The 56988-nt window shown below is 64.1% G+C and carries 54 protein-coding genes (1 of these 54 only partly in view); 24 read left to right on the top strand and 30 right to left on the bottom strand.

Going from position 1 to position 56988, the window contains the following annotated elements:
• The 4 genes in view from AC1DRP_RS14610 to AC1DRP_RS14595 are tightly spaced (at most 53 nt apart) and all read right to left on the bottom strand, a layout consistent with a single transcriptional unit that may run on beyond the window.
• On the bottom strand, positions 1-380 hold the 5' portion of the coding sequence (locus AC1DRP_RS14610; RefSeq protein ID WP_476768819.1) for an SDR family NAD(P)-dependent oxidoreductase. Its footprint begins 370 nt before the window's first position; the window shows 380 of its 750 coding nt (coding positions 1-380); the start codon lies at positions 378-380; its stop codon lies beyond the left edge, outside the window.
• 4 nt (positions 381-384) lie between these two features.
• Positions 385-1677: an ABC transporter substrate-binding protein gene (locus AC1DRP_RS14605; RefSeq protein WP_476768818.1), complete on the bottom strand. Its 1293-nt coding sequence runs from the start codon at positions 1675-1677 to the stop codon at positions 385-387.
• 53 nt (positions 1678-1730) lie between these two features.
• Positions 1731-3026, bottom strand: coding sequence for an ABC transporter substrate-binding protein (locus tag AC1DRP_RS14600; RefSeq protein ID WP_441504211.1), 1296 nt, complete (start codon positions 3024-3026; stop codon positions 1731-1733).
• Positions 2998-3789 carry a FadR/GntR family transcriptional regulator gene (locus AC1DRP_RS14595; protein WP_441504210.1) on the bottom strand — a complete coding sequence of 264 codons (792 nt, stop codon included), beginning with the start codon at positions 3787-3789 and terminating at the stop codon, positions 2998-3000. Before AC1DRP_RS14595 ends, AC1DRP_RS14600 begins: the two co-directional genes overlap by 29 nt.
• A gap of 105 nt (positions 3790-3894) precedes the next feature.
• On the opposite strand from AC1DRP_RS14595, the gene AC1DRP_RS14590 reads away from it, so the two are divergent.
• Genes AC1DRP_RS14590 through AC1DRP_RS14570 form a run of 5 tightly spaced genes read left to right on the top strand, consistent with a single transcriptional unit; the run spans position 3895 to position 7966 of the window.
• Positions 3895-5019 (top strand): mandelate racemase/muconate lactonizing enzyme family protein, encoded by a 1125-nt coding sequence (locus AC1DRP_RS14590; RefSeq protein ID WP_441504209.1) that lies wholly within the window; start codon positions 3895-3897, stop codon positions 5017-5019.
• Between the two features lie 5 nt (positions 5020-5024).
• The gene (locus AC1DRP_RS14585) at positions 5025-5900 is read left to right on the top strand and encodes a carbohydrate ABC transporter permease (RefSeq protein WP_441504208.1); all 876 of its coding nucleotides are present in this window, start codon (positions 5025-5027) and stop codon (positions 5898-5900) included.
• A complete protein-coding gene (locus AC1DRP_RS14580) occupies positions 5893-6726 on the top strand; it encodes a carbohydrate ABC transporter permease (RefSeq protein WP_476768817.1) in 834 nt (277 codons plus the stop codon). Before AC1DRP_RS14585 ends, AC1DRP_RS14580 begins: the two co-directional genes overlap by 8 nt.
• 35 nt (positions 6727-6761) lie before the next feature.
• Complete coding sequence (locus AC1DRP_RS14575; protein ID WP_476768824.1) at positions 6762-7631, top strand: DUF6772 family protein; 870 nt, start codon at positions 6762-6764, stop codon at positions 7629-7631.
• Positions 7631-7966, top strand: coding sequence for a hypothetical protein (locus tag AC1DRP_RS14570; protein ID WP_476768816.1), 336 nt, complete (start codon positions 7631-7633; stop codon positions 7964-7966). Before AC1DRP_RS14575 ends, AC1DRP_RS14570 begins: the two co-directional genes overlap by 1 nt.
• Positions 7967-8008: 42 nt before the next feature.
• Here the strand turns inward: AC1DRP_RS14570 and AC1DRP_RS14565 are convergent, their stop codons facing one another.
• Complete coding sequence (locus tag AC1DRP_RS14565; protein WP_476768815.1) at positions 8009-9208, bottom strand: aminotransferase class V-fold PLP-dependent enzyme; 1200 nt, start codon at positions 9206-9208, stop codon at positions 8009-8011.
• A 65-nt stretch (positions 9209-9273) separates the two neighbouring features.
• On the opposite strand from AC1DRP_RS14565, the gene AC1DRP_RS14560 reads away from it, so the two are divergent.
• On the top strand, positions 9274-10083 hold the full coding sequence (locus AC1DRP_RS14560) for an IclR family transcriptional regulator (RefSeq protein ID WP_441504205.1): 810 nt from the start codon (positions 9274-9276) through the stop codon (positions 10081-10083).
• A gap of 2 nt (positions 10084-10085) precedes the next feature.
• Here the strand turns inward: AC1DRP_RS14560 and AC1DRP_RS14555 are convergent, their stop codons facing one another.
• The 6 genes from AC1DRP_RS14555 to ybaK form a co-directional block, all read right to left on the bottom strand.
• Positions 10086-10586, bottom strand: a complete 501-nt coding sequence (locus AC1DRP_RS14555; protein WP_441504204.1) for a RidA family protein — start codon at positions 10584-10586, stop codon at positions 10086-10088.
• A 43-nt stretch (positions 10587-10629) separates the two neighbouring features.
• Entirely contained in the window at positions 10630-11424 is a 795-nt protein-coding gene (locus AC1DRP_RS14550) for an amino acid ABC transporter ATP-binding protein (protein ID WP_476768814.1), read from the bottom strand.
• Positions 11425-11438: 14 nt separating this feature from the next.
• Positions 11439-12074 (bottom strand): amino acid ABC transporter permease, encoded by a 636-nt coding sequence (locus tag AC1DRP_RS14545; RefSeq protein WP_441492140.1) that lies wholly within the window; start codon positions 12072-12074, stop codon positions 11439-11441.
• A gap of 6 nt (positions 12075-12080) precedes the next feature.
• Positions 12081-12749: an amino acid ABC transporter permease gene (locus AC1DRP_RS14540; protein WP_441492141.1), complete on the bottom strand. Its 669-nt coding sequence runs from the start codon at positions 12747-12749 to the stop codon at positions 12081-12083.
• 103 nt (positions 12750-12852) lie between these two features.
• Positions 12853-13725, bottom strand: coding sequence for a transporter substrate-binding domain-containing protein (locus AC1DRP_RS14535; RefSeq protein WP_441492142.1), 873 nt, complete (start codon positions 13723-13725; stop codon positions 12853-12855).
• Positions 13726-14086: 361 nt separating this feature from the next.
• Positions 14087-14560: a Cys-tRNA(Pro) deacylase gene (ybaK, locus tag AC1DRP_RS14530; RefSeq protein ID WP_441504203.1), complete on the bottom strand. Its 474-nt coding sequence runs from the start codon at positions 14558-14560 to the stop codon at positions 14087-14089.
• Positions 14561-14844: 284 nt separating this feature from the next.
• On the opposite strand from ybaK, the gene AC1DRP_RS14525 reads away from it, so the two are divergent.
• The 3 genes from AC1DRP_RS14525 to AC1DRP_RS14515 all read left to right on the top strand — a co-directional run bounded on the left by AC1DRP_RS14525 (position 14845) and on the right by AC1DRP_RS14515 (position 16111).
• On the top strand, positions 14845-15063 hold the full coding sequence (locus AC1DRP_RS14525) for a hypothetical protein (RefSeq protein ID WP_441492144.1): 219 nt from the start codon (positions 14845-14847) through the stop codon (positions 15061-15063).
• Between the two features lie 222 nt (positions 15064-15285).
• Complete coding sequence (locus tag AC1DRP_RS14520) at positions 15286-15495, top strand: hypothetical protein (RefSeq protein ID WP_113516134.1); 210 nt, start codon at positions 15286-15288, stop codon at positions 15493-15495.
• A gap of 139 nt (positions 15496-15634) precedes the next feature.
• On the top strand, positions 15635-16111 hold the full coding sequence (locus AC1DRP_RS14515) for a Ros/MucR family transcriptional regulator (RefSeq protein WP_441492145.1): 477 nt from the start codon (positions 15635-15637) through the stop codon (positions 16109-16111).
• 141 nt (positions 16112-16252) lie between these two features.
• On the opposite strand, the gene AC1DRP_RS14510 is transcribed toward AC1DRP_RS14515, so the two are convergent.
• The 3 genes from AC1DRP_RS14510 to AC1DRP_RS14500 are packed head-to-tail and all read right to left on the bottom strand — an operon-like array spanning position 16253 to position 19474.
• Entirely contained in the window at positions 16253-17332 is a 1080-nt protein-coding gene (locus AC1DRP_RS14510; RefSeq protein WP_441504202.1) for an HlyD family secretion protein, read from the bottom strand.
• A gap of 16 nt (positions 17333-17348) precedes the next feature.
• Entirely contained in the window at positions 17349-19019 is a 1671-nt protein-coding gene (locus AC1DRP_RS14505) for an MFS transporter (protein WP_476768813.1), read from the bottom strand.
• An 11-nt stretch (positions 19020-19030) separates the two neighbouring features.
• Positions 19031-19474 carry a MarR family winged helix-turn-helix transcriptional regulator gene (locus tag AC1DRP_RS14500; protein WP_476768823.1) on the bottom strand — a complete coding sequence of 148 codons (444 nt, stop codon included), beginning with the start codon at positions 19472-19474 and terminating at the stop codon, positions 19031-19033.
• A 208-nt stretch (positions 19475-19682) separates the two neighbouring features.
• Between AC1DRP_RS14500 and AC1DRP_RS14495 the strand changes: the two genes are divergently transcribed.
• Positions 19683-20774: a tartrate dehydrogenase gene (locus AC1DRP_RS14495; protein WP_476768812.1), complete on the top strand. Its 1092-nt coding sequence runs from the start codon at positions 19683-19685 to the stop codon at positions 20772-20774.
• Positions 20775-20819: 45 nt separating this feature from the next.
• Here the strand turns inward: AC1DRP_RS14495 and AC1DRP_RS14490 are convergent, their stop codons facing one another.
• On the bottom strand, positions 20820-21827 hold the full coding sequence (locus AC1DRP_RS14490; protein ID WP_441504198.1) for a PdxA family dehydrogenase: 1008 nt from the start codon (positions 21825-21827) through the stop codon (positions 20820-20822).
• A gap of 86 nt (positions 21828-21913) precedes the next feature.
• Between AC1DRP_RS14490 and AC1DRP_RS14485 the strand changes: the two genes are divergently transcribed.
• Positions 21914-22879, top strand: coding sequence for an alpha/beta fold hydrolase (locus tag AC1DRP_RS14485; RefSeq protein WP_476768811.1), 966 nt, complete (start codon positions 21914-21916; stop codon positions 22877-22879).
• The gene (locus AC1DRP_RS14480) at positions 22879-24444 is read left to right on the top strand and encodes a rhodanese-like domain-containing protein (RefSeq protein WP_476768810.1); all 1566 of its coding nucleotides are present in this window, start codon (positions 22879-22881) and stop codon (positions 24442-24444) included. Before AC1DRP_RS14485 ends, AC1DRP_RS14480 begins: the two co-directional genes overlap by 1 nt.
• A gap of 61 nt (positions 24445-24505) precedes the next feature.
• Here the strand turns inward: AC1DRP_RS14480 and AC1DRP_RS14475 are convergent, their stop codons facing one another.
• The gene (locus tag AC1DRP_RS14475; protein WP_476768822.1) at positions 24506-25363 is read right to left on the bottom strand and encodes an isocitrate/isopropylmalate dehydrogenase family protein; all 858 of its coding nucleotides are present in this window, start codon (positions 25361-25363) and stop codon (positions 24506-24508) included.
• 75 nt (positions 25364-25438) lie between these two features.
• Positions 25439-26857, bottom strand: a complete 1419-nt coding sequence (locus AC1DRP_RS14470) for an MmgE/PrpD family protein (RefSeq protein WP_476768809.1) — start codon at positions 26855-26857, stop codon at positions 25439-25441.
• 121 nt (positions 26858-26978) lie between these two features.
• Between AC1DRP_RS14470 and AC1DRP_RS14465 the strand changes: the two genes are divergently transcribed.
• Positions 26979-27665 carry an FCD domain-containing protein gene (locus tag AC1DRP_RS14465; RefSeq protein WP_476768808.1) on the top strand — a complete coding sequence of 229 codons (687 nt, stop codon included), beginning with the start codon at positions 26979-26981 and terminating at the stop codon, positions 27663-27665.
• Here AC1DRP_RS14465 and AC1DRP_RS14460 read toward each other — a convergent pair whose 3' ends face one another.
• The 3 genes from AC1DRP_RS14460 to AC1DRP_RS14450 all read right to left on the bottom strand — a co-directional run bounded on the left by AC1DRP_RS14460 (position 27666) and on the right by AC1DRP_RS14450 (position 31718).
• Positions 27666-29396, bottom strand: coding sequence for an ABC transporter permease (locus AC1DRP_RS14460; RefSeq protein ID WP_476768807.1), 1731 nt, complete (start codon positions 29394-29396; stop codon positions 27666-27668).
• 111 nt (positions 29397-29507) lie between these two features.
• Positions 29508-30569, bottom strand: coding sequence for an ABC transporter substrate-binding protein (locus AC1DRP_RS14455; protein WP_441492157.1), 1062 nt, complete (start codon positions 30567-30569; stop codon positions 29508-29510).
• 54 nt (positions 30570-30623) lie between these two features.
• Entirely contained in the window at positions 30624-31718 is a 1095-nt protein-coding gene (locus tag AC1DRP_RS14450) for an ABC transporter ATP-binding protein (protein WP_441492158.1), read from the bottom strand.
• 351 nt (positions 31719-32069) lie between these two features.
• Between AC1DRP_RS14450 and AC1DRP_RS14445 the strand changes: the two genes are divergently transcribed.
• The 9 genes from AC1DRP_RS14445 to AC1DRP_RS14405 all read left to right on the top strand — a co-directional run bounded on the left by AC1DRP_RS14445 (position 32070) and on the right by AC1DRP_RS14405 (position 41145).
• Positions 32070-32771: an FCD domain-containing protein gene (locus AC1DRP_RS14445; RefSeq protein WP_441505608.1), complete on the top strand. Its 702-nt coding sequence runs from the start codon at positions 32070-32072 to the stop codon at positions 32769-32771.
• Between the two features lie 32 nt (positions 32772-32803).
• Positions 32804-34246: an MmgE/PrpD family protein gene (locus AC1DRP_RS14440; RefSeq protein ID WP_441505609.1), complete on the top strand. Its 1443-nt coding sequence runs from the start codon at positions 32804-32806 to the stop codon at positions 34244-34246.
• 95 nt (positions 34247-34341) lie between these two features.
• Positions 34342-35304 (top strand): tripartite tricarboxylate transporter substrate binding protein, encoded by a 963-nt coding sequence (locus AC1DRP_RS14435; protein WP_476768806.1) that lies wholly within the window; start codon positions 34342-34344, stop codon positions 35302-35304.
• Positions 35305-35353: 49 nt separating this feature from the next.
• A complete protein-coding gene (locus tag AC1DRP_RS14430) occupies positions 35354-35851 on the top strand; it encodes a tripartite tricarboxylate transporter TctB family protein (RefSeq protein ID WP_476768805.1) in 498 nt (165 codons plus the stop codon).
• A gap of 10 nt (positions 35852-35861) precedes the next feature.
• The gene (locus AC1DRP_RS14425) at positions 35862-37358 is read left to right on the top strand and encodes a tripartite tricarboxylate transporter permease (protein WP_441492162.1); all 1497 of its coding nucleotides are present in this window, start codon (positions 35862-35864) and stop codon (positions 37356-37358) included.
• Positions 37355-38728 (top strand): MmgE/PrpD family protein, encoded by a 1374-nt coding sequence (locus tag AC1DRP_RS14420; protein WP_476768804.1) that lies wholly within the window; start codon positions 37355-37357, stop codon positions 38726-38728. The genes AC1DRP_RS14425 and AC1DRP_RS14420 overlap by 4 nt, the downstream gene beginning before the upstream one ends.
• A 3-nt stretch (positions 38729-38731) precedes the next feature.
• Positions 38732-39481, top strand: coding sequence for an SDR family NAD(P)-dependent oxidoreductase (locus AC1DRP_RS14415; protein ID WP_441505612.1), 750 nt, complete (start codon positions 38732-38734; stop codon positions 39479-39481).
• Positions 39478-40251, top strand: a complete 774-nt coding sequence (locus tag AC1DRP_RS14410) for a sulfite exporter TauE/SafE family protein (RefSeq protein ID WP_441505613.1) — start codon at positions 39478-39480, stop codon at positions 40249-40251. Before AC1DRP_RS14415 ends, AC1DRP_RS14410 begins: the two co-directional genes overlap by 4 nt.
• A 117-nt stretch (positions 40252-40368) precedes the next feature.
• Entirely contained in the window at positions 40369-41145 is a 777-nt protein-coding gene (locus AC1DRP_RS14405; RefSeq protein ID WP_441505614.1) for an enoyl-CoA hydratase/isomerase family protein, read from the top strand.
• Between the two features lie 37 nt (positions 41146-41182).
• Here AC1DRP_RS14405 and AC1DRP_RS14400 read toward each other — a convergent pair whose 3' ends face one another.
• The 5 genes from AC1DRP_RS14400 to cyoA are packed head-to-tail and all read right to left on the bottom strand — an operon-like array spanning position 41183 to position 46143.
• Positions 41183-41932 (bottom strand): SURF1 family protein, encoded by a 750-nt coding sequence (locus AC1DRP_RS14400; RefSeq protein ID WP_441505615.1) that lies wholly within the window; start codon positions 41930-41932, stop codon positions 41183-41185.
• A gap of 10 nt (positions 41933-41942) precedes the next feature.
• The gene (gene cyoD / locus AC1DRP_RS14395; protein ID WP_476768803.1) at positions 41943-42320 is read right to left on the bottom strand and encodes a cytochrome o ubiquinol oxidase subunit IV; all 378 of its coding nucleotides are present in this window, start codon (positions 42318-42320) and stop codon (positions 41943-41945) included.
• On the bottom strand, positions 42317-42952 hold the full coding sequence (gene cyoC, locus AC1DRP_RS14390; RefSeq protein WP_441505616.1) for a cytochrome o ubiquinol oxidase subunit III: 636 nt from the start codon (positions 42950-42952) through the stop codon (positions 42317-42319). Before cyoC ends, cyoD begins: the two co-directional genes overlap by 4 nt.
• A gap of 9 nt (positions 42953-42961) precedes the next feature.
• Complete coding sequence (gene cyoB / locus AC1DRP_RS14385; protein WP_476768802.1) at positions 42962-44962, bottom strand: cytochrome o ubiquinol oxidase subunit I; 2001 nt, start codon at positions 44960-44962, stop codon at positions 42962-42964.
• A 41-nt stretch (positions 44963-45003) separates the two neighbouring features.
• Complete coding sequence (cyoA, locus tag AC1DRP_RS14380; protein ID WP_441505618.1) at positions 45004-46143, bottom strand: ubiquinol oxidase subunit II; 1140 nt, start codon at positions 46141-46143, stop codon at positions 45004-45006.
• A 126-nt stretch (positions 46144-46269) separates the two neighbouring features.
• Between cyoA and AC1DRP_RS14375 the strand changes: the two genes are divergently transcribed.
• Positions 46270-47595, top strand: a complete 1326-nt coding sequence (locus tag AC1DRP_RS14375) for an MFS transporter (RefSeq protein ID WP_441505619.1) — start codon at positions 46270-46272, stop codon at positions 47593-47595.
• Positions 47596-47696: 101 nt separating this feature from the next.
• On the opposite strand, the gene AC1DRP_RS14370 is transcribed toward AC1DRP_RS14375, so the two are convergent.
• Positions 47697-47903 (bottom strand): hypothetical protein, encoded by a 207-nt coding sequence (locus AC1DRP_RS14370; protein WP_441492172.1) that lies wholly within the window; start codon positions 47901-47903, stop codon positions 47697-47699.
• A gap of 1261 nt (positions 47904-49164) precedes the next feature.
• Complete coding sequence (locus AC1DRP_RS14365; protein WP_476768801.1) at positions 49165-49596, bottom strand: hypothetical protein; 432 nt, start codon at positions 49594-49596, stop codon at positions 49165-49167.
• A 991-nt stretch (positions 49597-50587) separates the two neighbouring features.
• On the opposite strand from AC1DRP_RS14365, the gene AC1DRP_RS14360 reads away from it, so the two are divergent.
• Positions 50588-53377 carry a UvrD-helicase domain-containing protein gene (locus AC1DRP_RS14360; RefSeq protein ID WP_476768800.1) on the top strand — a complete coding sequence of 930 codons (2790 nt, stop codon included), beginning with the start codon at positions 50588-50590 and terminating at the stop codon, positions 53375-53377.
• A 489-nt stretch (positions 53378-53866) separates the two neighbouring features.
• On the opposite strand, the gene AC1DRP_RS14355 is transcribed toward AC1DRP_RS14360, so the two are convergent.
• From AC1DRP_RS14355 to AC1DRP_RS14345, 3 genes are all read right to left on the bottom strand, one after another.
• Positions 53867-54793, bottom strand: coding sequence for a hypothetical protein (locus tag AC1DRP_RS14355; RefSeq protein ID WP_476768799.1), 927 nt, complete (start codon positions 54791-54793; stop codon positions 53867-53869).
• Between the two features lie 137 nt (positions 54794-54930).
• Positions 54931-55344 (bottom strand): hypothetical protein, encoded by a 414-nt coding sequence (locus AC1DRP_RS14350; protein WP_476768798.1) that lies wholly within the window; start codon positions 55342-55344, stop codon positions 54931-54933.
• 73 nt (positions 55345-55417) lie between these two features.
• On the bottom strand, positions 55418-56875 hold the full coding sequence (locus tag AC1DRP_RS14345) for an RES family NAD+ phosphorylase (protein WP_476768797.1): 1458 nt from the start codon (positions 56873-56875) through the stop codon (positions 55418-55420).
• Between the last annotated feature and the right edge of the window lie 113 nt (positions 56876-56988).

The following is a 56988-nucleotide window of genomic DNA, read 5'->3' as shown; positions in this document are numbered from 1 at the left end:
GGCAGGAAGGCCTGGATCAGGCRGACCGTGGCGTGGAGATTGACTTCGCTCTGCACCACCAGGGCACGATCACTGACGATGTCCCACCGCTCCCTGATCTCGGCCGAAGCACACAGCACCAGGATGTCGGGAACGAGGCCCCGAGCGTTCAGGTCATCACGCATTCGGCCGGGCATCGCCGGGTCTGCAAGATCCGCGATCAGGCCGCTCGCCTTCAGCCCGGCCGCATGCAGCCGCGAGAGCGCCTCCGCGTTTGCGGCCGCATCGCGATCATGCAGCACGGCATGCGCACCGGCCCGGGCCAGTTCCGACGCCACGGCCAGGCCAATCCCCCGCGCCGCGCCGGTGACCAGAGCGACGCGCCCATGAAGCCCTGCCATCCGCCTAGCCGAGCAGCGGGCGAACGCGCTTCACCGCGTCGTCCATTGCCTGTTGCGGTGGCTTGATGCCGAGCACTGCGGCCTGCGTCTCCTCGATGAAGATGTCATGGGCGCGCGCCTGCTCGTCGAAGGCCGGCAGATGAATGYGGGAGGCTTTGAGCGCTGCCGCCTCGTCGGCCGCATAGGGCATCGCGGCAATCAGCGCCGGATCGGCATAGGTCGAGATCCGGACAGGACCGTTGCCATTCAGGGCCATCGCCTTGGTGCCGGCCTTCGACGAGAGAGCCCGGATGAGATCCCAGGACAGCGGCTTCTGCCTGCTGTTCTTCGGGATCACCAGCGACCAGAACTCGACTGTCGGCGCAAACGCGACCTTGCCGACAAGGTCGGAGGCCATCGGCGGCAGTAGCGACTTGAAGCGCCCGCCATACTTGCCCTTGGCCGGATCGTTATAGGTCACCAGCCGGGCGAAGGGGTTGATCGTCATCGCCGCCCTGCCCTGCTGCATCCAGGTGGTGATCTCCTCGTTGTTGACGGTCGCGAAATTGCGCGGCAGCACGCCCGCCTTGTAGAGATCGGCAAGCACCGTCAGGGCCTTCACCATTGGCGCCTCTGCCGCCACGAGCTTGCCGTCGCTGGTCATGTAGTCGCCACCAAGACAGCGGGCGAGGGTCAGGAAATTGGAGGCGAAGACCGCTGTGAAGGCAAGGCCGTTGACCTGCGTGCCGTCCTCGCGCTTGAAGGTCAGCTTGCGCGCCACCTCGATCAGTTCCTCGAAGGTGGCCGGCAGTTTGGTGATGCCGCGTTCTTCCAGCAGCGCCTCGTTATAGATCAGCGCATTGGTGGCGTGGCGAACCGGTATACCGTGCAGGGCGCCGTCGACTTTCAACGGCTCGACCAGTCCCGGCGCGAAATCGGCGAAATCCTCGACTGGCGCATCCTTCAGCAAGGCATCCAGCGGCTCGAACAGCTTGAGATTGCGCGGCACGGCGCGGCCATTGAGCAGGTAGGCGAGATCGATCGAGGTCTCGGTCAGCGTCACCTCGCGCAAGAGGCGCTCATGGATGGCGTTGACGTCGCCGAAGGTGACCCAGTTGACCGCCGCGCCTGCCTGCTTGCGCCAGGCTTCGGTCGCATCGCCGCCCGGGCCCGTCGTGGCCGAGGTCTGATGGACACGGTGCCCGAGTGCGGTCACCGTCCGGGCCTGAGCCATGGCGCCTGTCGGCAAGGCCAGCGACGCTGCCGCTCCGCTGGCGAGCAGTCCGAAGCGGCGGCGCGAAAGAGTGCGATTGTCCATAGTGTTCCTCCCGATGGTGCTCCGCGCTGTGCCGCGCGATTGTCAGAGATGGTTCAGGCCGGCAGCAGGGGCTGCACGCGCTTGACGAGCGAGGACATGGCCTCCTCCGGGGTCTTCATGCCGAGCACGGCGGCTTCGGCCTCTTCCTTGAACAGGTCGCCGGCACGGGCCGCCTCGTCGAAGGCTGGCAGCGGCACACGGGCGACCTTGAGCACCTTCAGCTCTTCCGCCGCATAGGGAACGGTGTTGGCGAAGCCGGCATCGGCATAGGTCGAGGCGCGCACCGGGCCATTGCCGTTGAGGGCAGCCTTCAGGGTCGCATCCTTCGCGGTCATCGCCTTGATGAAGTTCCAGGCGAGATCCTTGCGCTTCGCGTTCTTCGGGATGACCATGCCCCAGAACTCGACCTTGGCTGGCGCAGCGTCATATTTTCCGGCCAGCGTCTTCGAGGCGGGGACGGCGACCGTTCTGATCTTGCCGGGAAATTTCGACTTCTGCGGGTCGTTGTAGATGCGATTGCGGCCCATGCTCTGCAGGCTCATCGCGGCACGCCCGGTCTGCATCCAGACATTGACGTCCTCGGGCGAGAGCGTCGCGAAATTGCGCGGGAAGGCACCGGCCTCGAACAGGGCGCGCAGGAGCTTGATGGCGTTCAGCATCGGCGGCTGGTCGGCGACGCATTTGAAGTCAGACGTGATGAAGTCGCCGTCCCAGGCGCGAGCGATATCGATCACGTTCGGGTAGGTGACGCCGGGCATGCACAGGCCCACCACCGCGGTGCCGTCGCTGCGGCGATAGGTGCAGGCCCTGGCGATCTCGACCAGTTCCTCGATCGAGGCCGGCGGCTTCGAAAAGCCCCTCTCGGCCAGCAATTCCTCGTTGTAATGCAGCCCCGACGAGGCATGGCGGAACGGAACCGCGAGCTGCTTGCCGCCGACCTTCATGCCTTCCATCAGCCCGGGGAAGATGTCAGCCGGGTCCTCCAGGGGATCGCGGCTCAGGTAACCGTCGAGCGGCTCGAACAGGTTGGCGGCGCGTGGGATCACCTGCGTGTTCAGCACGAAGCCGACATCGACGGTGCTTTCGGAGAGGCTTGCCTCGCGAAACAGCCGCTCCTGCAACGGTCCGGTATCAAAGGTCGTCCACTGGATCGTGGCACCATTCTTCTGCGCCCAATCCTTCGTGATGTCGCCGCCTTGTGCACCGGTCGCGACGGTCTGCATCACCCGGTGCGCAAAGACGTTGAAAGGGCCGCCCTGCTGCGCGAAGGCCGGAGCGGCGCCGGCAAAGCTCAGGCCGATGAAGCCGCCCAGGAGCTGCCTACGGTCCAACCCTGTTCCTGCCGTCATGATTATCCTCCCCGAGTGTCGCGAGTTCCGCGATGGCGGCTTCAGCCGCTTCGAAATGCTTGTTCATGGCCATTTCCGCCGCCTCGGCGTCGCCGGCGCGGATCGCTTCGACAACGCGGACATGGCGCTCATAGGTCTTGCGCCAATCGGCCTGCGTGCGGGCGCTGCGCGAATTGAAGATCTCCATCACTTCACGGATCACCGGACGAAGGCCCTGGATCTGGAGATCAAGCAGCCGGTTGCCGGCGGAGGCGGCAATCGCCTCGTGAAAATCGAGATCTGCCTCGATCCAGCGCGGCACGTCGCCGAGCGACGCCTCCATGCGCACGAGGATGCCAGTCAGGCGCTCGATATCGGCGGGCGAGCGACGCTCGGCGCTATAACGCGCGATCGGCGGCTCTAGGATGCGGCGCAGTTCGACAGCCTCGGTGAGCCCGGTCTTGCTGCCTCTCACGGCGAAGCGAAAGAAGCGATCGAGCGGAGCGGCATCGAGCGCCTGGACGCGCGTGACCTTGCCCTGCTGGATGTTGACGACGCCCATGGCTGCGAGCTGGCGGATCGCCTCGCGCGCGATCGGTTTGCTGACTCCGAAGGATGCGGCAAGGCGCGCCTCGGATGGAAGCGCGTCGCCGGGCTTCAGCCTGCCATCATGGATTGCCTGGGTGATGCGCGCGATCAACGCATCGCCCAGCCGCGTCGGCACGACATCGGAGGCGGCGAACGGGTCGCTGTCGATCTCGGGCAGTGTCGCGGCTTCGGTCATTCGCATCCTCCACTTTCATGATTGACAGATACAGAGCAGGTTTGCAACTGATCAACCTATCAGTTAGGTTGATCAGCCTTCCCGCAAACCAGGGACCGATACCAGATGACCGGCCGCAGCATCGCCAGGATCGAGTCCCATCCCCTGCGGGCGACACTCGAGAAGACGCAACGCACCTCGCAAGGTGACTATCCCGCGATCGAGCTCGTTGTCGTCGAGGTCACGACCAGCGACGGCATCACCGGCTACGGCGAGGCGCTCGCGCGCCGCGGAGCCGCCGGCTATGCGCGCCTGATCGACGATGCGCTGAGCCCGCGGCTGATCGGCAAGGATCCCGCAGACCGGCGGGCCCTGTGGAAGTCGATGCGCCATGCCCTCTCCGGGCGGCCCGGTGGGCAACTGGTCGAAGCCATATCCGCGATCGACATCGCTCTCTGGGATATTGCCGGCAAAGCCGCCGGCGAACCGATCCACAAGCTGCTCGGCGGCATGGGGCGGCTCCGCGTGCCGGCCTATGCCTCATCAATCAACTGGCTCGACGATGCGACGGTGGAAGCAGAGGTCGCAGCGGCGGTGACGGCCGGGTTCCGCGAGATCAAGGTCAAGCTCGGCCATCCCCTGAAGGACGCGATCGCGCGCGCCAAATTCATCCGCAAGCTCGCCGGGGACGATATCGCCCTCTATGTCGACGCCAACTGGGCCTATGACGTCGACGACGCCATGATCGTCGGGCGGGCGCTGGCCGATCTCGGCTACGGCTTCTTCGAGGAGCCGATCGCGCCGCATGACCGCGCAGGCTATGCGCGCCTCGCCCAACACCTGCCGATCCGGCTCGCGGCGGGCGAGAGCGACTATGTCGCCAGCGAGGCCCTCATGATGCTGCAGGACCGCTCGCTCGGCCTGATCCAGCCGGACGTCACACGCTCGGGCGGCATCACCGAGACCTGGCGCATCGCTGAACTCGCCGCGAGTTTCAACACGGCCTATGCCCCCCATGTCGGCTGGTCCGGCGCAATCTGCGTTGCCGCCAGCCTGCAGCTTGCCGCCGCGGCCGAAAGCCTGCGGACCTTCGAGTGCATGGTCTACGCCAATCCGCTGCGCGACAGCTTCACCACACCGGTCGTTGGCGAAGGGCATCAGCTCGTCGACGGTATGCTCGACGTGCCGCAAGGTCCCGGCCTCGGCATCGAAATCGACCGCGAGATGCTCGCGCGCCACCGTATCGCCTGAGCATCATGGCCAGTCGCACGCCCCTCTCTGCCCTCGCCCTCGTCAGCCCGGTCCAGCTGATGGTTGGCGGTATCATCTTCCTGCCGGCGATCTATGTGTTCTGGCTCAGCCTGAACCAATCCTCCTTCGGTCAGGCAGCCAGCTTCGTCGGCCTCGCCAACTACGCCAAGGTGCTCGGCGACCCGTATTTCTGGCGGGCGTTGATCAACACGGTCATCGTCGTCGCCGTCGTCGTGCATGTCGAGCTGCTGCTCGGCCTGCTCATGGCGCTGTTCTTCGCCTCGGGGGTGCCCTTCCGGGCGCTCCTGCTCGCCATCGTGCTTGCGCCCTACGCGGTCAGCGAGGTCTCGGCGGTGGTGATGTGGCGCTATCTGTTCGAGCCCGATGTCGGGATGATGAGCCAGGCGCTCGCCTGGTTCGGCTTGCCACCGATCGAATGGGCGGTGAAGCCGTCGCATGGCCTTTTCATGGTCTCGTTGCTCTCGATCTGGCTGCACCTGCCATTCAGCTTCATCATCATCTACGCCGCAAGACTCTCCGTCCCGGACGAGCTCTACGAGGCCGGCGCCATCGATGGTGCAACGGGTTGGACCGCATTCCGCCGCATCACCTTGCCGCTCCTGATGCCGGCGCTGCTGATCGCCGCCCTGTTCCGCTACATCTTCGCCTTCCGGCTGTTCTCCGAGGTCTGGCTGATGACCGGCGGAGGTCCCGCACGCACCACCGAGGTGATGGCCGTCTATCTCTATCTCGAGGCGTTCCGGTACAACTCCTTCGGTGCTGCGGCCGCGACCGGCTGGTTGCTGGTGCTCGCCTCGCTCCTGCTTGCGCTGTTCTACCTGCGCTCTCTCTACCGGGAGATGTTCAGAAAACATGCCTAAGCGCTCATTCCCCCTTGCGGTCCTGAAGGGCTTTGGCGTCCTCGCGATCGCCGCCTGGTCGATCCTGCCGATCGCGCTGATCGTGATGTCGTCCTTCAAGTCGGACCGGGACATCTTCTCGTTAACCTCGCGGTTCAGCTTCACGCCGACGCTCGCCAATTACGAGCTGCTCTGGAGCCGCTGGGGCGACTTCTTCCACGGGCTCTGGAACAGTTTCCTGGTTACGTCCGGAGCGACCGTGCTTGCCGTCACGGTTTCACTGCTCGCCGGCTTCGCCTATTCCCGTCACGCCAGCCGGGGCCTGCAGGCCAGCGCCTTCTTCCTGATCTTCATCCGCCTGATCCCGCCGATCGTGATCACGCTGCCGCTCTTTCCGGTGGTCAACTGGCTCGGGCTCAACGACACGCATCTCATCCTGATCGTGCTCTACGCCACCTTCTTCGTCTCGCTCGGCACCATCGTGATGCGCACGTTCATCGACCAGATCCCGCGTGAACTCGACGAGGCGGCGATGATCGACGGGGCCTCGCAGTTCCAGATCATCCGGCGCGTCATCTTCCCGTTGGCCGCGCAAGGCATGCTGGCGGTCTCGGTCTTCGTCATCGTCTACGCCTGGAACGAGTTCCTCTTCGCCTTCATCTTCACCACGACCAAGGCCAAGACCGCGCCGCTGGTCGTCGCCGAGATGATCGGCGCGGTCGAGGGCGTGGAATGGGGCGTGCTCTTCGCCGCCTCGGCCGTCCAGCTGCTGCCAGTGCTCGCCTTCGTCATCCTCATGCAGAAGCACCTCGTCGCCGGCCTGACCGCCGGCGCGGTGAAGGGGTAAGCCCAATGACCGCGACCAGCTCCCAACTCGATGACATGCGCCGTGCGATCCGCGAGGCGGATCCGCAACTCAGCCGCTTCGATCCCTTGCCTCGCATCATCTGCCTCGACGATTTCGACCGCGGCATGTGCGGCTGGACCCAGCTCGTCGGCAATTACGAGGACACGCTGGACGCCATGCTGCCGGGCTATGCCCAGCATTCGCACGCCATGCTCTCGACGCTGCCAAACTGGGATTTCGGTTCGCATGGCGGCGTCGACGGCTCCTATGCGCTGAAGATCGCGACACGGCCGAAGAAGGGCGCGCAGAACGTCGCAATCAAGCGCCTGACCTTCCGCAAACCCGGGCCGATCCGTCTCGAGGCCTATTTCAGCTTCAAGCCGGAAGCGACGGAACTGCAGCTCTCCGAAACCGACATCCGCTCGTTCGGCTTCCTTTACGATCTCCAGGTCGGCGACCAGCATGGCGCCGGCGGCGAGCGCGTGATGCCGCATCTGCGCTTTCTCAATGCGCTCGACGGCGCGCATGTCCAGAAATGGCAGTTCAAACGCCGCACCACGCCGATCAAGCCGATCGGCTCCGCCGGCAAGACGATCTCGCATTACCATCTCTCGCCGGACGACTGGGAGGACCTGCCGGGCGGCGAGCAGCGGCTCTGCTACAACGAGATTCCGACCAAGGTGAACTGGCACTATCTGCGCTTCGACTTCGATCTGGCGACGATGCGCGCCACCGGCTTCCAGGTGAACGACCGCAGCTTCGACATGAGCAGCTATGAGTCGATCCGCATCCCGGCGATGAAGAACCTCTGGTGCATGCTCAATCTCGGCTTCTTCGCCGAGACCGACACCGACAAGCGCGCCTTCGCCTATCTCGATTCCGTTTGCCTGTCGGGAGATTTCTGATGCTGCCCGAGAACCTCACCGCCATCGTCGCCCGCAACGAAACCTGGACGGGCGAGGCCGCAACCGAGCCCTACGAGGCTGGCTGGGCCAAGGAAGCCATCATCTTCGTGCGGGCCCTCAAGCCACCGGAGGGTGCGCTGCCGCAGGCCCGCATCGAGATTTCGGCCGACGGGCTGCATTGGGCCCCGGAAGGTTCGCTCTTCGATCTGCCCGCGCGCGAGAACGCCGTGACCTTCCAGCGGCTCGCGCATTTCGGCAACTTCCTGCGTGTTGCGGTCTCGCTGCCGGCCGGAGCGGAAATCACCGTGCTGGTGAGCCTGCACCTAAAAGCGTGACGCACCGACAGTCACCGGAGCCTGCGATCCGCGGGATAGGCATCAATCCGGCCAACGCCTGAGATAGGCTGCCCGACGGCTTCGGCGTTCCTCCAGCGGCGTGGCGATGATGTCATTGCTGCGCAGGGCAGCGCTGAGTTCTTCGGCCAGGCGATTGGCAACGGTGTCTTCCTGTCCTGGGTGGAGATTGCAGGGGTCGAGATAGAAGAAGCCGTGCTCGACCTCGTGATCGCGCACGATGATGGGGGGCTCGCCGCGCGCGAGCGCGTCGGCGAGGTCCCAGGCCGTGATATGGGCGGCCTGCGGTTCGACCGAGAGCTTGAGCCGGTCGAGCGGGTTGTCGGTCGGATCAGGCTCGATCTCGACACGGATCCCCGGCCTCTCGGCCAGGCGTTCACGCCACAGCGTAAGGGCGGCCTGTTCGCGCTCCCGGATGCCGGCATGGTCGCGCGTCTCCCATGCTTCCAGGGCAGCGATGGTGCCGACGATACTCTCCTTGCCGACCTTCATGCCGCGGCCGATGCCGCCGTTCTGAAGAAATGCCGCGCGCACGAGGTCCTTGCGACCGGCGACGATTCCGGCTGTCGGGCCACCGAGAAACTTGTGAGCCGAATACAGCGCAATGTCCGCGCCTGCGGCCAGGAAGCGCTGGAGGTCGTATTCCGAAGCGGCATCGACGATGACCGATACCCCCCTTGCCCGGCAAATGGCGGCGAACTCCTCGAGCGGGAGCTGCCCATAGCTGACCGTATGATGGGACACGACATAGACCGCAGCGGCAGTCCGTTCCGAGATCGCTCCGGCCAGTTGATAGGGCCGTACGCTCGTGGCCTGCCCGACCGGCACTACCCTGGCGCCAGCGAGCGCAATGCCTTGTTCGACGGGAGCGCCGTAGCTCACCATATGCCCGGTCATGATCAGGACTTCGTCCTTCAGGCCCGTCGTGTCCGGCAGTCGTTCGACGGCATAGAGGTCACTGCCCGTCATCGCCCCGGCCACGGCAAGCGTGATGCCGGCCGAGCAGGAAGCCGTGACGAATCCAGCCTCGGCTCCGCACAATCTGGCGATGACGCCGCTGGCGACCTTCTGAAGTTCGTCGACTTCGACGAATTGCGGCATGACCCCAGCCATCGCCTCGATGGCCTGCGGCACGATGATCGAGGCGCCGAGCCCCGTCATCGTTCCCGACACATTGATGATCGCACGGAGACCGAGCGCCTTTCGGGTATCGGGCTTGTTCATGGCGTTCCTCCGGAAGCATGGTTACGGTAAGGGGTCCGCGGAATCGCGTGACGGAGAGCTGGCAGATGAAGGACAGTGAGATGGGCGTGGCGTCCGCGCCCTCCGCCACTGGGCCGCGGCGCACGCGGGTCAGCGGAATCGAGCGATCGGTCCAGATCCTTGACTATCTCCAGGAGACGGCGCGGCCGGCGACCGGATACGATATCGCCCGCGCGGTCGGAGCGCCGCTGTCCACGGTCTATTCGATCGTCGAGGAACTGGTCGCCAGGGACCTGCTTTCGCGCAATGGCAGCGTGGTCTGGCTCGGCCCCAAACTCTATCACTACGGCCTCGCCTACGCGCGCGATCTTGAGATCATCACGGTCGCCACCCACGAGATGCATGTGCTCTCTCGCGAGGTCGGTGAGACAGTCCAGATCTGCGGCCGTGACGGCGACATGATGGTGGTGGAGGCGATGGCCGAGGGGCCCGGCCACTTCAAGGTCACATCGCGGATCGGAACCCGGGTGCCCCTGAACTGGACCGCCTCGGGCCGGCTTCTGGTCGCCCATCTCGATTTTCAGGACCGGGTGGCGCTGTTCCGGCGCTGCGCCAAGGCCTCGCCAACGGGGCGGGCAACGGTCGACCCGGTCGCGCTCGCCGAGCAATCCGACGAAGCACTGTCCGCCGGCATCGCCGTGCAGGCTGGCGAATCCGACTATGCCGTGGCCTGCGTCGCGGCACCGGTGCGCAACAATTCCGGAGATTGCGTGATCACCATCTCGATCGTGCTGCCGGAATTCAAGGTCCAGGAGGAGCCCTCCCGCTTCGCCGATGCAGTCCGGAGCGCGGCACAGCGCATCGAAGCAAGCCTTGGCTGGCAATTCAGGCAGTAGCATCATGAGACCGCGACGACCGCTTCGATCTCCACGGTGATGCGGCGCGGCAGCGAGCCGAACCCGACGGCTGAACGCGCGTGCCGGCCAGCATCGCCAAAGACCGCGACGAAGAGGTCCGAGCAGCCATTGATGACGGCGGGATGGTCGGTGAAGTCCGGCGTGGCGTTGACCATGCCGAGCACCTTGACGATGCGCCTGACCTTTCGAAGGTCCCCCAGTGCCGTGTGCAGCACCGCGATGAGGTTCAGCCCCGTCAGGCGTGCATGAGCATACGCCTCCTCGACCGAGACGTCGGCGCCGACCTTGCCCGTGTGGATGCGACCGTCCTCATGCGTCGGCCCCTGACCCGACAGGTAGAGCAGCGTACCTTCCCGGACATGGGTCGTGAAATTGCCGATCGGTGTCGGCACTTGCGGCAATTCAAGACCAAGTTGTGCCAGCTTCTCATAGGGCGACATCGCAAGATCGGAGGGAGGAGCAAGATCGGATGGAGGCGGCATCGCTGAACTCGGTCGGAATGGGTGTCAGGGCGCCAGCAGCCGCTCAATGAGCATGCCGAAAGGCGGCGAAGCGCGAGAGGAAAGCCCGCAATCGTTCGTTCGACTGTTCATCGAAGACGGCCTTCGGCGGCGCGTCGATCGCGATCAGTCCCTGGTCGGTGAACACCACGCGGTCGGCGACTTCCCTGGCGAAGGCCATTTCATGGGTGACGAGGATCATCGTCCGGCCCTCCGCGGCCAGTTCCTGGACGACCTCCAGCACCTCGCCGACAAGCTCGGGATCGAGCGCGGAGGTTATCTCGTCGAGCAGCAGGACCTTCGGCTCGATCGCAACCGCTCGCGCGATACCGACCCGCTGCTGCTGCCCACCGGACAATTGCGAGGGCAGCGCGTCGAGCTTCTCGGAGAGGCCGACGCGCACGAGCCATTTCTCGGCAATCTGCCTTGCCTCGCCCTTGCTCTTGCCGCGCGACTTCATCAGCCCGAGCATGACGTTCTGGGCCGCCGTCAGATGCGGAAACAGGTTGAACTGCTGGAAGACCATTGCCGCATCGACCCGGATGCTGGCGAGTTCCCGGTCACTGCGCCGACGGCGGCCGGCGCCGTCATCCCGATAGCCGACTTYCACTCCATCGATCCGGACCGAGCCGCCATCATATTCCTCGAGGAAGTTGATGCAGCGCAGCAAGGTCGTCTTGCCACTTCCGGATGGGCCGATGACGGCGATCACCTGTCCCTTGCCGACATCCAGATCGATGCCCTTCAGCACCTGGTGCGCGCCGAAGGACTTGGTCAGGCCCTTGATGCGGATCACCGGCTCGTCGGGCGTCTCGATCATGATCGTCCTTCCGCTCAGATGAAACGCTTTTCGAGACGCCGGCTCAGCGTCGAAAGCGGATAGTTGATGGCGAAATACATCAGCGCCCCCATCACATAGAGCGGCAACGCTACATGGGTGCGTCCAATCACCTGCTGCAGCGCGAGCATCAGGTCGACGATCCCCAGCAGGGAGACGAGCGAGGAGCCCTTCACCGTATCGACGACGCTGTTGACGAAGGGAGGCAGGAAGCGTCGGATCGCCTGCGGTGCAAGCACATGGACGAAGCGGTCGAGGAGGCCGAGCCCGATGGACTTCGCCGCTTCCGTCTGCCCTCTGGGGATGGACTGGAAGGCGCCGCGGGTGATTTCAATGACCTGGGCGGACTTGAAGGCGGTCAATGCCACAATCGCGGCGGTCAGGCTCGGCAGGTTCACCTTGATGGCCGGCAGCCCGTAATAGACGAAATAGAGCAACACCAGGATCGGTACGCCCCGCACGAAATCGGCATAGATCCGGATCGGAAACCGCGCCCAGAGCGGGCCGAAAGCGAGCACGCAACCGAGCGGGACACCGATCAACAGCGAGAGCGCGATCACGCCGGCCGAGACCAGGAGCGTGATGCGCAGGCCATCGAGCAGAAACGGAAGCGTCTGCAGGAACAACGTCATGGCCGCTCACCGCGTGATGGCATAGCGCCGCTCGGCCAGCCGCAACAGCAGCAGGATGGCGTAGCTGGTGACCAGATAGATCGGCGTCGCGAGCAGATAGACCTCGACCGTCCGGAAGGTCTGCGTCTCGATCCAGCGCATGCCGTAAGCCAGTTCAGGGACGGCGATCGCGGAGGCGATCGAGGTGTCCTTGAACAGCGAGACATAGGTGTTCGAGAGCGATGGCAGGGCGATGCGCAGCGCCGTCGGCAGCCGGACATGGACGAGCACGCCCGCTGGCGTAAGACCGATCGCCTTGCCAGCCTCGATCAGCCCTTTCGGCACGGCTTCGAAGCCGGCGCGCAGGACCTCGACCAGATAGGCGCCGGAATAGATCGCCAGCGTCACCACGAACGAGGTCGTGGCGTCATATTGCAGATCGATCGCGCTCGGCACGCCGTAGAAGACGAGATAGACGAGCAGCAGCAGCGGGACGTTGCGGATGAACTCGACATAGCCCCGGATGAACGGCCTGGCCCAGCGTGGCCCGTCCATTTCGACGAGCGCCAGAACCAGCCCGATCACCATGCCGATCGCGATCGTCGCGATCGCGAGTTCGATGCTGAGCAGGAGACCGTCGAACAGCTTCGCGGCGTAGCGCCAGACGATCGCGAAGTTGAAGTGGTAGTTCGTCATGCCGGGAGACGTCTCGTCACGGGCCGTGCAGGCGACTTCGCCGCCCTGCCGCGCGCCAGCGGCGAGCGCAGGGGTCGGCGAAGCGCGACCGCGAAAGCCGCCGTCAGAATTTCGGCAGCCCCGTCTCGCGGACTGGCGGCGTCAGACCAAAATAATCGCTGATCGCGACATCGAAAATCTCGTTCTGGTGGCCGTACATGGCGATCCCGAAGGTGGTGTCGACGAAGCGCACCCAGTCCGGATCGCCCTGGCGCATGGCCGCGCCGTACAGCATGGAGTTCCAGGACTTGCCGGCATCGGCATATTTATCGGGGTGGCGCTTCGCGAGCCACCAGACGGTCGAGAGATCGACGGCGGCGGCATCGGCACGCTTTGAATCGAGCGCAAGGACGACATTGGCCTGGCTGTCGAGCTGCATGACCGTCGCCTGCGGCAGGACCTTCTTCACCGACGCTTCGGCATCGACGTTCTGCAGGATGGAGACCCGTGCACCCGATCCTGCCTTGAGCAGGGCGTCGAAGCTCTTCTTGTCGCTGTCGGGGCGCGTCAGCAGGGCGATGCCCTCGACATAATAGGGTCGGGAGAACGCGACGAGCTGCGCCCGCGCCGGTGACATCGTCATGAACTGGATGACGATGTCGACCTTCCCGGTATTGATGTTGGGAATGCGTTGAGCCGCATCCTGCCTGACGAACTCGACCTTCTTGTCGTCGTCGAAGAGCCCCTTGGCGAGGATCCGCCCCATGGCGATGTCCATGCCGACGAGCTGTCCCTTCTCATCCTCGAAATGCCAGGGCGCATTGGTCGAGCCCGTGCCGACGATGAGCTTGCCCCGGTCGAGAACGGTGCGCAGCAGGCTGTTGGGAGCGGCTTGTGCCGCCGCCTGCCTGGCTGAACTGGACGCTGCCGCAAGTGCAAGGCCACCGACAAGGCCGGCCTTGAGCAGGTTTCGTTTGCTGTCGACGACGTCTGTCATAGCGGCACGCTCCCCTTATGCGAGGCGGTCGCCTCGTATGGATTTATTCTATAATTACAGAATAAGAAGCATAACTATGTTAGCCTAGTTTTGATCGACAGAGCCTGTCAAGCGACGTCCAGAGGCGCCGAGGGAAGCGGCGCAACGAGACGGGGAGCAGATTGCTGGGGCATCTCCAATGGTGTTCGGCCGCTGGATTGGACCCCGAGGCCAGACCTGCGAGTGGCGGCGTTCAACGCCGGGTTCGACACAACGAAGCCGCCGCAATCACCGCGCTGTGTCGTCGGGCCTCTTCTCCCGGACCAGCGCTTGATCGCTCGAGCCCGGAACGTCGCAGAAGCCGAGCCAGAGACGATCACCGCTAGGAAACGATCGCGACGGTCGCCGCATTGCTTGCGCGGACAAGGTCGTCCGGCGCCAGCTTGACCTGCAGGCCACGTAACCCTCCATTGACGAAGACATATGGCTCGGAGACGGCCGTGATCTCGACAAGGGTCCTCAGCTTGCGCTTCTGACCGAATGGGCTGACGCCGCCGACCTTATACCCCGTCAGGCGCTCGGCATCGCTCGGCGCCAGCATACGCGCGCTCTTGCCTCCAACGGCCGCGGCCACCCTCTTCATGCTTGCCTCGCAGTCTGATGGGAGAACCAGACAAACGGGTATGTTGTCGACCTGCGCAATCAATGTCTTCAAGACCCGACCGGGTGGTTCACCCAGGGACTGGGCCGCCTGAAGACCGACGCGATCGCTATTGGGGTCGTATTCATAGGTTCGGAGTTCGAAGGAAACGCCGCCCGCTTTCAACACGGCCGTGGCAGGTGTGGATTGTCCCATAGCCCTCAAACCCTGGTGCTTTGGCCGCGATTGCGGCCCGCGCCGAAACGCCCCCTCCCTATAGAAATCCCGCGCCCCGAGAGACATCCCCATCTGCTGGGCCCATGAGGCACCAAGGGCTTCACTGGAGGCGGCCGTTTCGATGCGCGCGTCTGCTCCGCAGACCAGGACGAAGCCGCCCCCTTGGAAGCATCCGCGGCGAGCTTCGCGACAGCGTCACACCCTCTTGAAACCCCAACCGTCCAAACTAGTTTTCTGGGATCAGCCACGGAAGGAGAGATCCGATGACCGCGGTGACTGAACTCAAACCGGAAACGCACAGCGTCTGCATCACCTGCCATGAGGATTACCGGTATGCGCTTCTGCGCATCGGCCAGATCGAGGATGCGCAGCCCAATTCGGCGAAAGCCCTCGAATTGCAAGCTCTGAGGGCCGCGATCGTCGACTATGAGACGCGCAAGGCATTGCACGCGAAGGGACCAGAGGTGACGGCCGCGAGGTGACAGGCTCCGCAATCAGCTGAACATCGCCCACGCCGTCGAACACGTCCAACGACTGATCGGCTGCATCAAGGGTTCTGGCGGGGAGAGCGTGTTAACCGGCCTCGTCGTCAAATTGGCCGCTCGCGAGGACCACGGTGCCGGGGGCACGTGGCGAGGCGGCTGTGAATACGTTGTAAGTTGATATCGAATGACGAACACAGATCAAAGAACGGGGGTGAGAGAATGCCGCAGAAGCCGACGCGCGAGTTTGCAGTGATCAAAGTGAAGCACGTTACAGTCAGCGCAGACACGACACTGGGCGCCGTAATCGCCTTGGAAGTCGATGGGAAGAACGAAATCTCCCTCTTCATGGTGCCAGAAGTTCTCGCCTCGCTGGAGGCCATGCTGGCCAAGGCCAGTCTCGAACAGGCGCGTCACCACCCAGTTCAGTAGGCCGCCGCACGCCCTCTCACCAGAATAAACCGGGACTGCAAGCATCGGAATTGAGCGAACCACCGCAACGAGTATTGCAAATAGAACGTTCGGCAGGTTAAATGAGACCTAGGCGCAATATTCTGATTTGGGAAAAGCCATGGCCAACGAAGATGAAAATTATATTGATCTGACGGCGATGGTTATTTCGGCCTACGTCGCACATAACAATGTCCCTCGCAGCGATCTCGTTGGCTTGATTGCGAGCACGTATTCAGCGTTCGCGCAGCTCGACGCCAAATCCGAAGCTGCGCCGCCACCGGTCGCGCTCGTACCGGCCGTTCCGATCAAGAAGTCGGTCACGCCGGACGCCATCATCTGCCTGGAAGACGGCAAATCGTTCAAATCCCTCAGGCGTCATCTGGGTACGGCCTACAATCTCACTCCTGAGCAATATCGCACCAAGTGGGGCTTGCCCTCAGACTATCCGATGGTCGCACCGAACTATTCCGAGGCCCGGGCCGCCCTTGCAAAGGCATCGGGCCTGGGTCGCAAGGCCAAGGTGGTCCCGGCCGCACCCGTCGTCGCGAAGCCACCGCGCGCCAAGCGCGGCCCGCGCTCAGGCTCCAGCGCCTGACCCGGCCGCGAAGCTGACGGCCGTTGGCGCCTGCCGTTTCGGCGCTTTCGGGACTGGATATTTCTGGATCACCGCAGCCATTTTGGAGCGCGGGCGATCCAGAAGTCCGCAATTGTCCCCCTGGTCGCTTGCACGCCGATGTTATTGCTTGTCGGCGCTGGATAGGTTGACGGCTGCCTCAACCGGCGTGGCGGTGTCGATGCTGACGATGACCGACATGCCGGGCGCCAGATCCTCGGTCAAAGGCTGGCCGTGATCGATCGCGATCCGCACCGGCAGCCGCTGCGCAATCTTGGTAAAATTGCCGGTCGCATTGTCGGCCTTCAGGATGCTGAACTCGGAGCCCGTGGCTGGCGAGAACTCCTGGACATGCCCGGTCAACGAGGCGTGATGCAGCGCATCGACCGTAAAGGTCACCGGCTGGCCGATCTTCATCCCGGAGAGCTGGTTTTCCTTGAAGTTCGCGATCACCCATTTCCTGGCCGGAACCAGCGACGCCAGTTGCGTGCCAACAGCAACATATTGCCCGAGCCGCACGCCGATCTCGCCCATCTTGCCGTCCTGCGGCGCCAGGATGCGGGTGTTCTGCAGATCGATCGCGGCCAATTGCACTGCTGCCTCGGCATTGCGCACGGCTGCCTCCAGCCCGGCGCGCCCGACGATGATGGACTGCCGATCCTGCCGGGCGACATCGAGGGCCGCTTCGGCCTGGCGTAGGCTGGCGCGGGCCTGGTCGAGCACCAGACTGGCCTGATCGGCCGCGCTCTGCGTCGAAATCCCCTTCTCGCGCAGGGCGAGGATGCGCCCGGCATTGGCTTCCGCGGTTTCGACCGCCGCCTGCGCACTGGCGATCTGGGCTTCTCCGGAGCGCAGGCGCGCTTCGGCAGCGCGCTGCGATTGATCGGCATTGGCGAGATTGGCCCGCTGGCCGGCAAGAGTGGCCTGCGCCTGCCGCACACGCTGCTCGTAGATCCGGTCGTCGATCTGCACGATGAGATCACCAGCCTTCACCGTTTCGAAGTCCTGAACCGCGACTTTCTTCACATAGCCCGCCAATTGCGGGCTGATGATCGTGACCTGGCCTTTGACATAGGCATTCTCCGTGCTCTCGACCGAGCTGGCGAAGGGCGGCAGCCGCCAGGCGTAAAGCACGAGCAGCACACCGCCTGCGGCGACCAGCAGCGCAATCAGGGTTCCAGGTGAGCGAATGGCTTTCGACATGATGGCTGGTTTCGGTTCAGAGGGCTTCGGCCGGGCGTAAGAAGAACTTGGCGCTGCGCAGTCTTGCGTAGAGCAGATGGATGATCAGTCCGCCGAGCGCGGCTCCTGCCAGGGCCGCGATGAGCAGGAATGCGTCGTTATAGGCGAGGATATTGGCTTCGCGGCTGGCCTGCTGGGCGAACAGGGCGACGCCCTCGGCATTCAGCAGCCGCCCGTCGGTGAGCAGCTTTCCATAGACTGCCGAAAGCTGCCTCACCCGCTCCGCCACCGCCGGGTCGGACAGCGAGAAATGTTCGACGAGAAGGCTGGAATGGAACTTCTCGCGGAGCGTGACGAAGCTGCCGAAGAAAGCCGAACCGATCAGGCCGCCCAGACTCTGCGTGAAGAGGAAAACCACGATGAAGCTGGTAATAAAGGCCGGCCCCTGCCGGAGCGCAGCCATGAGACCGGTCAGCATCGCCGGAGGCAGGAACAGCGCGCCGCCAAACGCGATCAGGGCCTGGCTCAGATACATGTTGTCCGGCCGCGTCAGATTGGTCGCCTGACTATCCATGGCGGCACCGGCGCAAATGCAGAGCAGCGCGACGCCATGCAGCAGCGGCACGCGCTCGGGCTTGAGAGTGGCGCCGCAAAGGAGCCCGCCGCACAGCGAAGCCAGCAGGATCACCACATATAGCCCCCTGCTCTGCTCATTGAGCAGGCCAAGATTCTGGAACAGGGCGAGTGCACCCGAAGTCTGCTCGGACAGCACGATGCGGAAGACCAGCAGCACCGTCGTGATATGGAGCATTTCCCGGCTCATCAGCCAGCGCACATTCAGCAGCGGCGTCTCCCGATTGATCTCAATTGCCACCGCAAGCCCGAGCGACAGGATGGCCAGGGCAAGGCACCAGCCGATCCAGGGTGCTTCCAGCCACCAGACCAGGCGGCCCATCACCAGGATGACCGCGAGCAGGCCAAAGCCGATCGCGATCAAGGGGTAGCTGATGAAATCCAGCCGCTGCAGGACCTTCGCATGGGGAATCGGCGTCAGCGGCAGATAGAAGATCACGGCAAGCGAAATCAGCGCGAGGCCGATCGTCATCGTGTAGAGGCCCTGCCATTGGCCGATATCGAGCAGCATCGGCGAGATCAGCCGCGCCAGCGTAGGGGTGATCGCGGAGCAGGTCAGCGTCAGGCTCAAGCCCCATGACATCTTCCTGGCCGGAGGAAAGGCCTCGAGCATGTAGAGGAAGCCGAGTGTCGATATCGGCGATGCCGCCATGCCAGCGAGGAAGCGGACCCCGATCGCCGAATGCAGATCATGCGCGATGAGATGCAGAAGCGACGCGGCGACGAAGATGCAGATGCCGAGCTCAGCGAAACGGCGCAGCCCGAACTGGGTCCGGACCTTGGTCAGGATCAGGGTCAGGCTGACATTCGGCGCCATATAGGCGGCGATCAGCCAATTGATCTCGAGCTGAGTCGCCCCAAACGCCCCCTGGATCTGATTGGTATTGGCAGCCACGAAGTTCATGCCGAGGCCCTGTGTGCCAATCAGAAGGGCGGCGGCCGCGACATAGGCCGCGGCAACGGCAAAGGGCTTTGCCGGCAGCAGAGCCGGGCTCTCAGGGCGGGAAGGCTCTTGGACGTTCGCAGATGAAGGATCTGCTTCGGGCCGCGCTTCCGTTTCGTTGGTCGTAGCCATGGCCATGAGCCTCAGGACTGAGGCTCCATATTGCGGATCATCTGCCGAAGCACGCGGATCGCGATCTCGAGTTCGGCAGGGTCGATCTCGCGCAATACCTCGCGGCCGATCTCGCCGGAGATCTCCTCGATCTCCTCGACCTGATGTTGGGCGGCTGGGGTCAGGCTGATCTGTTTCGCCCGCCGATCGCCGTCGATGGCGCTTCGCTCGATCAGGCCGTTCTTCTCCATCCCGTCGAGCAGGCGCACGACGGTCGGGCCCTCGACCTCCAGCAGACTGGCGAGTTCCGTCTGATTGATCGCCGGGCAACGCGAGAGATGAAGCAATGCGCGTGCACGCGACAAGGTCAGGCCGCGTTGGCGCACAAGGCGATCGAACAGGGTTCGCAATTTGCGGCCGGCCGTCGACAGCTCCGTCAGGAAGCTGCGCTCGAATCCAGGTTGGGCACCGTCCATAGAACGCATATATGTAGTATGCTATCTATTAGTCAAGCACCCAACCAAAGGCATTCGGACAAACCCAGGCGCAGGCCGACAATCCGTCGGGGATGCCCGAGGCTAGGAGCGCAGCGGTTTTCCTTGCCCAGCCGGTAGACTATTTCCGACACGGCTCTATAATTGTCGACAATAGGCAATAATTCGAACGCAAGGACGGAGCCGTCTGATGAAAACCTACAGGATTGCCGCCATTCCCGGCGACGGGATCGGCGCCGAGGTGATCGAGGCGGGTCTCGAAGTCCTGTCGCTCTGCGCCGCCCGGTCCGGCAGTTTCGCGTTCGACTTCACCCATTTCGATTGGGGTTCGGACTACTTCAAGCGCCATGGCCGGATGATGCCCGAAGACGGGCTCGACCGCATCCGCGATTGCGACGCGATCTATTTCGGTGCCGTCGGCGCGCCCGATGTGCCCGATCATGTCACCCTATGGGGCCTGAGGCTCGCCATCTGTCAGCCCTTCGACCAATACGCGAATGTGCGCCCGACGCGCATCCTGCCGGGCATCGAGCCGCCCCTGCGCGGGGTGGCTCCGGATGATCTCGACTGGGTGATCGTGCGCGAGAATTCGGAGGGCGAATATGCCGGCCAGGGCGGGCGCTCGCATCGCGGGCAACCCGAGGAGATCGCGACCGAGGTCTCGATCTTCACCCGCGGCGGGGTCACGCRCATCATGCGCTTCGCCTTCGAAATGGCGCGCTCTCGTCCCCGCAAACTCTTGACCGTCGTCACCAAGTCGAACGCACAGCGCCACGGCATGGTGATGTGGGATGAGATCGCCGCCGAAGTGGCGCGCGAGTTTCCCGACGTGACCTGGGACAAGATGCTGGTCGACGCCATGACCATCCGCATGACACTGAAGCCGCGGAGCCTCGACACGATCGTCGCGACGAATCTTCATGCCGACATCCTGTCCGACCTCGCCGCAGCCCTCGCCGGCTCGATCGGCATTGCCCCCACCGCCAATCTCGACCCCGAGCGCCGCTTTCCCTCGATGTTCGAGCCGATCCACGGCTCCGCCTTCGACATCACCGGCAAGGGCATTGCCAATCCGATCGCCAGCTTCTGGTCCGCCGTGATGATGCTCGACCATCTCGGCGAGGCGGACGCAGCCGCGCGGCTGATGCGCGCAATCGAGCGCGTCACGGCTGACCGGGCAAACCACACGCCGGATCTCGGCGGCGCGGCGACCACGCGCTCGGTGACCGATGCAGTGCTGGAGGCGCTCCGCGGCGACAATCTCGCTCACGCCGCCAGCTGACCGGCGCCCTGCGGATAGCGGCATCGTCGCGACCCGCCCGGCGGTTCAGGCGGCGACGCGGACTGTCGCCAGTCGGCTCGCAAGTTCGACGGCGCTCTGGAGCGCGCCGGGCGAGGCCACTCCCTGGCCGACAATGTCGAATGCTGTGCCATGCGCTGGCGTCGTGAAGACGACATCGAGCCCCGCCGTCACCGTGACGCCGCGATTGAAGCCCCTGAGCTTCGTCGCGATCTGGCCCTGGTCGTGATACATGGCCACAACGCTGTCGAATTCGCCGGCGAAGGCACGAATATAGACCGTATCGGCCGGATAGGGCCCGGTGCAGCTGATGCCTCCAGCCGCGATCCGCTCCACGGTCGGCCGGATTAGCTCGATCTCGTCGCGGCCGAACAGGCCGTTCTCGCCGGCGTGAGGATTGAGTGCGGCCACCGCGATGCGCGGGCTGACGATCCCGGCGCGCTTCATCATCCGGTCGACGAGTTCGACCGCATCGGTGATCGCGCGCGCATCGATCAGGTCGAGGGCTTCGCGCAGCGAGACATGCGACGTCACCCGCGACATCCACTGGCCGTCGAGCACGTTCATTTCCGAGAAATAGCCGTGATGCCTGAGCAGATGCGCGAACAACTTGTGCTCGTCKGGAAAGCGCCAGCCACCTGCGAACATCGCGGCCTTGTTCAGCGGCGCGAAGGTGATCGCATCGAGCTCCCCGGCCTGCGCCATGCTGATCGCACGGGCCAGCGTCTCGCCTGTGATCCGGCCGGATTCCGCCGATATCTGCCCGCGCCCGAGTTGAGCCGGATCGGCATTGCCGAGATCGACGAGCGGGATCTCGGGAGCATCCCAGTCGATCTCGTCGCGTTCAGTCACGCCGGTCCAACGGAGCTGAACACCGGCATCGCGCGCGCCCTGCTCCAGCACGCGACGATCACCAATCGCAACGAGCCGGACATGCTCGCGATAGCGGCCTGCGGCGAGAACCTTGGCCGCGATCTCGGGACCGATGCCGGTCGCGTCTCCGAAGAGGAAGCCGAGGCGAGGCTTATCCTGCATGGCGGCCATGACGTCCCTCAGATTCAAGATGCTTATTGTCGACAATATGATATTCATCGCATGGGATCCGATGAGGAGCAATGCCGATGATGCTGGAACGATCAGAACCCGGGGCGAACCTGCCGCCACTCCTGCCGCATAGCACCGTGCTGATGGCAGGATTCGAGCGGCGTAAACTGCGCACCCGCGGTGCCGAAATCGAGGTGGCCATAGCCGGAAGCGGGCCGCCCTTGCTGCTGATCCACGGCAACCCGCTCAATCTGTCGAGCTGGCACAAGATTGCGCCATCGCTGGCTCAGAGCTTCACGGTGGTCGCGACCGACCTGCGCGGGTATGGCGACAGCTCCAAGCCCGACGGCGGAGAGGATCATGCCGGCTACAGTTTCCGCGCGATGGGCGAGGACAATTTCGACGTGATGGACGCGCTCGGATTCGACCGTTTCGCAGTCGCCGGGCACGACCGGGGCGCGCGCGTCGCCTTCCGCATGGCTCTCGACCAGCCGGACCGCGTCACCGCGCTGGCCGCTCTCGACATCGTGCCGACCCATCATGTCCTGACCAATGTCAGCCTCGGCTGGGGGCTTGAATCCTACCACTGGTTCTTCATGGCGCAGAAAGCGCCGTTTCCCGAGCGGCTGATCTGCGCCGATCTCGACTATTACATCCGCTACAAGCTCAACAAGAAGGGTGTCGGGCTCGAGATCTTCACGCCCGAGGCGCTGGCTGACTACGCACGCTGCACGACCCCGGAGCAGATTCACGCCGTCTGCGAAGATTATCGCGCCACCGTGACCCTCGACCTTGCCATGGACACGGCGGATTACGGCAAGCGCAAGATCGCCTGCCCCGTCCTCGTCCTGTGGGGCTCGAACAGCCATTGCGGCCGGCATTTCAAGCCGCTCGAAGCCTGGCAGGAATGGGCGGACGGCGTGCGCGGCTGGGCCATTCCGACCGGGCACTATCCGGCCGAGCACCGACCCGACCTCGTCTACGCCGCCTTCCATGACTTCTTCTCGGGACGTGAGCCCGTGCCCTATGCCGAAGCCGCCTGATGCCGGCGCTCGATCCGCAGGAAGCGAAGCGGAGGCTGCACGCACCCGGGGAGATCGCCTGTCTCGATTTGCGCGAACAGGGTCAGTACGGCGAAGGCCACCCCTTCCTCGCCGTGCCCTGCCCCTATAGCCGGCTGGAGGCGCTGGTCGGGGTACTCGTGCCCCGCCGCGACGTGCCGGTCGTGCTGGTCGACGAGGGCGATGGGGTGTCCGAGCGCGCCGCAACGCGGCTCACCGCGATGGGTTACAGCCGTATCGACTGGATCGCGGGCGGCGCCCCGGCCTGGGCGGCGGCCGGATACACCCTGTTCAAGGGCGTGAACCTGCCGAGCAAGACGCTGGGCGAGCTGGTCGAGGAGCATTGGCACGTGCCTGCGATCGGTCCCGACACTCTCGACGCCTGGCAGGAGCAGGGCCGCCCGCTGCACCTCCTCGACGGTCGCTCAGCCGGCGAATACACGAAGATGACGATCCCGGGCTCGCGCTCCTTTCCGAACGGAGAGGCGGCGCATCGCTGGGACGCACTCGCCCCGGGGGAAGCCCCCGTCATCATCAACTGCGCCGGGCGGACGCGCAGCATCATCGGCACCGCGGGCTTGGCGCTGATGCAGCCGGGCGCAGTGGTGCTTGCCCTGGAAAACGGGACGCAGGGCTGGGCGCTCTCGGGCCGTGCGCTCGCGTATGACTCTGCCGCCGGTCCTTTGCCGCAGATCGACCGCGCGGCAAGCCGCCTGCGGGCCGATGCCTTCATGCGCACGCATGCTATTTCGCGGATCGACCGCCTCAAAGCCGAAGACCTCGCCGGAGAGCCCGGCCGCACGACCTATCTTCTCGACATGCGCGATCCGGCCGAGCACGCGGCCACGCCGCATGCCGCGGCGGCCTCAGCGCCAGGAGGCCAGCTCATTCAGGCCACGGACCACTGGATCGGCGTCCGCCGAGCGCGCATCATCCTGGCCGACGATACCGGGTTGCGCGCGGCGCTCGCTGCGTTCTGGCTGCGCCAACTCGGCTACGAAACCTATGTGCTTCCCGATATCGAGTCCTGGCCGGCCGACTGGCGCCTGCCGGTATCCGAACCGCCTCCCGACCTTGTCGCACCACCTGCAATCAGCGCCGATGAGGCGATCGAGCGCGCGCAAGCCGGAGACCTGCTGCTCGACCTGCGCGGCTCGCTTGCCTATCGCGCCGGCCATCTGCCGGGCGCCGCCTGGTCGATCCGGCCGCGCCTGCCGGCCGTGGCGGGCCGGCATGTGCTGCTTGCGGGAGACGAGACAGCAACCGCGCTCGCCAGCCGCGACCTCGCGGAATGCGGCGCGACATCGGTTCGCCGGGTCACAGGCGACGCAAGCGATTGGCGCGCGGAGGGGCTTGCCCTCGACAGCTCGCCCGACGCCCCCGCGGACGCCGACGCCATCGACTTTCTGTTCTTCGTGCACGACCGGCACGACGGCAATCTCGATGCCGCGCGGCGCTATCTTGCCTGGGAGCTCGGGCTGGTCGCCCAGCTCGACGCAGACGAACGCGGCGAATATCGGCTCGACACGCTCGACCTCAGAGCCTGATGCAACATTTCGGCATCGGGCTCAGGATCGTCGGAGCGGAACGCGTATCCGGCCCGCTGATCTAACCGATCGCCCTGGTGATCGCCTCGGTCATGCCACGGGTCCCGGTGGTGCCGCGGATGTCGCGCGTGCGCGTCTCGGGCCCCGAGAGCGCGGAGCGGATCGCCGCTTCCATCGTGCGTGCGGCCTCCACCGCCTGCGGCAGGGATCGGACCCGGCCGAGATGCTCGATCAGCATCCGCGTCGACTCGATCATTGCATAGGGATTGGCTACGCCCTTGCCGGCAATGTCGGGCGCCGAACCATGCGTCGCCTGCGCCATGGCGAGGCCGCCCTCGCCGATGCACAGGCCGGGCGCCATGCCGAGCCCGCCGACCAGCCCCGCGGCTTCATCGGTCAGGATGTCGCCGAACATGTTCGTCGTCACCACAGTGTCGAAGCTCTGCGGATCGCGCACCAGGCGCATTGCGAAGGTATCGACGATCACCTCGTCGATCGTGACATCGGGATAATCCTTCGCCGCCTCGTAGCAGCTCTCCACGAACATGCCGCAGCCGAGCTTGAACACCGTGTTCTTGTGCACGAGCGTCAGGCGCTTGCGCCGCGACCGGGCGATGTCGAGCGCGGCACGGGCGACCTTGCGGCTGCCCCTGCGCGAGATGACGCGCACCGAGATTGTCAGGTCGTCATTGGGCCGGAACTCGCCCGAGCCCATCACGACATTGCGGTCCGGCTGGAAGCCCTCGTTGTTCTCGCGCACGATGACGAGGTCGACATCGTCATAGATGCAGCCGATGTCGGGGTAGGATCGCGTCGGGCGGACATTGGCGAACAGGTCGAAATGCTTGCGCAGGATCGGATGCGGATTGATCGCGCCCGGCCCCTTTGGATAGGCCTGATGACCGATCGGCCCGAGGATGAAGCCGTCGAAGGTGGCGAGTCTCGTGGCCGATATCGTCCCCGTTGAGGACGCCGATGGTGAGCTTCGCCATGGTCAGAGCCTCAAGGGCGCCATCAGGCGCTCGATCGAGGGCAGAGTGTCCAGGTCGCGCACCATGGCGATCACGTCCTCGATCCGTTCCCGGCCGAGACTGGCGAAGCCCGCGGTCTCGCGGAACTTGTCCGAGACCTCCTCGTAGCTCATCGGGTTGGCCGGACTTCCCTTGCCGAAATCGGCCCGGCCCGAGATGGTCCGGCCATCTTTCAGCGTAATGGCGATGAGGGTCGTCATCTTGTCGTAACCGGCGGCCTCAGCCTCATCGTCCACCACGAAATCGACCCGCTCGATCATTGCCTTGACGTCGGCGCGGTTCACCACCGCGTCGGTGAATTCCGCAAGGCCGGCCTTACCCTCGATCAGGAGGATCGCCATGCAGAACTCCATCGAGAACTTGGCCTGGAGCTCGTTGGTCGGCCGATGGTGGATCAGCGCGTTGGGCATGTTGTGGTTGGTGCCGACGCGGACCCGCTCCACCGCGTCCGCGGTGATCCGGTTCTCGCGGATGAGACGCAGCATCTCGGTCATACCCGGATGGGTCAGCGAGCCTGAAGGATGCGGCTTGATCGAGATGCCGGGCGCCGCAAAGGTCCAGGGCGCCCCGAGCTGGTTCAGGATGGCGCCCTCGTCATAGCCGCCGCCGGCAGCCCGGAAGAAGCCGCGCGGCGCCTCCAGGATCTTGTCCGTGGCGCTCCAGCCATATTCGGCGAACTGAGCCGCCGCGACGCCGCTCTCCGACGAGCGCCCGGCATGGAAGGGCTTGGTCATCGTGCCGAAATTCTCGCGCAGTCCGGCCGACTGACTGCCGGCGATCGACAGCGCGCGCAGGGTCTGGTCGAGGTCGAGCCCCATCAGCCTGGCGCTGGCCGCCGCAGCCGCGAAGGTGCCGCAGGTGGCCGTGGCGTGGAAACCGGTCTGGTAATGTCGCGGGTTGATCGCCTCGGCGATCTTGCACTCCACCTCGACGCCAAGATGGTAGGCGAGCATCACATCGCGCCCGCTGGCACCCTTCGCCTCGCCCATGGCAAGCGCCGCCGGCAGCGCAGGTGCGGTCGGATGGGTGAGGAGCCCGTAGACCCGGTCCTTGGCCACGGCAAGCTGGGTATCGTCATAGTCGTCGGCGTGAATGCCGACGCCGTTGGCGAAGGCCGCGAAGCGCGGCGCGACCTTCAGCCGCGAGCCGATGACCGTGGCCGGTCCGCTCGCCAGGTTCAGATCGGCGAGATGGCGGCGCACATAGTTGCCGCTATGGGCGACCGAGCCCGACAACGCCAGCCCGAGCCCGTCGAGGATCGATTTCTTGCCGAGTGCGACGACATCGCCGGGCAGATCCGCCGGCGACGCATCGCAGATGAAGGACGCCACATAGCGCGTCAGACCGTTATCCGCGGGCGAAAGGTTATCGGGCGTCTTCATGGCGTCCTCCAGGCTAGCCATCAGCCTCTAATTGTCTTTTGCCGATTGTCAACAGTTTAAGATCCAATGGCGTTGCCCGGCTCCGACTGATAGATTGGGCCAATCACACGGAACCCAGTGCATGAGCCTCGATATCGATTCCGCCCTGCAGCTTCGCCGCAACCAGTCCCTGACCTCGATCATCCGCCACGAGTTGGAGCAGATGATCGAACGGGGCGAACTGAGTGCCGGCGAGCGCCTCAACGAGAACGCGCTCGCCGCCAGGCTGGGTGTCAGCCGGGGGCCGATCCGCGAGGCATGCCGGGGACTCGAGCAGAGCGGGCTGGTGAACGTCGTGGTCAACCGTGGCGTGTTCATCCGCGCGCTCGACGGGCGCGAGGCGGCCGAGCTCTACGAAATACKGGCGGCGCTCTACGGTTTGGCAGGCAGGTTGCTGGCGCCCATCGTCACGGACGAGCAGGTGGCCATCCTCTCCGGCTATGTCGCGGAGATGGACGCCGCGATGGCAGCCGGCGACCTCAACAGCTTCTATCCCGGCAATCTGCGCTTCCACGAAGCCATCGTCGAATTCGGCGGCAATGGCCGCCTCGCAGCCGAATGCGCCGCCATCCACCGCGAGATGCACCTCCTGCGCCGCCGCACCCTCGATATGCCCGGCCGGATGACGACCTCGAATGACGAGCACCGCGCGATCCTCGAACGGATCGCGGCACGCGACCCCGCCGGTGCCGAGGCTGCACTGGAGGAGCATGTCCTGATCAGTCGCACCGCCTTGTTCGGCCCGCTCGGCCATTACCCGGACGCCTGATCAGCCGCGGACCGGCGCGACCTTCGCGCCGCCCAGGAGCGGCAGGCGGTTGGCGAGGAACACGACCGCGAACGAGACGATCAGCAGCATGATCCCGAGCACCGAGATCGCGCCGAGATCGCCGGATTCGTTGAGGTCGTAGATGATGACCGATACGAGCTTGGTGTCGGCGGTGGTCAGCAGGATCGTCGCCGAAAGCTCGCGGATCGTGCCGATGAACACGAAGCACCATGCCGCCACGACGTTTGAGCGCAACAACGGCGCGGTGATGGTGCGCAGGGTCGTCATCCGCGTCGCGCCGAGGATGCGCCCCGCCTCCTCGAGCTCGACATGCACGCTCTTGAAGGCGGACGAGAGTTGCTGGTAGCCCGCAGGCATCTCGATGGTCAGGAAAGCGATCAGCAGGATCCAGAGCGTGCCGTAGAGCGGCAATATCGGGCTGGAATAGCTGAGGAAGAGGCCGACGCCGAGGACGATGCCGGGGATCGCGACCGGCGCGGTAGCGAGATAGCCGAGCAGCGGAGCCCCGCGCGAACTGCCGCGCGTGACGAGATAGGCCACGACGAGCGCGATCGCCGTGCCGATGGTCGCGGTGAGGAAGCCGAGCAGGAACGTGTTGCGCAGCGCAAGTTGTGTCGCCGAGAACTCGAAGAACACGAACCAGATATGGTGGAGCGTGAAGCTCTCGAAGGTCAGCGGCTCCGCCACCGTGCGGGTGAGCGCGGTCTTCACCAGCGCGGCATAGGGCATCAGCACCGTCAGCGACAGGATAAGGAAGGTGAAGCCGAGCGCCAGCCATTTCCAGCGCCCGAGCACCGTGATGCGCGCGCTGCCGCTCTTGCCGCCGACCGTGGTGTATCCGCGCCGGCCAAGGATGCGCCGCTGCGTCCAGAGCAGCAGGATGGTGACGAGGAGCAGCGGCAACGCCGCCGCCGCAGCGAGCCCGGGCTTGGGCGGGTACTGGAACAGGCTCCAGATCTTGGTGGTGATGACGTGGAAATTCGCCGGTAGGGCGAGGATGGCAGGCGAGCCGAACATGGTCAGCGCCTGCAGCACCGCGATCAGCGAGCCTGCGAGCATGGCCGGCAGGACGAGGGGCACCGTCACCTTGCGCAAGGTCGTCCACAGGCCACCGCCGAGGATGGCGGATGCCTCCTCAAGTTCGGTCGGAACGCGTTCGAGCGCGTTCGTCACCAAGGTGAAGACATAGGGAAACGTGTAGCACGCGATCGCGAAGACGAGGCCGGACAGGGTGTAGATGTCGACGAGGTACTCGTAGGGATCGAGGTCGAACAGCCAGCGATAGACGGCATTGATGATGCCGCTATTGGGCGCGGCCAGGATCTCCCAGGCGATGGCGCCGAGGAAGGGCGGGGTCACGAAGGAGGCCATGACGAGCCCGCGCACGAGCGTGCGACCCGGCATGTCGGTGCGGGCCACGATCCAGGCGAGTGGCGTCGCGATGGCGCAGGACAGCACACCGACGCTGAGCGCCGTGGTGATCGCCACGATGAACGGCCGGCGCAGCGTCGCATCGCTGACCAGAGCCCTGAAATTCGCCAGGCTGAGGCTGCCGGACTGATCGGTCACGGCGTAGTAGCCGAGCCATGCGAGCGGCAGCACGACCAGCACCGAAAGGATAACCGTGAGCAGCACGAAGATCGGCCGCGACCAGTCGATGGTGACGTGGCGTATGGGAACTCCGGACACGATCCCGGTTATCGCTGTCATGAGGATCTCCGTGCGCCGCCAGCGCGCGACGCGCCGGCGCCGGGTGCAGCTCTCGTCAAAGGGCGATGCACGGCGCGGAAGATCCGCGCCGTGGGGTCCGCGCGGAACGGATCAGGTGCCGAAATACTCTTCGTATTTCTTCTTGATCATCTCGATATTCGGCTCGAGCTTCAGCGGGTCGGAATAGAGCAGCTTGATCTTGGAAAGCGGCGTACGCGTCTCCTTCTCCTTGACGCGCGGGTGGAACGAGCGAAGCCCGCCGGAATCGCTGTTGAGCTGTTGTGTCTCCTGGTCGAAGAGGAAGGAGTAGAACAGCTTCGCGGCATTGGGGTGCGGCGCGTTCTTCAGTATCCCGCCATGACCGATGGCGATCGGCGTGCCCTCGGTCGCATAGACGATCTCGACGGGAACGCCGGACTCCTTGAGCATGAACATGTTGTATTCGTTGCCGTCGGCTTCGATCGAACGTTCGCCCTGGGCGAGTTTCTTCGGCGGCTCTGTCGATGACTGGACCTGCATGATGCGCTGCTTGCCGAGCTTCTCGAAGAACTCCCAGCCGAGCGCCTGACTGAGGACGTCCGTGCCGGTCATCACCGTGCCGGAATAGCCGGGATGGGCCTTGACGATGCGGCCGCGCCATTTCGGATCGAGCAGGTCGGCATGGCTCTTGGGCGCATCCTCCGCCTTCACCTGCTTGCTGTTGTAACCGATGACCGAGAGATGCGCGCGATAGGCCGCATAATAGCCGTCGGCATCCTTGGCCTCCTTCGGCCAGTCCTTCGCGACCTCGGCCGGCACGGCCTGGGCCAGCCAGCCATTGCGCTTGAACAGGACGAAATGCACCGCGTCGGAGGTTTCGACGACGTCGGCATTATGGATGGAGCTGCCATATTCCTGGCTGAGGCGCTGGAACACCCGCTCGGAACCGGAACGCTCGACCTTCACCTTGATGCCGGGATATTTCGCCTCAAACGCATTGCCGACCTTTTCCGAGACCGCCACGTCGGTCGCGGTGTAGAAGGTGACCGTGCCTTCTTTCTTCGCCGCCTCGATAAGCTCCGGCGTTACCTGATAGGGGGCCGGAGCCTGCGCCAAAGCGGGCATGCTTCCGAGAGCGGTCGAGAGCAGAAGGCCGGCCACCACGGATCGTCTGTCGAACATTGGGCGTGTCATTCTCGTTCCTCCTCATTGTTATGATGTTGGCGAGATTGCTTTCGCGCCCCCGGTTCAGCGGGCGAGAGCGCGGCAGTGCTCCTGTGGAAAGTGCAGCCAGACGGGTTGGCCGCGGTCGATGGCGAGGTGCGGTTCGGCAACCGTGCGGATCTGCGCGCCGCCGGGAAGTTCGATCAGGTAGTCGCGATGCGAGCCGAGATAGACCTGGCGCAGGACCGTGCCCTGCGCCCGGTTCGGCCCGTCGCCCTGCGGCTTGGCGTCCAGCACGATGTCATGATGGCGCACCGAGACGACGCCATCGCCGCCGGCCGAGAAATCGCCGGTGCCGCAGCGAAGCTTCAGCGGGCCGCACTCGACCGTATCGGCATCGAGCCACCGGCCCTTCAGGATGTTGGTGCCGCCGAGGAAGCGCGCCACGAATTCCGATTGCGGCCGCTCATAGATCTCTTCCGGGCTGCCCGCCTGCTCGATCCGGCCCTGGTTCATCACCACGATGAGATCGGCCGTGGTCATCGCCTCGGCCTGGTCGTGCGTCACATAGACGGTGGTGTAGCGATAGGCGTCGTGGAGCCGGCGGATCTCGAAGCGCATCTCCTCGCGCAGGTTGGCGTCGAGATTGGAGAGCGGCTCGTCGAGCAGCAGGATCTCGGGCTCGACGACGAGCGCGCGTGCCAGCGAAACGCGTTGCTGCTGCCCTCCGGACAGCTCTCCCGGATAGCGCTCGGCCAGCGGCTTCAACCGCGTGACGTCGAGGATCTTGTCGACGAGCCGCGCGATCTCGGCCGCCTGCATCTTCCGGAGGGACAGCCCATAGCCGATATTCTCGCGAACGGTCATGTGCGGCCAGAGCGCGTAGCTCTGGAAGATCATCGACATGCCCCGCCGCTCCGGCGGTTCGCTCCAGCCGGCCGACGAGATCGTGCGCCCGCCGACATGGATCTCGCCACCCTTGGGCGTGATGAAGCCGGCGATGAGGCGCAAGGTGGTCGTCTTGCCGCAACCCGACGGCCCGAGCAGGCAGACGAGATTGCCCTTCTCGACATTCAGATCGACGCGATCGACGACCGTCATCGCGCCGTACCGCATCGTCAGATCGGCAAGTTCCAGAAACGCCAATGCATCCTCCCAGACGCGATATCGCCTGGACATCCGGGGTCCGGGCTTCGTTTTTCTGGATCGGCGGCGAGCGGGTACGCCTGCTCCGCTATCCCAATTTTGATACGAGCTAAGGGCCAATCCTCAGGATTGTCAACAATAAGCATTCTACGATCAACCCTGAGCTGCACTTGAACGGTTGTGCAGTGGGCCGACCGGATCTCCGCGCCTAGGCGGCAGGCGGCAGATCCAAGCCTTAAGCCCAAGTCCCGATATCGGTCTCGGGAGGCGTGGATCTGCGCCGATCTGTTCCCTCCCCGGGACGCGCGACCACCTCATGAGAGCATGGTAACTCGAGAATTGCAAACTGTTGACAGTTTTCTGTAGACGCTGATATCAGAACCTATGACCATTCCAGACGATGCCCTGACCATTCTGAGGACCCGCTCGCTTTCGGGCGTGCTCGAACGCGAAATCGAGAGGGCGATCCTTGCCGGCGAGATTCCGCCGGGGAAGCGGGTCAACGAAAACCATCTGGCGATCCGCTTCGGCACCAGCCGCGGCCCGGTGCGTGAGGCGCTGCGGGCCCTTGAAGGGCTCGGCCTGGTCGAGCTGATCCCCAATCGCGGCGTCTTCATCCGCCAGCCGGCGGTCGAGGAGGCCATCGAGATCTACGACGTGCGCACGGTGCTGTTCGGTCTTGCCGGCAAGCTCCTGGCCGAGCGGGTCAGCGAGGCGGAGGTGGCGCGGTTGAGGGATTATCTCGAGCAGATGGAAGCAGCCGCGCGCCACCGCGACTTCGACCGCTACTACCCGCTCAACCTCGCCTTCCACGAATTCATCATCGATGCCTGCGGCAATGGCACGCTCGCCGCACAATATCGCGGGCTGGTCAAGAAGCTGCACCTGTTTCGTGCCCGCAGCCTGGTGCAGGGCGGCGGCCTGGAGGTTTCCAACTCGGAGCATCGCGAGATGGTCGAGGCGATCGCCGCCCGCGATCCCGAGCGTGCCCAGCGCGCCCATTCCGACCATGTCGCCCGCGCCAAGGCGCGCCTGCTCGCCGCCTACCGGAAGACCGAGGCGCAGCCCACGCGTCTGACCAGCTGACGATCTTCGTTCAAGAGAAAGCCGGATACGCCATGACCGAGCTCAACCACGTTACTGCCTCCGCTGTCGCGTTCATCGAGAGGGCGAGCTACGACGGCCTGCCAGCTGAGGCGCTGCGGATCGGCCGGCGCTGCATCATCGATACGCTTGGCCTCTACCTGGCCGGTGGACTTGAGGACTCGGTGCGCATGCTGGCGGCCGATGCGGCGGAAACCGGCGGCAAGGCCGAGGCGCTGCTGATCGGCCATGGCCATACCCGCGTTCCCGCGGCGCTGGCGGCGCGCGTGCTCGGCACTGCCGGCCATGCTCACGACTGGGACGACACCCAGGTTTCGAACGACCCGCGCCATGTCTACGGCCTGCTGACCCACCCCTCGGTGCCGCCGCTGACCGCCGCGCTTGTGCTGGCGCAACGCCTTGGCGGCGTTGACGGCAAGCGCCTCATGCTCGCCTTCCAGACGGGGTTCGAGGTCGAATGCAAGATCTCGGAATGGATGACGCCGCGCCATTATCGTCGTGGCCATCACAGCAGCGGCACGGTCGGCACCTTCGGCGCCGCCGCCGCCGCCGCGAAGCTGCTCGGTCTCAAGGGCGCTGAGGTGGCGCATGCCCTCGGCATCGCAGCGAGTTTCGCTGCCGGCATCCGCTGCAATTTCGGCACGATGACCAAGCCGCTTCATGTCGGTCGCGCTTCGGAAAACGGCGTCACCGCGGCCCTTCTCGCGGCACGCGGCTTCACCGCCGACCCGGCGGCCCTCGACGGCACCTGGGGCTTCTTCCAGGTGATGGGCGAGGGACTTTCGGAAGAGAAGCTGCCGCAGGGCTTCGGCGAGACGCTGACGATCGCTGAGCCCGGCATCAGCATCAAGCCCTACCCGTCCGGCATCCTGACCCACCAATCGATGGACGCGATGCTGGCGTTGGTGCTCGCGCATGACCTCAAACCCGAGCAGGTCGAGCGCATCCGCTTCTTTGCCGGCAGGAACATCCTCGAGCCGATCCGCTATCCGCTGGCGCAGAACCACCTCCAGGCCAAGTTCTCGATGCCCGCGCTGCTCTCGATGATCGCGCTCTGTCGCCGCGCCAGCCATCACGAGTTCAACGACGCGTTCGTGGCCTCGCCGGCGATGCAGGACATGCAGAAGCGCACCGAAATCCTCAACGACCCCGAAATCGATGCGCGCGGCTATGACAAGATCCGCTCGCGCATCGAGGTCGAGACCAAGGACGGCCGGACCCTCGTGCAATGGGCCGACGAGCGCTATCGCGGCGGCCCGGACAACCCGATCAGCGACGCCGATCTCGAAGCCAAGTTCCGGATGTGTGCCGAGGGCGCGATCACCGACGCCGCCCAGGACAGGCTGCTCGATCTGGCCTGGGGCGTCGACGCCCTGCCGCGGATCGAGATGCTCGTCGAGCAGCTCGTCTTCGACACCACGCCGGCAGTCCGGCCGCTGCGCAACGCCGCGCAGTAAGACGGCCTGGCGCGGAGAAGCCGCGCCGCCGCGCCAATCGAACGAGGCCTCTCCGAAGCAGGGAGGCCCATTCATCGATCTCAGGGAGAGAAACCATGCGACATCTGGCCATCGCCACAGCCGTCGCCACCAGCCTCTCGGCCTGGTCGGCAGGCGGCGCCGCCGCGCAAGCGCCGGTCGATTACCCGCATAAGGTGGTCACGCTCGTCACCCATTCGAGTCCGGGGGGCGGCAGCGACGTCTTCTTGCGCGAGATGGCCAAGCACCTGCCGAAATACATCAAGGCGACCTTCATCATCGAGAACGTGCAGGGTGGCAGCGGAGCCCGCGCCGTCTCGCGGCTGGCGACGGCGCCCGCCGATGGCAGCGTCTTCTACGCGACGACGCCGACCTACATCTACACCTCGCTGCTCTCGAAGACACAGCACGGCTACAAGGACGTCGAGCCGCTGGCGAACTTCTTCACCGACTCGGAGGTGATCTACACCCGCGCCGACGGCCCCTACAAAACCCTCAAGGACGTGATCGACAAGGCGCAGAGCTCGCGTGGGCGTTGGGGCGCGGCCAATCCGGCCTCGCTGGAGCGCCAGGCGGCCGAGCAGCTCAAGAAGGCGGCAGGCGTGTCCCCCGCCGTGGTCTCGCATGAGGGTGGCGGCGACCTGATGATCAACGTGCTCAACGGCACGCTCGATATCGGCATCGGCGAGATCCCGGAGATTCGTCCGCAACTCGAGGCCGGCAAGATCCGGCTGCTCGCGACCTTCGATGCCAAGCGTATGGAAGCCTTCCCCAACGTCCCGACGGTGAAGGAATCCGGCTACGCGATCGCGCTCGACAAATTCCGTGGCCTTGCCGGCCCCAAAGGGCTGCCGCCGGCGATCACCAAGATCTGGGACGAGGTCGTGCCGAAGATCCTGGCCGATCCCGAGTATCAGAAGGTCTACAGAACCGAGAGCCTGGTCGCGAACTTCATACCCCACGACCAGTACCAGGGCTTCGTCCAGAACTTCGGCACCGTCACCGAAGCCTTCCTGAGGGAGAACGGCGTCCTGAAGTGACGCCGCGCTCCAGCGACCATGTGCGCAACCCGTCGGGAAAGACCGTAGCATGAGCGGGCGAACAGCTCAGAAGGATCTGGCAGGCGGGCTCATCGTGCTCGCCATCGCGATCCTGTACTACCTCGGCATCAGCGACATCGCGGAGAGTTCGCTCGCCGACGATGTCGGCGCGGGCGGATTGCCGCGTATCCTCGCCTTCGCCCTGGCCGGGTTCGGCGCGGTCCTGGTGGCCCGCGCCATCATCGAGGGCGCGCTGGCGCGGGCGCCGAAGCCAGCCGCGATAGTCACTCAACCCGGTGATGACGACCCGATCGCGCCGCTGCCGCGCGCGCTCGGTTTCCTCGGCTTCGGTGCGGCCTATGTCGTGCTCGTGCCGATCATCGGCTACCTGCTCGCCATTGCCCTCCTGATCGGCGCGATCGCTCTCTTCGAGGGCGCGGCGGCGAACTGGAAAACCGCGCTGATCGCGATGGGCGGGGCCGTCGGCTACTGGGCGATCTTCGTCAAGCTGCTCGGCGTGCATCAGCCCTCCGGCTGGTTCTTCTAAGGGGACGATGATGCATTCGCTCGGAATCGCATTCGACCTCCTGTTCGGCTCGCCGATCATCCTGTTCTCGATCGTCGGCCTCATCTGGGGCATCATCGGCGGATCGCTGCCCGGTATCTCGGCCTCGATCACCATGGCCCTGCTGCTGCCCTTCACCTACGGCATGGCGCCGGTGCAGGCGATCGTGATGCTGGCCTGCACCTATATCGGCGCCGAATATGGCGGCTCGATCCCGGCCATCCTGATCCGCACACCCGGCACCAACTCGGCCGCCGCGACCGTGATCGACGGCTACGAGATGAAGAAGCAGGGCCGGGCCGGCGAGGCGCTGGGCATCTCGCTCTGGTCGGGCGTCATCGGCAGCCTGTTCGGCCTGGTCATGCTGATCATGCTGACCGAGCCGCTCTCCTGGGTCGCACTCGCCTTCAGGCCAACCTCCTATTTCGCGCTCGGCATTCTCGGCCTCAGCGTCATCGCCTCCATGACCAACGGCTCGCTGCTCAAGGGTCTCGCCGCGGCAGTCGTCGGGCTGATGATCTCGACCATCGGCACCGACCCGATCTCGGGCGTGACGCGCTTCACCTTCGGTAGCCCGGAGCTGCTCGGAGGCGTCGAACCCGTCCTGATCATGATCGGCATCTTCGCGGTCAGCGAGTTGATGATGCAGTCCGGCTCGCGCGACATTGGCGGCCTGCGTGAACAGGTCAAGGTCCGCCTGCCCAGCTTGAGCATGATGAACAGGCTCAAGCGCTCGCAGTTCATCGGCTGCCTGCTCGGCACATTCGAGGGGCTGACCCCGGGTGGCGGCGGTTCGATTGCGGCCTTCCTGTCCTATAACGAGGCCAGGCGCTGGTCGAAGGAGCCGGAGAAATTCGGCAAGGGATCGGAGGAGGGCGTCGCTGCGCCCGAGACCGCCAACAACACGGTGGCCAGCACCGCGTTGATCCCGCTTCTCTCTTTCGGCATTCCGAGCTCGAACTCGACTGCGGTGCTGCTCGGCGGCCTGCTGATCCACGGGCTGCTGCCCGGGCCACGCCTGTTCGAGCAGAATGCCGATGTCGTGGTCGGGCTCTATCTCGGTTCGTTCATCGCGACCCTGGCACAGATCGTCGTCGGCATCCTGCTGCTGCCCGTCTGCGTCTGGCTGGTGAACCGGCCCCGCGCCTATCTCGCCGGCTTCATCCTCGCCTTGATCCTGTCGGGCATCTACACGCTCAACACCTCGCTTGCCGATCTCGGCATCGCGCTCGGCATGGGCCTCGTCGGCTACCTGATGCGCCGCGCCGGGTATCCGTTCCTGCCGCTGATCCTCGGCGTCGTGCTCGGTCACATGGTCGAGTCGAGCTATCGCCGCTCGCTGCTGCTCTCCGGCGGTGACCATTCGATCTTCCTCGAAGACCCGATCGCGGTCGGCCTGCTGCTGGCATCGACCGTCTTCGTCACCCTCTCGCTCGTCCGCGAATTCCGTGACGCGCGCAATGCCAAGCTCAAGGATGCGCACGCGTGAACCACCAGACTTCGATCGCCGATGAGCCGGTCGCGCTGCGGCTCGCCAGCTTCGCCGCCCATGCGAGGGTGAGCCCCAAGGCGCGGGAGACCGTCCGCCTGCTGCTGCTCGACGTCGCCGGGCTTTGCGTCGCGGCGCGTGGCACCGACTATGTCCGCGCCGCCCTGGCCTCGACCGCGTCGTCGGGCAAGGCAACCGCGATCGGCCATGCATCGGGCCTGGGCCCCTATGACGCCGCGCTGGTCAACGGCACCGCGGCGCATGGCGAGGATTTTGACGATACATTCGAGGGCGGGCCGATCCACGCCGGCGCCGTGATCGTGCCGGCCGTGCTGGCGGCGGCGGAGCATCGCGGGTTGTCGGGCGAAGCCGTGCTGCGCGGTGTTGCAGTCGGCACCGAGCTGATGTGCCGAATGAGCCTGGTGACGCCGCAAGCGATTCACAAGGCCTGTTTTCACCCGACCGCGGTGATCGGCGCTCCCGCAGCTGCCGCCGCGGTGGCGAGCGCCCTCGGCCTGCCCCCGAAGCTGATCGCGCATGCCATCGGCGTCGCCGGCAGCCTGGCCTCCGGCATCATCGAATATCTCGCCGACGGCAGCTGGACCAAGCGGCTCCATGCCGGTGCGGCAGCGCAGGCCGGCATCCGGGCCGCCCTGCTGGCCGAGGCCGGCTTCCTCGGACCCGCAACCGTGATCGAGGGCCATCACGGTTTCTACCGCGCCTTCGCTCCGTCGAAGGCACCGGATTTCACGCCGCTGCTCGACGGGTTGGGCGAGAGCTGGGTGCTCGAGACACTCGCCTTCAAGCCCTATGCCTGCGGAACGATGACCCAGCCCTTCGTCGACTGCGCCATCGCACTGGCGCAGCAGGGTATCAAGGCGCAGGACATCGTCAGCCTCGAATGCGAGGTCGGCGAAGGCACGGTGCACCGGCTCTGGGAACCACTGGCGCTGAAACAGGCGCCGCCCAACGCCTATGCGGCAAAATTCTCGACGCCCTATTGCGTCGCCGTCGGTTTCATCGATGGCGGCGCCGGGCTTGGGCAATTCACCGAGGAGCGCGTGGCGGAGGCGAGCGTGCGGGCGCTGGCCGCCAAGGTGTCCTATGTCGTCAATCCAGAAGACGCGTATCCGCGCAATTTCAGCGGCCATATCAGGGCTACCCTCACGGATGGCTCGCTACGCGAGCTGCGTCAGCCGCACATGCGCGGCGGGGCGCATGAACCTCTTTCCGCAGGCGATATCCTGCAGAAATTCCACGACAACGCCGCCTTCGGGAGCTGGGCGCGCGAGCGCTCTGAGCAGATGGCCGCCGCGCTCGACACGCTCGGCGCCGGCGGCAGCGTCGACCTCTCGGCGGCACGGGGCTGAGCGATGACTGAACTCGACGGCAAGGTTGCGCTGGTCACGGGAGCAGCCCGCAATATCGGGCGCGCCATCGCGCTCGAACTCGCCGCCGGTGGGGCAGCGGTGATGGGCGTGGCGCTCTCGGACGAGACAGGGCTTGGCGAAATGGTCGCCGCAGTCGAGGCCGAGGGTGGTCGTGCCGCCTGGCAGTTGGCCGATGTCACCAACCCTGGCTCGGTCCGCGCCGCCGTCGAGGCCACGCTCAAGCGCTTCGGCCGGATCGACATCCTCGTCAACAATGCCGCGATCCGTGGCGAAGTGGCCTTCGATGCGATGACCTTGGCGCAATGGCATCAGGTGCTGGGCGTCACGCTCGACGGCCCGTTCCTGTGCTCGCAGGCGGCGCTGGACGCGCTGACCGCGAGCGGCGCAGGCGCCGTCATCAACATCGGCGGACTGACAGCCTATACCGGCGCGAAGCAACGCGCCCATGTCGTCACCGCCAAGGCCGGACTCGACGGTCTCACCAAAGCGCTGGCGCAGGAGCTGGCCGAGCGCGGGATCACCGTCAACCTCGTCTCCCCCGGCCTGATCGATACGGTGCGCGGCGGCCACTCCGCCGCCGAGCCGGACCATCACAAACACCGCACCACCTTGGTCGGACGCCGCGGCCGGCCGCAGGAGGTCGCGGCGATGGTGCGCTATCTTGCCGGGCCGAACGGGCGCTATCTCACCGGCCAGACCATGCATGTGAATGGCGGAGCCTATCTGCCATGAGCCTCGTGGCCGACCCGGCCTTGCTCGGATCGGCCGTGCAGGTTGTGACGGCGCTCGCCGTCGGCACAGCCGCCCTGGTCGGATCGCTGCTGAGTGCGCTCACCGGCTCGGGCGGCGCGATCGTGCTGTCGCTGGTGCTGGCCCCGATCATCGGCGTCGCCTCCGTGGTGCAGACGATCAGCGTTGCGATGCTGCTCAGTCATGTCGCGCGCGTCGGCGCCTTCCGGACACTGATCGACTGGCCCGTCACGAGGCGCATCCTGTCGGCGGCGATCCCCGGCTGCCTTGCCGGAGCGGTGCTCTATACCCGACTCGACGAGGCGGCGATCGGGCTGGTGCTCGGGATCTTCCTGATCGCGATCGTGGTGCTCAAGCGCCTGTTCGCCGGCCGGCGCTTCGAGATCGGGCCGACCGGCGTTCTCGTCGCGTCAGCATTCTTCGGCTTTCTCTCGGGCACGACGATCGGCGGCGGATTGCTGATGATCCCGATCCTGCTCGGCGCCGGGCTTGGCGGTGCAGCGCTGGTCGCGACCGATGCGATCGTCGGTCTCACCATGCATCTCACCAAGACACTGGTCTTCGGGCAGGCAGCAGTCCTGACCAGCGCGCAGGTCTGGCTCGGTGCGGTGATCGGGCTTTGCATGTTTCCGGGCGCTTGGCTCGCCAGAGCACTGCTCGCCCGCATACCGCTCAAGGTCCACACGCTGCTGCTCGACGGCGTCGTTGCGCTCGGCGGCTTCTCCTTCGTGGTCCAGGCCCTGAGGGACTGAGCTTGAAACGATGTCCGACACAGGTTCCGGCGCACGCCGGTCCGACGCCGCGCTCCAGCCGGGCGCCGGCGACAGCGGTTCCCCTGATGCCGGCTGCAGGAAGGAGAGCAGGAATCGATGAGTGACGAGATCTGCTATGAGGTCGACAGCGGGATCGGCTGGATTACGCTCAACCGGCCGCAGGCGCGCAACGCGCTGACATTTGCGATGTATGACCGTGTCGCCGAGATCTGCTCCGATCTCAAGGGCCATGGCTCACCCAAGGTTCTGGTTCTGACCGGGGCGGGAGAGAAAGCCTTCGCCGCCGGAACGGACATCTCGCAGTTCCGCGCCTTCGACAAGCCGGAGGATGCGCTGACCTATGAGGCACGCATCGACGGTGCATTGCAGAAGATCGAAAGTTGCCAGGTTCCGACCATCGCGGCGATCTCGGGAGCGGCAACGGGCGGAGGCGCCGGCATCGCTTGCGCCTGCGATCTCCGGATTGCGACGCGCAACGCCCGCTTCGGCTTCCCGGTTGCGCGCACGCTCGGCAATTGCCTGTCCATGAACAATTATGCGCGGCTCGCCACCCTGCTCGGACCGGCGCGGGTCAAGGACATCGTCTTTACCGCGCGGCTGATGGATGCCGACGAGGGCCACCGGATCGGTCTCTACACTGAACTCGTCTCCGACCATGCCGCGCTGATGGAGCGGGCAAAGGAATTGGCCACGACCATTGCTGGCCATGCACCGCTGACCCTGCGCGCGACCAAGGAAGCGATGCGACGGATCACCAGATCCGACCGCACAAGGGAAAGCGACCTCATCCTGATGTGCTATATGAGCGCCGATTTCCGAGAGGGTATCGAGGCCTTCCTCACCAAGCGCGCGCCGACCTGGCAAGGACGATGAGGCTTGGTGAACCTCGGAAGCCGCGGGTTCGCTGCATTTATGCTGACGGCGGCTCGTCGGCCTTGCCCCGGATCACATAGGCCGCCGCCCCCGCGCTCATCAATGCAAGGCAGAACCAGGTCAGCGCGTAGACAAGATGCGTGTTGCGGAAGCTGACCTGTGTCATCCCGCCCTGCGGCAGCGGGCCAGGCTCGGAGACAGCGTCGGCATCGACGAAATAGGGTGCGACCTCTCCGACGCCCTGTGCCTGCGCGATCTGCACGACATCGCGGGAATACCAGCGCCCGGCGGCGGGATCATTCGCACGCAGGAAGCCGCCACCCGGCTCGCTCAGCCGCAGCAACCCGATGGGACTCGCCGCTTCGCCGGCAACCTTGCGGCGTTCGTCCGGCCCACGCCGCCCCTCCGGCAGGAAGCCGCGATTGACGAGAACGGTAAAGCCGGCATCCGTTCGAAACGCCGCCAGCACCCAGAAGCCGGGGCCGCGCTCCGTCACCGCCATCGTCAGCGTTTCCGGCCCGGGGAGATAGCGCCCCTGCAATGCAACGCGGCGATATTCGTCGGTGGCGGCGTTGATCCTGCCCCATTCCGCCGGCCCGGGCGCGGCCGCTGGCGGCGCGTGGATGCGTGCCTCGACACGGACGATGAGGTCGAGCTTCCAGGCCCGCCGCTGCATCTGCCAGATGCCGAGCCCTGCGAAGATGAGCGCAAGCACGCAGGCTGCGGCGACAAAAACGACATGGGCCGTGCGCGGTCGGCGCCCCTGCCCCGCGTCCGGGAACGTCACGACGCCAGCCTCACATCCTGTGCATGTCGCTCGGCATCATGTTGGCGTTGAGGTGGTACRTGACCCACAGCGAGCCCGAGAGCACGATCACCACGATGATGATGGTGAAGATCAGCGCCATCATCGACCAGCCGCCTTCGGAGCGGCCGTTCATGTGAAGAAAATAGACCATGTGGACGACGATCTGCACCGCCGCGAAACCCATGATCACGAGCGCGGTCAAAGTCGCGTGACCGAGCACGTCATTCATGACGAGCCAGAACGGGATCGCGGTCAGGATGACCGAAAGCACGAAGCCGGTGATGTAGCCGCGCAGGCTGCCATGGGGAGCGCCATGGGCGTCCCCGTGCTCGCCATGCGGCTCGGCGTGATTCTGGCTTCCGCTCATTTCAGCACGCCCATCAGGTAGACGAAGGTGAAGACGCCGATCCAGACGATGTCGAGGAAGTGCCAGAACATGCTCAGGCACATCAGCCGGCGGCAATTGGCCTCGATCAGTCCGTGTCTTGCGACCTGCCTCATCAGCACGACCAGCCAGATCAGGCCGAAAGTGACATGCAGCCCGTGCGTACCGACCAGCGTGAAGAAGGAAGAGAGGAACGCGCTGCGCATCGGCGTCGCGCCCTCGTGGATCAGGTGGGCGAACTCGTAAAGCTCGACCGCGAGGAAGCCGAGGCCAAACAGGCCGGTCACGACGAGCCAGCTCTGCATTGCGGCCTGCCGGCCCTTTTCCATCGCCAGCATGGCGAAGCCATAGGTGATCGAGGAGACCAGCAGCAGGCCGGTATTGACCGCCACCAGCCTGAGATCGAACAGGTCGGCGCCGGACGGCCCCGCCGCGTAGTTGCGCCCCAGCACCCCGAACGTCGCGAACAGCACCGCGAAGACGAGGCAATCGCTCATCAGGTAGATCCAGAAGCCGAGCATGGTGGAGCCGCCGGAGTGCTCGTGCTCCTCTTCCGTGACGTAGAACGTCGGGGCGCCGTTTCGGACCGGGACCTGTGCTGCCGCCTTCGCCATCATCATTCCTCAGGCCCGGGCCAGCAGCTTGCTGCGCGAATCCTCTTCGCGCAGTACGGTCTCTGCCGGGATGTGGAAGTCGCGGTCGTAATTGAAGCTGTGCGTGATCACACTCGCCACGGCGCCCACGAAAGTCAGCGCTGCCAGCCACCAGACGTGCCAGATCAGCGCGAAGCCGCAGAGCGTCGCGAAGCCCGCGATGATGACACCGGCCCCGGTATTCCTCGGCATATGAATCGGCCGGAAGCCAGCGAGCGGGCGCTGATAGCCGCGCTTCTTCATGTCGGACCACGAGTCATGGTCGTGGATCACAGGGGTTAAGGCGAAATTGTAATCCGGCGGAGGCGAGGACGTCGACCATTCCAGCGTGCGCCCGTCCCAGGGGTCGCCGGTCGTGTCGCGCAAGGCATCGCGACGGATGATGCTGACCGCGATCTGGATGAGGAAGCAAAGGATGCCGAACAGGATCAGCACCGCGCCGATTGCCGCGATCACGAACCAGATCTGCAACGAGGGGTCCTCGAAGCGATTCAAGCGGCGGGTCACGCCCATCAGGCCGAGCACATAGAGCGGCATGAAGGCGACGTAGAAGCCGACGACCCAGAACCAGAAGGAGAGCTTGCCCCAGAACGGATCGAGCTTGAAGCCGAAGGCCTTCGGAAACCAGTAGGCGATGCCGGCGAAGATGCCGAAGACGACGCCGCCGATGATGACGTTATGGAAATGCGCAACCAGGAACAGGCTGTTGTGCAGCACGAAATCGGCCGGCGGCACCGCCAGCATGACGCCGGTCATGCCGCCGATGACAAAGGTCAGCATGAAGGCGATGAGCCACATCATCGGCAGCTCGAAGCGGATGCGGCCGCGATACATCGTGAACAGCCAGTTGAAGATCTTCGCGCCCGTCGGGATCGAGATGATCATCGTCGTGATGCCGAAGAAGGAATTGACGCTGGCGCCCGAGCCCATCGTGAAGAAATGGTGCAGCCAGACGAGGTAGGACAGGATGGTGATCACCACCGTCGCATAGACCATCGAGGCATAGCCGAAGAGCCGCTTGCCGCAGAAGGTCGAGGCCACCTCCGAGAAGATGCCGAAGGCCGGCAGGATCAGGATGTAGACCTCGGGGTGCCCCCAGATCCAGATCAGGTTCACGTACATCATCGGGTTGCCGCCGAGATCGTTCGTGAAGAAGTTGGTGCCGACATAGCGATCGAGCGTCAGCAGCGCGAGCGTCGCCGCCAGGATCGGGAAGGTCGCGACGATCAGGACATTGGTGCACAGCGACGTCCAGGTGAAGACGGGCATCTTCATCATGTCCATGCCGGGCGCGCGCATCTTGATGATGGTCGCCACCAGGTTGACGCCGGAGAGCGTTGTGCCCACGCCCGCGATCTGCAGCGCCCAGAGATAGTAGTCCACGCCCACCCCGGGTGAGTAGGCGGCACCTGAGAGGGGCGGGTAGGCAAGCCAGCCCGTCTTGGCGAATTCGCCGATGAAGAGCGAGGCCATCACCACCACGGCGCCGCCCACCGTCATCCAGAAGCTGAAATTGTTGAGGAATGGGAAGGCGACATCCCGCGCGCCGATCTGCAACGGCACGACGAAGTTCATCAGCCCCGTGACGAAGGGCATCGCCACGAAGAAGATCATGATGACGCCATGGGCGGTGAAGATCTGGTCGTAATGGTGCGGCGGCAGGTAGCCCTCGCTGCCGGCAAAAGCGATCGCCTGCTGGCCCCGCATCATCAGCGCGTCGGCGAAGCCGCGCAGCAGCATGATGACCCCCAGGATCATGTACATGATCCCGATCTTCTTGTGGTCGACGCTGGTGAACCACTCGTTCCAGAGATAGCCCCAGGCCTTCATCCGCGTGATCAGCACGAGGAGCGCAAGGCCGCCGAGCACCACGACAGCAAAGGTCGCCACCAGGATCGGCTCGTGCAGCGGCAGCGCTTCGAAGGTGAAACGGCCGAACACCAGCTTCCACCATTCGGGATAGGAGGTCATGGATCCCTCGTCTCGCTAGCGGCGACCATCTCGGACGCGGTTCAGTTGGCAACGCGGGCGGTGACGCCCGCGGTACCGTAGACGTCGGCGGGTGTGCAGATCGCCGTGACGAAGGGGCGCGGCGGCATCGGCTGCCCGCCCCGGCGCACGCTCTTGTCGTATTCGAGCGCCATCACGGTCGAGATCCCCTCCCTGCCGCCGCCGCCCTTGGCATCCATCGCCATCATGTCGCGCGTGCACATCTTGGCGCGATCGACGCACATGTTGAGGACCGCCTGGAACAGGTCCGGTGCGACATCGCGGAACTGCCGCGTCGACTCGCGCTCGCTTGGGCGTTCCAGCACCAGATATTCCTCGCGTCCGAGTGGCCCGCCCTTTTCGCGCGCGGCTCGGGTCCAGGCCTCGAAGCCCTGGCGGTCGACGCCGCGGAAACGGAAGCGCATGTCGGAGAAGCCGGCGCCGCTGTAATTGGCCGAGAAGCCCTCGAAATCGCCGGGATGATTGATCACGGCGTTGAGTTTCGTCTGCATGCCCGGCATGGCGTAGATCTGCCCCGCCAGCGCCGGAATGAAGAGGGAATTCATGACGGTGGAGGACGTGATCCGGAATTCGATCGGCTGGTCGACCGGCGCCACGACCTCATTGAGCGAGGCGATGCCCTGCTCCGGGTAGAGGAACAGCCACTTCCAGTCGAGCGCCACCACCTGGATGACCAACGGCCCTTGCGGTGGCGCGTTCTCGCTCATCCTCGCAGCGGCAGCCGGCTTCGCCGCGCTGATGCGCCCGAGCGGCCGGTAGGGGTCGAGCAGATGCGTGGCCATCCAGGTGATCGCACCGATGACGATAATGATCAGCAACGGAACCGCCCAGATCACCACCTCGAGCGGCAGCGAATGGTGCCAGTCGGGGTCATAGGTCGCGTTGGCCGAAGCGCGGTAGCGCCAGGCGAAGAACACCGTCAGCGCCATCACCGGCACGATGATCAGGAGCATCAGCGCCGTGGAGGTCAGCAGCAGGTTTCGCTGCTGCACGGCAACATCGCCGGACGGTGCCAAGAGTACCATCTGGCAGCCGCCGAGCATCGCGAAAACAGGCAGAACCGTTAGAAATCGAAGGATCCGCAAGAGACTCGAGACCTCCCTGCCGCCGGAACAACCTTCTCTATGCCCATTCCTTCGCATCACCCATCAGACAATCTGTCCCATTGCGAAGGTTTGACGGGTATCTGCGATCCACCGTATCCATTTGCATGAGGTGCGGGCAAGCCCGTACGATCCGACCCGCCCGATAACGAGGGGTTCCCGGTCATGAGCGCTGAGGCAGCGAACCATACATCGGGCCACCTGACGGACGAGCACGGGCGCGACCATGTCTCGCCCGGCGAGATCGCGATCGGCGTGATCATCGGCCGGACTTCCGAATATTTCGACTTCTTCGTCTTCGGTCTCGGCTGCGTTCTGGTCTTTCCCGAGCTGGTGTTCCCCTTCGCCGACCGGCTGACCGCGACGCTCTATGCCTTCGCGATCTTCGCGCTGGCTTTCATAACCCGCCCGATCGGCACAGTGCTGTTCATGGCGATCGACCGTCGCCACGGCCGCGCGGCCAAGCTTACCGTTGCGCTCTTCCTCCTCGGTGGCGCGACGGCCGCCATCGCCTTCCTGCCCGGCTATGCCACGATCGGCATCTGGTCCGGCATCATTCTCGCGATCTTCCGGCTCCTGCAGGGCATCGCGCTCGGCGGAGCCTGGGATGGGCTCTCCTCCCTGCTCGCCCTCAACGCGCCCGCCGGCCGCCGCGGCTGGTACGCCATGCTGCCACAGCTCGGTGCTCCGCTTGGCTTCATCCTTGCCGCCGGGCTGTTCGCCTATTTCGAAGGCTCGCTGTCGCGGGAAGATTTCCTCGACTGGGGTTGGCGCTACCCCTTCTTCGTCGCGCTGACGATCAATGTCGTGGCGTTGTTCGCGCGGCTGCGGATGGTCGCAACCCACGAGTTCGCCCAGCTCATGGAAACCCGCGAGCTCATGCCCATGCCGGTCCTTGAACTGGTCAGGGCGCGCGGCAGCACCCTCATCCTCGGCGCCTTCGTGCCACTGGCGAGCTTCGCGCTGTTCCACCTCGTCACCATCTTCCCGGTGAGCTGGATCAACCTCTTCACCGAACGTTCGGTTTCGGAATTCCTGATGGTGCAGGCGGCCGGCGCCGTGGTTGGCTTCGGCGCGATCGTCACCTCCGGTTTGATCGCCGACCAGATCGGCCGCCGCAACACGCTCCTTGTCTCTGGCGGAATGATCGCGCTCTTCAGCCTGTCGAGCATCATCGCCCCCCTGCTCTTCGGCGACAGCCTGGCCGGGCAGACGATCTACGTGATCATCGGCTTTGGCCTGCTTGGGCTCTCCTACGGCCAGACTGCCGGCGCCGTGGCCTCGAGCTTCGGCACCCAGTACCGCTATACCGGCGCAGCGCTGACCTCGGATCTTGCCTGGCTGCTCGGCGCGGGCTTCGCGCCACTCGTGGCGCTGACCGTGTCCAGCCAATTCGGGCTCGCCTGGGTTGGCGTCTATCTGCTCTCGGGCGCGCTCTGCACGCTCGCGGCACTAGGGATCGATCGGCGGCTCGAGGGGCGTTACGGCTGAACCACCCGCAACCCGCAAGCGATGATATGCGTCCGCGCCGAGCCTGAGGCGGTGGAAGAGGCTGAAATGGTCCGAAGTCAGCGGCCGCTCAGCGCCTACGGCTAACGCGTCGCACGCCGTGTTGCGCGCACCACGGTGGGAGCCGTGACCGCCCCCGCAGCGCCCCCAACGACCGCACCGACCGGACCACCGACAAGTGCGCCCGTTCCCGCTCCGGCAGCGGCACCGCCGATCCTCTGCTGGGTCGTGTTGCAGGCGCTCGCCGCCAATGCGGTGAGTAGCAATAGCGTCATCACTGAAGCCTTCATCGCGCGTCCTCCTGGTTGCGCAACGTCCTTGAACGGCAGCTGTTCCCCTGCCGTGGACCGATCGGGTGGCAATCTCTTCGGCTTCGCCCCCAAAACGGATCGCAGCATCTGAGCAGTGACGGTGCCGCATCATGCTCAGTCCATTGCGCCCGGTCGTTCGTCGGATCTCACGCTGAGCCACGCCGCTTCGAATTGGCGCGCAGTCGCCAGCGCTTGGCAGCGGCGCTGCCTTGCGGTCGACAAGGAGCGGCAACAACCACCCTGCTCACGGGGAATGCTCAGCAGGCGATCGAGAGACTGGATGCACGACGATTCGGCCCAGCAGGCCCCGCGATAGGCGCGTGGGGTCAAATGGGCCATGATCGCGCGAACCGCGCCGAAATCATGGGACGACCGGGCACATGACCGACACGCGGCCGGATCGATCGCTGGCAGAACGACACGCGTTGGCGAAGATCGACCACCCCATGGCCTTCGGCCGAGTGCAGAGCGCTGAATCGTGCTTGAATGAAAGCTTACAAATGGCCCTGAAAACGAACCGTAAGCAGTGCTCCTGAGAAGGAGCCAAAAATGGCGCGCCCGAATAGCGTAACTTCGAACCAACTGTTCGAAACGCTATTGGCCTGGAATTCACTCCTTGAGGAGCGAGAATCCTCTGATTATGCAGTGCCGCAATGTCTCTAAGCGAATTGCGCTGGGCCAACATGTGTATCGGCGCGGCTTGTTTCCCATTGGGCGCCGAAGCTAGCCTCCGCAATTTCGAGCGTAGGGGCCGTCAAATTTATCAGTTATTTGTTGCCTGTAGGATTAAGAAAAATGTCGATTATGTGCGGCCAATCGCATGCCGGTTTGCACACGAATAACCCGACACCAATCCGCTAAGTTCACCGAAAATCGGACTCCCAATGGCTTCATTGCCGACCAGAATCGTGTCACGCGAGCTAATGGGGTCCCTGACTACGGGTTCCGCCGAGGAGACTCGGTTTATTTCGAATATGCCCCTCCGGCGATCAAAGCCCCGCTGTGGCTGACGTGAGGAGGTGCTGTTCTACCCGAAAAGAGCAATCTAGCGAGATAGCGCGGTCTTCACGACGTCATAGCGGGAAGCGCGCGGCTGCCGTTGCCAACCGCCCACTAACATTCAACCCGGACCTCTCGGCGGGGGCGGATCAACACCACTCGCCGCTGCCGAAGAACCAGAGGCGCCGAGGCGCCGAGGCCCCCAATGACGCGTGCGGGGTGAAATCACCATCGCCAACGGCTACTCGACAATGCCAACGGTTTTTAGTGCCTGCACAAGTTCTGGGTGCATCTCAAATTTCCAATTCACGCGCTCTGTCTTAGTCCCGCTAACTTCGTTGGCGAGAGCGCTGATCAGAAAATCCGATCCATCATGTTCCATTTTCTTGAAGGTCAGCGAAAGCGCCTCACCGACCTTTCGACCCAACTTGCCGTAATGGAGATTCGCCGTCCCGTAATCCGACCATCCAGCAGCGCGAGCGAGCTCGCCTGCCGTTTTGATTCCGGCTGCGTTCTCCGCCAGCATCGCGCGCTCGTACCGCTTTAGAAGTTGGGTGCGAAGGTACGTCTCATACTGTTCAGCAGTTGCGATGTGGGTTTCGCGTCGGCCCTGCTTTGCAGCAGCAAAGGACCGATCAAGCCAGGCACGGGCTGCGATATAGGCGTCGTCCATTGTATCGCCTGTGGCGATGTGGTGCCGCTTGTCGCCCAGATTAATCGCAACCTCGCATTTTTTGCGAAGCGTGCTCCCCTTGAGCTCGAAKCCCTTATATTTTTCGGGCATTATTTGTTTGATCCCCCCATTAATTTTTGGGGCAAACCATACAGATCGGCGGGTCTAACACCAGTACGATAGGCGCGCCGATGTAGACGACTTTTGTCGGATACCCGTTCGTCACCGGTTCCGTCACCGAGATCTCCGTCGCTTGCGTGAGATCTTACTCGGCGGTCGCGCCGATGGCGCCGCCGCACGCCTAGTGGCGTCTCGCCTCAGGTAGCGAGGCGGCTAGACAAGATCAGATGACGCCGTTGGCTTGGAGCTGCAATCGGATAGGGCTTGATAATCCTCGACTGYAGCTCTCAGCATGCTCAATTCGAGGCGTTCGGAATCGCTGATCTTCCTGAGATCCTCGATCTGGCCAATGCGTTCGAGCACCACACGGTACTCCTCATGATTTGTGATCGCCACGGTCGGGGTTTCCGGCCAGCGTTCGGCGCGAGCTTCACATCGGCTTTGGCACGGCGGCACGGCGGCGACCTACTGCGTTGCTCCGAGCGCGCGGAAGCGGCGGTCGCGTGGCCATCGCGGACCACAAGAGTTGGAAGGCGCGTGAAGGCGCTTCCGTCCCGCGCCAGATGCGGACATTGGCGCATTGCCGAAGAAGCAGACGCTACGAGTGTGCTGACAAGAGTTCGGCTCTCGACCCAAGCGAGACGTTCGCGGCAGAGCGCCAGATTGGGGAAGATGGCCCATTCCGGACTCTGACAACGTCTGCTCTCAGACAGTCTGATGCGTGCGCCGGCCAGGGCCGGAAGCTGCCCGTCCGCTATGTTCGCATTCAGCAAATAGTTGACGTTCCGCTCTCGAGGGCAAACAGCTGTCGAGCCCTGTCAACTCGCACTTTGCTAAGCTCACGCTCGCCATGTTCTCGATTAAGACAGCCATGCTGAAGCGCGCCCGCACATATCGTCCCGGACTATTCGCCCGACTGTTCTCCGGCGAGAACTGGAAACTGACACCCGGTCAGCGTTCGACTGCCGGTATCTGCCTGGTGTCGGGCGGCGGCGAGACCGAGTTGGAATGCTTAGACCTCGTGTCGGTCCAAACCGCGAAAGGGGCCCTGTGGCACGCCGTTGAGATCCGCTCGAGGACCAAGGTGGATCGCTTATCGGGCCTCGGCCGAAACGCCGCAGACGAACTCGCGGCCGACCTCGTGGCGTTCGTCAACGAATATCTGGGCGAGCTGATCCGTTCCGAGACTGATCAGCTGCGCGAGATCGACGCGAGACTCGGCGCGGTCGTGACGGACAACCACCGGTATCTGGCGAATTCGGACCTCGCCAGCGCAATTGCCGGCGTGCCAGGAAAGGCGGCAACGGCGTTTTCGCACCCCCTGTTCGATCCCAGGCGGATGGCGCAGACGCTCGAGGCCGCCTTGCCGGCCTCCCACTCCTTCCTAACCGATCCGAACGTGCGCCATCACTACAACGAGCGGTTCGTCGTGGCCGAATTGGCCGCTTTTGCGGCGTTCTTCGACGACCTGGACGGCCGGTCGTTGTCCGGGCAGCAGCGTGAGGCCTGTATCCGCCTCGAGGACAACAACCTGCTCATTGCGTCGGCGGGATCGGGCAAGTCCGCCACAATGGTGGGCAAGGTAGCGTATGTGCTCGCGAAGAAGTTAGTACGCCCTGACGAAATACTGGTCTTGGCCTTCAACAAGAAGGCGGCCGGTGAGCTTAGGGAGCGCATCGCCAGGCAATTGAAGGTGGAGCCCGACAAACTTGAATGTCGTGTGACGACCTTCCACGCTTTGGGCCGCGGCATAATCCAGGAGGTCGACGGGCGGCCGCCCCAGCTTGCCAACTGGGTCGAACATCCCGCCGGGGAAGCCAAGGCGATTGAGGAAATCATCGTTGAACTAGTCAGCTCCGACGGGGAGTTTATGCGACTTTGGGTTGATCTCCTGGTCTTGCATCCCAAGGCCGATATCCCCCGGGAAACGTTCGACAGCGAGGTTGACTACCAACGATACGTCACGGAGCGGCGGACCAGGGGTAAGGCGACGATCGGCTCGCTGGCCGGAATTTACGTCAAATCATTGCAGGAACAGTCGATCGCCAACTGGCTCTGGTTGAACTCGGTCGCGTTCGAATACGAACGACAGGTCGAGGTGCGGGACGCGGAAGGCGCCGTCCGCCATATTCATCCCGACTTCTATTATCCGGCGACCGGTACCGTGCACGAGCATTTCGCGATCGATGCAAACGGCGCCTCACCGTTCGAGGACTATGTCGTCCACGCCGAGGCAAAGCGCCGGGACTATCAGGTCGGGCAGATCGACTTTTTCGAGACGCGATCCGCCCAGGCCAAGGACGGCACGATTTTCGATGTCATGCGCGAGCAACTTGAGCGTCGCGGGATACCACTCGTGGCGAAGCAGTATAGCGATATTGCGAAGGCGCTGGAGCCAGTGGTGGTCAGGCACTACCACCAGATCATCGGCACGTGCGTCAAGCACATCCGGGCGAGCCACCTGACGCTCGATACGCTGCTGCAGCTTGCGCAGTCGCTCCAAGATAAGGAACGCGCACGGATATTTTCGGGCGTCGTTTACAGAATCACCCAAGCCTATTCCAAAAAGCTCGTGGATGCCGAACGGATCGATTTCGATTCCATGATCGCCGACGCGACGCAGCTGGTTGAGACGAAACGATACACCTGTCCGTACTCGCTGATCCTAGTGGACGAATTCCAGGACATATCTGGACCCAGGGCTAAACTCATTAAGTCGCTGCGAGACCAGAAGCCGTTCTCCAAACTCTTTGCCGTGGGCGACGACTGGCAGTCTATCTACCGTTTTGCTGGCTCGGATGTGACCCTCTTCACAAGATTCGAGCCGAACTTCGGCACAAGTTGGCAAGGTCGGCTCGAGCAAACTTACCGCTGCAACCAGCTAATCGCGGAGACAGCTGCGCGTTTCGTTCAACGGAACCCAGAGCAACTCAGGAAGTCGGTACGGTCTATACGGCCCGCTATACCCAAATCGATCCGCGTCATCCCGATCGAAGGCGCAAAGAAGAGGCCGGACTTCGGCGCAGCCTGCCTGCGGATATTATCCCGGCTGGATGTGTTCCTGGGAAGCATCGTCGCGGAGCAGCGGCGCGACACGGCAAGCCAGAAGCTTAGAGTACTCGTTCTCTGGCGCTACAACCATCTCGATCCGTTCGCCGGCCGTATGCCGGCATTCGCGCATATCGAGGTTTCGGCGCTTTCCTTCCACCGCTCGAAGGGTCTCGAAGCGGACTACACTATCCTGCTCGACATCAGCGAGGGCGACTATGGTGTTCCGAGCCGTGTCGAAGACGACGAGCTGCTGAACCTAGTGATTCCCAATCCCGAGACCTTCGAGTACGCAGAGGAACGACGCCTGTTTTACGTCGCCTTGACCCGGGCCAGCCGCGGCGTCTTCATGCTGGCCGACAGTGCCCGACCCTCGCGCTACATCCAAGAACTCTGCGAGGCCGCTGGTGAGGAGATCCGCTTCGAAACCATCGACGGCCAAGCGCTACAGCGATGCCCGGCCTGCCGAGTTGGTCAGTTGGTCGAAAGGAAAACGAAGACCGGGCGCTCGTTCGTCGGCTGCAGCCAGTATCCAAACTGCAGGCACGCGGTGTTCTCCGGCAAGCAAAAGCAAAACAGATCGCGAGCGTCACGGCGACCTATAGTTCAATAGTGCTATAGCCGCCGCTGTCGCCAACCTCGCCGTTGAATGGACATGCCGCTCCCTCCAAATTTTCCACGCGAGAACCGGCTAACGTCCGCCTTCGGGCGCTGGCAGAGGTGATCCCAAGGGCCGATATGGGCACATCCGGTCCTGCGGAGCGGACCTAGCGAACTTCAGCTAGCCACCCATGTCGGTTATTGGCGAAATGGCCGCTCGCGACCCAAGTGAGACGTTCGCGGCAGAGCGCCAGACGGGGGAAGATGGCCCTTTGCAGACATGCGGAACGTCTGCTTCAGGGCAGTCTGCTGGGCCTGTTGATCGAGCAGCCACGGGTGGCCCTTCACCCGACTTTCGGAATGTCAGCTTGTGGGCGCATTCAAATCCATTTTCCGAGTGCGCCGAGAGATGATGCGCCTGCGCGCTTTTTACGTCCCACTATTGCAACTGCTGGCACTTTTTCATGCAGCGTCATGCGGTATGTTGCATCGGGAGGGCGCCCTAAGGAGAGTTGGGGAACAAGGTCGACTTGGCCCGCCTAGCAGCCTTCGGCTGAGGTGGCCTACTGACCAACAGCACCTGTTTTTCGATCTTTTCCACGAACTCCCGGATCATATCGGCAGCAGCCTGGACATACTGCTTTGTGAACATCGTAAGTTGCGTTCCGTCCTTGTTGAAGCCGTTCCGGTGAACGCAGTCGTGACGGAGCTTGATCATTGCGATCAGCGCAGCGCTATCCTTCGCCAACGRCAGGATCTGGAACTGCAAGGCGGTCGAATAGAGGAAGTTCACCCGTTCCAGGTTGTGATAGAGGATCTCTTGGAGGTAGGTCCGCACGCGTCTCTCGACAAGATCAGGCTCCTCGGCGATCTGCACCAGCGTGAACTTCTGCTTATTCAGCTCAGTGTCCTTCTCCATCAACCGGCCCATCGCCGCGGGATCGTTCAACGTCGCATTGATCAGGGTGTCGCCTAGGTAAGCTTCGAGCGCCGTGATCTGATGTGAGAAGATCATCCGGTTGAGGAGATGACCCCCGCCTAGCCCACCATGGTCGGCTAGCAGGTCACCGGTCATGTGATAAGAATCGTGGTAGATTCGGAACGGATCAGGCGGGGTATCGTCATTGAGCCAATACTCGTCCTCCGCGTCCGGCACATGTTCAAGGCCGAAGTCGAAGTTCTTGATGACCTCATGCCGGCCGACATCGGTGTCGTCGTTATTCTCGATCCCGAGCGGGTATTCCCACAAAGCCCAAGTGAGTGTCCCTAGATGCGGGTGCTCGACGATGGCCTCATAGCGCAGCTCGGACCCCATGCCCCGCTCTTCGCCGCCGTTCTGCTCCCATTCGAGTTCGTCGCTCTCGATTTCGTAGACGACCCCGGTCGTCCGGTGCCGGATCTCGGCGGTGCCTTTCGTGTACGGTTCCATCGCCCTACTCCCCCTTGCCGTCGGTCACCTTGGGCCACTTTTCTCTAATGCTGCCAACCACCGTCTTGAGGCTCTTTCTAGGCGCCCAGTGATACCGGCCGAAGATGTCGCTGAAGCCGATGTCGACGTCGTTGTCATCACGGAGGTGTTCGTGCCGGAACGGCAGGTAGGTTGAGAACTTCTCTCCCACCGGTCACTGGCATGCCGCCATGGGCGGCCCTTCTGGCATGGATTGCATCGGGGATGTTGTTGGCGGTGACCATCACGCCCCAAGTCCACCTGTCTCGCCCGAGTTTGTACCACCAGCCGTCCGCGCGTGACCGGGCGACGAGGTTAGTGATCGTCGTGTCTGTGGGACCGAAATTCGTCGCGTTTGCTTCTAGGAAGGGAGGGGACTTACCGTTCTCGTCGATGATGTGCATGACGGCAAAGCCGATCCGGATCTTTGGCTTGGGGTGAAGCCACTTGCTCCACACCGTCCATGCCAGGCTGACCAGCGAGACGATCGCCGAGAAGATCGAGACGACGAACGCCCAGTCAGCCGTCGTCATTGCGGTCGCCACCGCGGAAGCAGCCGCTCCACCCATCTAGATTACTCCCACCGCCGACGCGCTGTCCGTCACGTTAGAATCCGCCATCCCGCCATTGGTAGCTATTGCGCGACACGCGGTAGTCGGTGGTGTCGTATTTTACCCTGTCCACGTGGTGGACTCTGAGCGATTTCATGTCGACGCGCAGAGCCGGCTCTCTGCTATCCACGTCGGGTTCGATCCAAGGGTTGCCATGTATCGCGGCGAAATCCGGCCAGCCGGGTGACGGAGCGGCCATCTTCCTTTCCTCGGGCGGGAGCCATTCGATCACGGAATAATCGATGTCCTCCCCATCGGCATGCTGTTCGTAGGTCTTGCCTTCGATCCTCGTCCCCTTCGGCACCTCATAGGTTTCGACGCGTGCGGCCTTATGGAAGAGCACGACATTCAGGTCATCGCCTGCCGCCTGCACCGATGGGAACAGGATGCCATCGATCGCAGGCTCCTTCTGGGTCGCGAGGAAATCGGCGATCGCCTGAGTGGGCAGGTACTCAAAAGCCTCATCGTCCGGCATCACTGGTCGCGTGATTTTCTTGCTCAGGAACCGGAGGAACATCGCTCGCTCTAGCCGCCTTCCGAAGCTTGGGTCGAAGATGCTTCCGCGCTCCACGACATCGCTCAGCGCCGTGAGATCGAGCAGGCGCAGAGGTCGGATGATCTCGAACCGCCCGACCAGGGTTTGGCTGCCGACTGGAGGTCGGACCTCGGCAAGAGCAACGAGAGCCGTGCTCGCGCCGTAAAATACCGATATGCCGCGAGCGTTCATCCGTCCTGCACTCGATAGGTGCGCAGGGGCCGATCCCAGATGCTTGTCTGGCCGGCCCATGGCTTCGACGAGCTTGTCCTCGGATTGGAACGCTCTGGCCCGGTAGAAGGCCTCCAGCGGCGTGCCCGGACCAGCATCGACAAGCAGGGGGCCGTCGTTCTTGGTTCGCATCGTCTCGATGTCGCCAAATACCGAAACAAGGTGTTTCGTGGCCGTCTGACTGAAGAAGCGCGCCTCCGTCTTCAGCGATCGCTCGAATGAGCTCCATTCCCCATGCCAGGCATCGATGGTCGACCTCCTTTCCTCATAGTAGGATTCCGCAGCAAATTCGGTTTCCAAACCACTCATAGAGGCGTCGTAGTCACCGTTCTCGTCGTCGAGGATCTCTTGGATGTCTCGCGCGGCATCGGCGGAGATCTCGGCGGCGTTGGCGATGGCATTGATGACTTCCTCGCCATCCCGTTCCCACTCATAGGTCCCCTCCTTATCCGCCTGCATCATCTGCTGGAAGGAATTGGGCTGATCGGAGGTGCGCCTGTAGTGCTCGTTGAACACTTCGGAGATCCGCTCTGCCATGGTCGCGAGCGTGTAGCTCTCTTGCTGAGTGCCGCAATACGAACACTCAGCGACCTTGCCGTGGGTCAGCATTTCTCTTTTTAGAAAGCTCTCGCCGACGCATTCGAAGCACAGCTTGTTATTTTTCAACTCGGCAATATCGAACGACATCAATTCACGCCCTGTGCTTCTCTTCCGGTGTCGGGAGCATGCCCCGCCCGCAGAGCCTTAGGAATGGGCCCGCCCGAAATTAGGAATTTATGGAGACTGACGCAGGTAAAGAC

The sequence above is a fragment of the Allobosea sp. 01N443 genome (assembly GCF_056399325.1).
The sequence above is the reverse complement of the archived record's forward strand: the minus strand, read 5'-3'. Positions and strand labels throughout refer to the sequence as shown.

Bases quoted from the DNA above. Each gene is read 5' to 3' on its own strand.
- AC1DRP_RS14600 (WP_441504211.1), bottom strand. From the start codon at position 3,026: ATGACGGCAGGAACAGGGTTGGACCGTAGGCAGCTCCTGGGCGGCTTC.
- AC1DRP_RS14595 (WP_441504210.1), bottom strand. From the start codon at position 3,789: ATGACCGAAGCCGCGACACTGCCCGAGATCGACAGCGACCCGTTCGCC.
- AC1DRP_RS14590 (WP_441504209.1), top strand. From the start codon at position 3,895: ATGACCGGCCGCAGCATCGCCAGGATCGAGTCCCATCCCCTGCGGGCG.
- AC1DRP_RS14585 (WP_441504208.1), top strand. From the start codon at position 5,025: ATGGCCAGTCGCACGCCCCTCTCTGCCCTCGCCCTCGTCAGCCCGGTC.
- AC1DRP_RS14580 (WP_476768817.1), top strand. From the start codon at position 5,893: ATGCCTAAGCGCTCATTCCCCCTTGCGGTCCTGAAGGGCTTTGGCGTC.
- AC1DRP_RS14575 (WP_476768824.1), top strand. From the start codon at position 6,762: ATGCGCCGTGCGATCCGCGAGGCGGATCCGCAACTCAGCCGCTTCGAT.
- AC1DRP_RS14570 (WP_476768816.1), top strand. From the start codon at position 7,631: ATGCTGCCCGAGAACCTCACCGCCATCGTCGCCCGCAACGAAACCTGG.
- AC1DRP_RS14565 (WP_476768815.1), bottom strand. From the start codon at position 9,208: ATGAACAAGCCCGATACCCGAAAGGCGCTCGGTCTCCGTGCGATCATC.
- AC1DRP_RS14560 (WP_441504205.1), top strand. From the start codon at position 9,274: ATGAAGGACAGTGAGATGGGCGTGGCGTCCGCGCCCTCCGCCACTGGG.
- AC1DRP_RS14555 (WP_441504204.1), bottom strand. From the start codon at position 10,586: ATGCCGCCTCCATCCGATCTTGCTCCTCCCTCCGATCTTGCGATGTCG.
- AC1DRP_RS14545 (WP_441492140.1), bottom strand. From the start codon at position 12,074: ATGACGTTGTTCCTGCAGACGCTTCCGTTTCTGCTCGATGGCCTGCGC.
- AC1DRP_RS14540 (WP_441492141.1), bottom strand. From the start codon at position 12,749: ATGACGAACTACCACTTCAACTTCGCGATCGTCTGGCGCTACGCCGCG.
- AC1DRP_RS14535 (WP_441492142.1), bottom strand. From the start codon at position 13,725: ATGACAGACGTCGTCGACAGCAAACGAAACCTGCTCAAGGCCGGCCTT.
- ybaK (WP_441504203.1), bottom strand. From the start codon at position 14,560: ATGGGACAATCCACACCTGCCACGGCCGTGTTGAAAGCGGGCGGCGTT.
- AC1DRP_RS14525 (WP_441492144.1), top strand. From the start codon at position 14,845: ATGACCGCGGTGACTGAACTCAAACCGGAAACGCACAGCGTCTGCATC.
- AC1DRP_RS14520 (WP_113516134.1), top strand. From the start codon at position 15,286: ATGCCGCAGAAGCCGACGCGCGAGTTTGCAGTGATCAAAGTGAAGCAC.
- AC1DRP_RS14515 (WP_441492145.1), top strand. From the start codon at position 15,635: ATGGCCAACGAAGATGAAAATTATATTGATCTGACGGCGATGGTTATT.
- AC1DRP_RS14510 (WP_441504202.1), bottom strand. From the start codon at position 17,332: ATGTCGAAAGCCATTCGCTCACCTGGAACCCTGATTGCGCTGCTGGTC.
- AC1DRP_RS14505 (WP_476768813.1), bottom strand. From the start codon at position 19,019: ATGGCTACGACCAACGAAACGGAAGCGCGGCCCGAAGCAGATCCTTCA.
- AC1DRP_RS14500 (WP_476768823.1), bottom strand. From the start codon at position 19,474: ATGGACGGTGCCCAACCTGGATTCGAGCGCAGCTTCCTGACGGAGCTG.
- AC1DRP_RS14485 (WP_476768811.1), top strand. From the start codon at position 21,914: ATGATGCTGGAACGATCAGAACCCGGGGCGAACCTGCCGCCACTCCTG.
- AC1DRP_RS14480 (WP_476768810.1), top strand. From the start codon at position 22,879: ATGCCGGCGCTCGATCCGCAGGAAGCGAAGCGGAGGCTGCACGCACCC.
- AC1DRP_RS14470 (WP_476768809.1), bottom strand. From the start codon at position 26,857: ATGAAGACGCCCGATAACCTTTCGCCCGCGGATAACGGTCTGACGCGC.
- AC1DRP_RS14460 (WP_476768807.1), bottom strand. From the start codon at position 29,396: ATGACAGCGATAACCGGGATCGTGTCCGGAGTTCCCATACGCCACGTC.
- AC1DRP_RS14455 (WP_441492157.1), bottom strand. From the start codon at position 30,569: ATGACACGCCCAATGTTCGACAGACGATCCGTGGTGGCCGGCCTTCTG.
- AC1DRP_RS14450 (WP_441492158.1), bottom strand. From the start codon at position 31,718: ATGTCCAGGCGATATCGCGTCTGGGAGGATGCATTGGCGTTTCTGGAA.
- AC1DRP_RS14445 (WP_441505608.1), top strand. From the start codon at position 32,070: ATGACCATTCCAGACGATGCCCTGACCATTCTGAGGACCCGCTCGCTT.
- AC1DRP_RS14440 (WP_441505609.1), top strand. From the start codon at position 32,804: ATGACCGAGCTCAACCACGTTACTGCCTCCGCTGTCGCGTTCATCGAG.
- AC1DRP_RS14435 (WP_476768806.1), top strand. From the start codon at position 34,342: ATGCGACATCTGGCCATCGCCACAGCCGTCGCCACCAGCCTCTCGGCC.
- AC1DRP_RS14430 (WP_476768805.1), top strand. From the start codon at position 35,354: ATGAGCGGGCGAACAGCTCAGAAGGATCTGGCAGGCGGGCTCATCGTG.
- AC1DRP_RS14425 (WP_441492162.1), top strand. From the start codon at position 35,862: ATGCATTCGCTCGGAATCGCATTCGACCTCCTGTTCGGCTCGCCGATC.
- AC1DRP_RS14415 (WP_441505612.1), top strand. From the start codon at position 38,732: ATGACTGAACTCGACGGCAAGGTTGCGCTGGTCACGGGAGCAGCCCGC.
- AC1DRP_RS14410 (WP_441505613.1), top strand. From the start codon at position 39,478: ATGAGCCTCGTGGCCGACCCGGCCTTGCTCGGATCGGCCGTGCAGGTT.
- AC1DRP_RS14405 (WP_441505614.1), top strand. From the start codon at position 40,369: ATGAGTGACGAGATCTGCTATGAGGTCGACAGCGGGATCGGCTGGATT.
- cyoC (WP_441505616.1), bottom strand. From the start codon at position 42,952: ATGGCGAAGGCGGCAGCACAGGTCCCGGTCCGAAACGGCGCCCCGACG.
- cyoB (WP_476768802.1), bottom strand. From the start codon at position 44,962: ATGACCTCCTATCCCGAATGGTGGAAGCTGGTGTTCGGCCGTTTCACC.
- cyoA (WP_441505618.1), bottom strand. From the start codon at position 46,143: ATGCGAAGGAATGGGCATAGAGAAGGTTGTTCCGGCGGCAGGGAGGTC.
- AC1DRP_RS14375 (WP_441505619.1), top strand. From the start codon at position 46,270: ATGAGCGCTGAGGCAGCGAACCATACATCGGGCCACCTGACGGACGAG.
- AC1DRP_RS14370 (WP_441492172.1), bottom strand. From the start codon at position 47,903: ATGAAGGCTTCAGTGATGACGCTATTGCTACTCACCGCATTGGCGGCG.
- AC1DRP_RS14365 (WP_476768801.1), bottom strand. From the start codon at position 49,596: ATGGACGACGCCTATATCGCAGCCCGTGCCTGGCTTGATCGGTCCTTT.
- AC1DRP_RS14360 (WP_476768800.1), top strand. From the start codon at position 50,588: ATGCTGAAGCGCGCCCGCACATATCGTCCCGGACTATTCGCCCGACTG.
- AC1DRP_RS14350 (WP_476768798.1), bottom strand. From the start codon at position 55,344: ATGACGACGGCTGACTGGGCGTTCGTCGTCTCGATCTTCTCGGCGATC.
- AC1DRP_RS14345 (WP_476768797.1), bottom strand. From the start codon at position 56,875: ATGTCGTTCGATATTGCCGAGTTGAAAAATAACAAGCTGTGCTTCGAA.